The following is a 50,011-nucleotide window of genomic DNA, read 5'->3' on the forward strand; positions in this document are numbered from 1 at the left end:
TTCACGGCGATGGCGCGGGTCGGGTCGTCCTCGGCATCGGGGACGAAGGTGACGGCGGCCAGGTGGATCACCGCGTCGACGACCGTTTCGGCCAGCACGGCGGCGACCGCGCGGGCGTCGGTGACGTCCAGGGCCAGGGATTTTTCAAGCGCCGGGTGGTTCGGCGGTTGGAAGTCGGCGCCGCAGACCCGGTCGCCTTGCGCCGCGAGATGATCGATCAAGTGTCCGCCGACAAAGCCGCCGGCGCCGGTAATCAGGATTTTCACAGCAAACCGAGCTCCATCCGGCGTTTGCCTTCCACGAGGTCCGCGTCGACCATCATTTCCACCAGTTCGCGGAAATTCACGCGCGGTTCCCAACCCAGTCGTTCCTTGGCCTTGCTGTAATCGCCGACTAGGAAATCGACTTCGGCCGGGCGGTAGTATTGCGGGTCGGTTTCGACGTAATCCTGCCAATCCAACCCGACGCGCTGAAACGCGATTTCGGCCAGTTCCCGCACCGAATGGGTTTCGCCGGTGGCGATGACGTAATCATCCGGCTCGCCCTGCTGCAACATCAGCCACATGGCGCGGATGTAATCGCCCGCGAAGCCCCAGTCCCGCTTGGCGTCCAGATTGCCCAGCTTCAGCTTTTCCTGCTTGCCCAGCTTGATCAGCGCCGCCGCCGTGGTCACTTTGCGGGTGACGAATTCCTGGCCGCGTCGCGGCGATTCGTGATTGAATAAAATGCCCGAGCAGGCAAACAGATCGTAGCTTTCGCGGTAGTTGACCGTGATGAAGTGGCCGTATGCCTTGGCCACGCCGTATGGGCTGCGCGGGTAGAACGGCGTCGTCTCTTTTTGCGGGATCTCCCGCACCTTGCCGAACATTTCGGAGGAACTGGCTTGATAGAACTTGATTTTCGGGTTGACCAGACGGATGGCCTCGAGCATGCGGGTCACGCCGACGCCGGTGAATTCGGCGGTCAGCACCGGCTGATTCCAACTGGTCGGCACGAAGCTCATCGCCGCCAGGTTGTAGATTTCGTCCGGCTCCTCCTCCTCGACCAGGCGGATCAGGCTGAGTTGATCGAGCAGATCGCCCTGGGTAATCTGGAGGCGGTCGCGGATCGGTTCGAGCCGTTCGAATTTTTCCGTGCTGGACCGGCGGACCATGCCGACCACGTGATAGCCTTTTTCCAAAAGAAATTCGGCCAGATAAGACCCGTCCTGGCCGGTAATTCCGGTGATGAGTGCGCGTTTCATCCGCTCGCTTCTCCTTGTGACTTTTAATGCATCAGCAACAGGGCGAACAATCCCGCCAGCACGCAGTAGACGCCGAACCAATGCAGGCGCCCCCGGCGAATGAAATGCAGCAGGATGTGCAACGAAAGATAGCCGGAAACAAGCGAGACCACAAACCCGGTCAATGCCACCGCGGCGAATCCCGGCGGCAGTTCCTCCACCTTCAAGGCCTGCAACAACACCGCGCCGAGAATGACCGGAATCGCCAAGAGGAAACTGAACCGCCCCGCCGCTTCCCGGTCGAGTCCGGACAGTAGGCCGGCAACGATGGTGCTGCCGCTGCGGCTGACCCCGGGGGTGATCGCCGCGGCTTGGGCCAGGCCGACGATCAAGGCCTGCCGCCAGCCGAGTTTTTCCAGCGGCACGTCATTGCTCCGCGCCAGCCGCGAAAGGAAGAGCAGGCTGGCGGTAATGAAAAAAGCAAATCCGACCATCCGCGGCGAATTGAAAGCCGCCTCGAACCAATCGTTGAACAACACGCCCGCGAGGCCCGCCGGCAAGGTGCCGATGCCCAACCAGATCAACAGCCGGAAGTGCGGATCGTTCCGCCAGGCGCCGGCCGGCCCGAGCCGCACCGGCGAACGCAAGGAAAGAACCAGCGCCCCTAAATCCCGCCGGAAAAAGAGCAGGATCGCCATCACCGTGCCGAGGTGCAGAATGGTGTCCAGAAAAAGGGAATTTTCCTGGAGGTGAAAGAGGGATTGCGCGATCACCAGATGGCCGGAGGAACTGACCGGCAGAAACTCGGTGATACCCTGCAAAAGCCCAAGCAACGCCGCTTGTAAAATGGAGATCATTTAGTCCGCGTTCACCGCCTGTGCATCCAGTGCCGGTTCCAGGCGCAGATGAATTTTTACCCGCCGGATCAAGTCGATCAGATCGAAAGGTTTGGCGATAAAATCGACCGCTCCGCAGCTTCTGCCGTATTTGATCGTTTCGTCGTCATGCCGGCCGCTGATGAAAATAATCGGGATCGACCGGTACTCGGGCATTTGATGGATCAACCGGCACAGTTCGAAGCCGTCGATCCAGCTCATGTGAATGTCGAGCAATATCAAATCCGGGCGGGCGACCTCCAAACAGGCGACCAATTTCAGGCCATTGGGTACGCTGCTGGCCCGAAAACCGGCATTAACCAGAGTTTTTTCCAATAATTCGCGCATCAACTCGTCGTCGTCGACGATTAAAATCCTCTTTTTCCGACGTTTGTTGCCGGACATGATGCATTCGCCCCCGGGTTGGTCGCCTTTTTAACACCCAACGCTTTTTCAGGCAATCCATTGGCGAATGAAAAAGCGTTACGTGGAAAAAGCGGTTTCCGAGAAAAAACAATTGCATAGTCTATCGGTAAATACTATTAAGAGATTGAACTAAATCGATGTTTTCAAAATGGAAATCCGCAAAATGCTCACAAAGTCGGTTTTTTGGATTGTTTCGACGATCTGGCTGCCGGTTCTTTTCGTTTTTCCAGCCGTTGCCGGAGCGAATTCGCACACGACCGTGGCGCGTTTCGAGAAGCCGGCAGCGACCGCGCTCGATGTTTTCGACGATTTCCAGCCGCCCGACGAACGCGGCCCCTACGAGGTGGGCGTCACCACCACTTATCTGACCGACACGAGCCGCTGGGAAGACCAGGATGAGATGTATCGCACCCTGCCGCTGGAAATCTGGTATCCCGCGTCCGGCGACGACGCCCCGGTCAACACCGTCGAGGACATGATCGGCGAAGTGCCCAAGTGGGGCCTGAACGAACTGAAATTGTACTACGAGGATTCGCTCGACGAACTGCTGTCGATGACCACCAGCGCCCGCCGCGACGCGCCGCCGCTGACCGAAGAAGGCCCCTTCCCCGTGCTCTTGTTCAGCCACGGCTTGACGGCCATTCGCTTCCAAAACTTCACCCTTTGCGAGCACCTGGCCAGTCACGGGTTCATCGTCGTGGCGCCCGATCATTTCGGCAACGCGGTCTTCACCAATGTACCCGGCGACGACGTGATCATTTTCGAACCGCTCAGCCTGATCACCGGCCTGGTCGACCGGCCGCTCGACGTAAATTTCGTCTATCAATCCCTGCTCAACGGTGGACGCGACCGGTTCATGCCGTTCGAACTGCCGCTGGATCTGGACACCTTCGCCGTGGTCGGCCACAGCTACGGCGGCCTGACGGCCATGCTCGCGGGCCCGATTTACGATTACATCGACGCCATCGTGCCGCTCAACCCGTTCTTCCTGGATTTTTATCCGCCCTGGTTCACCAAGCCCGTGCTGATGCTGCAAAGCGAAATGGACGAGGTCGTGGGCATGGTCAACGACGCCGCGCGCGGCGCGTTCAATAAAATGAACTCCGACCGAAAAATCCACCTTTTCCTTTACGCCGGCAGCCATTTCAGCGCGACCGACGCCTGCCGGCTTTTTCCGCCGAAGATGATTTATCCGTCGATGGGCTGCGGTTCGCCGGAACGGATCGACTTCGTGCTGGCCAATCAGATCGCCCTCTCCTACATCACCGCGTTTCTCAAATCGGTGTTGCTGGGCGACGACCGCTACGACGAATACCTGTTGGCCAACCACTTCCCCGACAACATCGAGCTGACGACCGTCTGGCCGGAATGATTGACAGCGCGGAAGCGGGTTTTTTATGATCGCCTGGCCACACCGCCCGGACGATGGTTAAATTGCCGAAAAAGGGGTTCGCCGATGACAACGAACACGACGCAAAAACCGACCCTGTACATCATCACCACTTGCCCGCGCTGTCGCCGGGTAAAGGAATTTCTGGAACAACTGGGAATCGACTACGACCTGGTGCCGGTCGATCTGATGTCGCGCGAAGAGCGCATGGCCATCGTGGAAAAATTCCGCCAGTTCCACCCGGTGGTGTCTTTTCCGATCATTGAAACGGGCGATACCATTCTGATCGGCACCAACCCGGATGAAGTGCGTCAGGTTTTCGGAGGAATGTAATGGCCAAACCGCAAAACGCGGAACAATATTTCGAAGTCTTCCGCGTGCACTGCGAACGCAAGGGAATGCATTTCAATCCCAACATTGAAATCACCTGGTCGCTGGTCGAAGGCCTTTGGACCAACAAAAACCGTTACGGCTATCCGAGTTGTCCCTGCCGCCTGGCTTGCGAGGAACTCGAGAAAGACCGCGACATCATCTGTCCGTGCGAATACGCGCCGGCCGACATCGCGGAATTCGGCCAGTGCTATTGCGGTCTTTTCGTCAACCAGAAGTACCTGGAAGGCAAAATGGAGTTGCGCCTGACGCCGGAACGCCGGCCGTTCGAAAAAATGTGCTAGGCGCCGTCCAACCCGCCCTTTTCCCGTTCGCGGAACCACGCATTCGGATCGGTCAGGTAAAGCTTCATATCGGCCAATAGTTCGTGGTGCAGTTCTTCCTCGGCCACCATCGCCCGGATGAATTCGCGCTCCAGTTCGTTTTGCGCGTGGGCCAGGTGTTCGCGGTAGAAATTAACGGCTTTCAATTCGAAATCGAGCCCGACGTCGATCGCCTCGAGATCGCCGGCCTCCGCGGACAGCCGCTGGCGATGCTCCTCTGCCAGTCGGTGGAAGATTTGCGATAGGTCGCGCTGTTGGACCGTGACGATCTTCCAGTCGTCGGTCCAGTCCTGCCCGCCGGAAAGCTGCTGAAAGAGCCGCTGGATGCGTTCGACGTGGGTGATCTCGTCCTCTTTCAGCATCTGGAAAATGCGGCGGCCCAATTCGTTGCCGGAAGTCGCCACGACTTTTTCGTAGAATTGATACCCTTTTTCTTCCATCGACAGGGCGGTTTTCAGCATGCCCAACGCCCGTTCGTTCTTTTCAGCCATGATTCCTCCAAGCGATTGCGGTTCACGATTGATCGTTTGATTCCTGATTTTCCTCGAATATAACCTCTTTTTCGCCGTCTGCCGCGATGGACCGGCCGGCGGCGGAAAAAATTTACCGCCGGCTGACGATCTCCGCTGCAGCCTTGCGCAGGCGCGGCTTTCGGGCCAGATCCCGGGCGTATTCCGGCAAGTGGTCCTCGTCGGCCGACGGATAACCCACGGCGATCATCACCAGCGGTTGCGCGCTTTCCGGCAAGGCGAACAACTCCTTCGCCTTGGCGGGATTGAAGCCGGCCATCGGGCGGGCGACCAGCCGCCGCGTCGTCGCGGCCAGCAGCATACTCATGACCGACATTCCCAGGTCGAACTGATGATACTTCCGGCCGTCCGGATTGGCGCAATCGTCGGCTTCCGCGGAATAACCGATGATCAACAGTGGCGCACGGCCGGCCCATTTGGCATTACCGGCAGACAGGCAGGCGATCGCCTTTTCCCGGCCCGCCTCGCTCAAGCAAAACAAAAATCGCCAGGGCTGGTTGTTGTAACAAGAAGGAGTCAGGCGGATGGCTTCGCTCAGTTCGTCCACGATTTCCTCGGCGAACGGTTCGACGGCGATGGCGCGCGTCGCGTATCGCTCCTGAAGCAGGCGGATGACCACGTTCTCGTCCATCGCAGCTCCTTTCCCCCGCGACCGCTCAGCCGGTCGGTTGCAGAATGAATTTCTCCACCAGGTGGTGCGGATGATAGCTTTCCTTCGCCTGACGCAGGCCCGGCAGGCCCAAATCCTGCTCGCGATTGACGAACGTCATTGCGGCCAGCGCCTTTTCGCAAAACAAGCGGTTGAGCGCCTGATAAACGCCGGGATATTGCGTGGTGCCTTTTTCGAAGTGAATCACCGCCGTGTCGGCGGTCAACCGCTCGGCGACGGTGAAGGCCAGAATCCGCCGCGGGCCGTCGGCGGTGAGCAAGGCGCCGCCGAAAAGCGGTAGTCGGTCCCAATATTCCAGGGCGCGGCAGACCGCCTCGTTTTCGGCGTCCAGGTCGGGATGTTCGCTGCATTCCCGCACCTCGCACCAATCCTTTTGCATCTCCAGGCAGAACGCGACCAGATCGGCATCGAGCGGCTGGTAAACGGCGGCGACCGATTTTTCGAATTTTTTAATCAGGTTTCGCTTGCCGTCGAATTTGCGGCCGCTCAGGGTCGCCAGTTCCTCGCGGAGATAGACGTAATCGGCCTGATCGCGGTCGGCGACGAGCGACAGTTCCGGATCGACGGCGTGCAATCGGTGCGCGGCGCTCGCGGGCAGCCGGGCGAATCGCGGCGCGCCGCCCATGGCGGCGGCCCAGGCCAAGACCGCGCGGATGCCGATCCGGTCGAGCGGTTCGCCGTACGGCGGCAACAGATAGCCGCGCTCGCGCGGGCCGCGCCAGAGCAACAGCGTATTTCGCCAGCGCGCCAGAAAAACGGGGTGCGACCCGCTCCAGGCGAAGAGGTTGGTGAAGGTCATTTCGGAGGTGCCGGACGGTTCGGTGGCGAACCGCGCGGCGAGAAAAGGCTGATCCGCGAGAGCCAACGGCCGGCACGCGGGCAGTTCGGGCACCTGCGACAAAAATTCCAACATGGTCGTCTCGCTGAAAGTCGGCGCTAGTATTGTACTTTTTTCGTCCAGGTATTTTCAAAGGTTTTATTGCGCTGAGCCCACATCGTCCAGGCGGTGACGACCGAGCGCTTCAGTTCCGGCCAGCTTTTAATTCGCCAGAGCGCCTTCAAGATGTAACGCGGCCGGAAATAAAAAGCCAGATAGGCCTTCCGCGTCCAGGCCTGCACTTCTTACTCGGTCAGGCTCGTATTGGGCCGCGGCAGGAAAATATCTTTGGCCTCGTCGAGGATGTACTCGCGCCAATAGTCTTTTCGCCCGTCGGCGATCAACATCCGGTACAACTCGGTGGCCGGCATGGGCGTCACCTTGGAAAACTGCGCGAAATCCAGCTTGAGATCGATGGCGAATCGCGTGGTCTTTTGAATCGTCTCCGCCGTTTCGCCCGGGCTGCCGATCATGAAGTAGCCAAAGGTGTCGATCTTGTGTTTGCGGGTCAGGCCGATGACCTCGGTGATCCGTTCGAGCTTGGTTTCCTTGCGCAGCGTCAGCAGGATTTGCGGGTCGGCCGATTCGATTCCATAGTAAATCCGCTTGCAACCGGCGCCCTTCAGCGCGATCAGCATTTCCTCGTCGACCAGGTCGACGCGGCTGCGGATCGCCCAACAGATTTTAATGTTCCGTCGTCGGATTTCCTCGCAAATGCCGATGACCCGCCGTTTGTCGACCGTGAACGACGAGTCGAAAAAATCGAACTCGCGCGCCTTATAGACGTGGTAACACTCCTCGATCTCGTCGGCGACGTTCGCGGGCGTACGTGGCCGAAACTTCATGCCGCCCTGCTCGCAGAAAATGCAATGAAACGGGCAGCCGCGGCTGGTGATCATCGGCGTGAAATTGCGGAACTGGCTGATGAAGCTGAAATAGCGGTCGTTGGGCAGCAGGTGGCGCGCCGGAAACGGCGCCAGGTTCACATCGTCGAGCGGCGCCGCGCATTCGTTGACCGCTACGCGATCGCCGTCGCGCCAGATCACGCCCTTGACCCGCCCGAGGTCGCCGCCTTCGTTCAGCGTCCGGAGAAACGGCGGCAGGACGACCTCGGCCTCGCCGGTGCAGCCGTAATCGATGCTGTGATGGCTGAAGGTTTCCTCGGGATAGATGCCCATGTGGACGCCGCCGAGCAGCGTCGGCACCTGCAGGGCCTCGCGCAACGCGCGGACCCAGGCGAGCGTCTGGTAAAACAGATAAGTCGTGATCGTGAACGCCAGCAGGTCGGGCTGGAACGCCTTGACGCGACGGATGGTTTCCTCGAGCGACAGCTCCAGCGCGTTGGCGTCGATGAACTGGATTTGATAGCCCTCGCGTTCCGCGACGGCGGCGACGTAGGCCAGCGAGAGCGAGGGAAACACGCCGTAGTTTTCCTTGACGGCGCGGATGCCGGGCTCGTTTTTCACCACGCCATAGGGCGGATAAACGAAACTGATACGTCGGACGGCGCGGCGCGGCAATGGCTGGGCTCGTTGTGGCGTGGTCACCGGCCGACTCCCCGATGTTTCACCGTCGCGGTTTTCAGAGCAAATCCTCGATCATCAAGGAAAGAATGTCCTTGTCGTATTCGTGCGTCCGCAGTTCGATGGTGAAATCGCGGCTTAACAGCATATTGAACGGCAAAATCTGTTCGAGAAAATAGGGTTGCAGGCTGTAGTCGGGATCGGCGCAGACCAGGTAGGTGACGCCGAATTCGTCGCGCCAGGCCGTGGCCGTCGCCGGGGTCGCGGGGTTGTAGTCGACGTCCGCCACGATCAATTGGATCAGCTGAAAATCCTCGTCCTGATATTCTTCCCACAAATCCTTCTGCAGGCTCGGGGTTTCCTCGCGGCACGGTTCGCACCAGAAAGCCGCCGTGTTGAGCAACACCACTTTTCCCAAAAAGTCGTACAAATGGACCTCGTTGCCGTCGGCGTCGATCCAGGTGTAATCCTCGATCTCGGGCTGGACGGCGTCGTCGTTGTCGTCGTCGGTCGCGTCGTCGCCGGCATCGTCGCCGGCGTCGTCGTCATCCTCGAGGTCCTCACCGTCGTAACGGCCTTTGGCGGTGCCGCAGGCGACGAGCGCCAGCAGGCCGAGAATCAGAACCAACCAAAAGCATTTTTTCATGACGCCTCCACGGGCGGTTCGATTTCCCTCAATTGCGGCATTTTAGCCGTCAAACCCGCCGCAAGCAAACAAAAAGGAGAACGCCGGGCGTCCTCCTTCGTTTGACGATCGATCGCCAGCCGCGCGGGTTAACGCTTGCTGAACTGGAAGCGGCGGCGGGCCTTGGCGCGGCCGTACTTCTTGCGTTCGACGACGCGGGCGTCGCGGGTCAGGTAACCGGCGACCTTCAAGGGTTTGCGGTATTCCTCGTTGTACTCCAACAAGGCGCGCGAGATGCCGTGGCGGATGGCGCCGGCCTGGCCGGTCAAGCCGCCGCCCGTCACGATGATCTGCACGTCGAACTTGTTGTTGGTACCCGTCGCGTCGAACGGCTGACGCACGGAGACGCGGGCCATTTCGCGCGGGAAGTATTCGTCCACTTCGCGCTCGTTGATCAGGATTTTACCCGTGCCGGGTTTCAGCCAAACGCGCGCGATGGAGCACTTACGTTTTCCGGTTCCGTAGTATTGCAGTTCACCCATCGTTCACTCCTCAGAAATCCAGTTGCACGGGTTTCTGCGCGCCGTGCGGATGCTCAGCGCCGGAATACACCTTGAGCTTCTTGAGCAGATTGCGGCCCATGGTGTTCTTCGGCAACATGCCGCGCACGGCGTGCTTGATGATTTCTTCCGGTTTGTTTTCCAGCAGCCGCTTGGCGTTGACCGTCTTGAGGCCGCCGGGATAACCGGTGTGGTGGTGATACAGCTTGTCCTCGACCTTCTGGCCGGTAAGCTTGATTTTTTCAGCGTTGATGGCGATGACGAAATCACCCACGTCTTCATGCGGAGTGAAAGTCGGCTTGTGCTTGCCGCGCAAAATCTTGGCGATTTCACTCGCCGCGCGACCGAGCACCTTGCCGTCCAAATCGACAATGTACCATCCCCGCTCGACCTGTCCGGGTTTCGCACTGAATGTCTTCATGACCCTCATACTCCTTCGGGCATCTTCTCCACCCTTTTCGCCGCCCGGGGTCGATGGGCGACTTGGCGGAAAAGACGCATCGCAAATTGACTTAGGGTGATCGCCACCCGCCATCAAGATGTAACGGGGCGCTTAACGTAATGAAAAAGAAAACAAATTGCAAGCGCGATTTTATTTATTCCGAGAAAACCGGACCGGCCTCGCCGGAGGACGGCAGCATCCGCCATAACAATTTGATTTTACGCGAATATTTTTGATATCAATGCCGGGATTTGTTCGGAGATGAACGAGCCGGCCCATAGAATACCGGCCACCAGGCAGTAAACGAGGCAGACCAGCGCCAGACTTTTCAGCAGCAGGCGCGTCCAGCGCAATTCCGCCAACTGCGCTTCCGCCCGTTCCTTCACCTTCGCCAGTTCGGCTTCCAGGTCGATCGGCTCCGGCTCGGGCATCCCTTCCGCGACTTTCGGCGGCATTTCCGTTTGCATATCACCCGCTCCCCTCGCGGCCCGTTCGGCCCCCCGAAAATCGGCGAACCTTTGGGGAGGCGGCCGCGGCCGCCTCCCCGCTCCATCAAACCATCAAACCTTATCTCGAGATGTTGATCAACTCGGCGATCATCGTATCGGCCGTGGTGATCGACTTGCTGTTCGCCTGGAAACCGCGCTGCGTCGTGATCATCTCGACGAACTGCTGCGCGATGTCGACGTTGGACAATTCCAGGGTGTTGGAGAAGATCGAACCGTTGCCGGACACGTTGGCGATGGAAATGATCGGTTCGCCGGATTCGGAAGTCGAACCGAACATATTGTTGCCGCGGTGGTCCAGGCCGATCGCGTTGGAGAAGTTGACGATGGCGATCTGGGCGATTTCGCGTGTCTCGCCGTTGCCGTACAGGGCGATCACCTTGCCGTCGGAGTCGATGTTCAGGCTGTCGATGTAGCTGGTGCCGTACCCGTCCTGGCTGGCGAAGACCAACGCCGAGCCCTCGCCGAACTGGGTGGTGCCGTCGGTGCCGGTGCCGCCGGCCGAGATCGGGGTGCCGAATTCGAAGCTGATGTCCTGGTTCTGCAACGGATTGCCGGCGAAGTCGAAATCGGGCGGTTGCGTGATCACCTGGTCGAGCAGCGCGCCTTCGGTGCTGAACTCGATCGTGCCGGAGGTCGCGACGTAATCGGCGCCGGTCGCCGAGTCGGCGGCATCGACCACGATGTTGTATTCCCAGACGTTGCCGCCGCCCGCGCCGGGCGCGGCGTTGCGCGAGAAGTACGACGTCACCTGGTGCGGATTGCCCAAGGTGTCGTAAACCGTGATCGAGGCGGTGAAATTGCTGGTGTTGACCGGGTTGGTGATGTCGAACGGGCCGACGATTTCCGCCTGCGAATCGAGGTTGGCATAGAGCGAAACCTCGGTGGTGACCTTGGGCGCCAGGGGCGCCTGGGTCACGCGGATATCGTGCGGAACGCCGGAGGCCGTGCTGTTTTCGTTCAGGCTGAAACCCATCAGCTTCATGCCGGCGGAATTAGTCACGTAACCGTTTTTGTCGACCATGAAACTGCCGTTGCGCGTATACAACATGCTGTTGGTCGCGTCATCCCGCACCATGAAAAAGCCCTTGCCGGAAAGGGCGATGTCGGTCACGTTTTCCGTCGATTGAAAGCCGCCTTGCGCCATCACCATGCTGGTGTCGCCGACGCGCGAACCACGGCCGATTTCCATGCCGCCGGCCAGTGTTTTGGCGAGCACGTCGGAAAAATCGGCCCGGCTGAACTTGAAGGCGGGCGTGTTGATGTTGGCCAAGTTGTTGCCGATGATTTCCATCATCGTGGCATTGGAACCCAAGCCGCTGATGCCTGAGTACATTGCGCCAATGATTGACATGTTACTTTTCTCCTTCCCGCTTCGGTCATTCCGCGGGATGAAGCCTCCCCATACGGGGTCCGGCTTCGTCTATTCGACGAACACCGTGCTGTCGATGTTCGTCACCACGTTTTCGTTCATCCCCGACCGGTTCATCGCGGTGATGACCGTCCGGTTGGGGACATTGACGATCAGGGCATAATCGTCGCCGATCACCAGCGTGTTGCGCGAACCCTTGTCCGCCGCGCGATCCACCGCGTCGGTGATCTTGCCGACCTCCGCCGTGCCCAGCGTCATCTGCCGAGACGCCATTCGTTCCTTGGCATGAGCCGAAAACTGCACCGGTTGGCTTTGCTGCAGTTGCCGTTCCAGCACTTGCCGGAACGACTCCTGAGCCGCCGGCGCGGCGGCCGCGCCGACTTTCGCCGTCGATGCCGTTTTTTCGACCGGCCGCGCAACGAAAAATGAGGGGTTGATTGTGTTGTTCATAGACCTAGTTCCCTTCGAAAATCTCCAGAATGTCGCCCATGGTGACTTCCTGGGAACCGATTTGCATGTAGGGCACGCCGTCCTTGAAGACGATTCCCGTGACCCGTCCCGTCAGGTACGTGCTGGCGGTCACCGCGTTTCCTTCGGCGTCGGTGGCGGTAACGGCAAAGGTATAGTTGCCGGCATCCAACGGCGAACCGTCGTTGTTGGCGCCGTCCCATTCCGCGGTCTGCTCGCCGCTCTCCTGGGAACCCAGTTGCAGCGTCCGCTGCAAGGTTCCATCCGACTTGTAAACCTTGATCGTCACGGTCGCGGCGTCCTCGTCCAACTGGTACTTGAGCGTCGCCGTCCCGTCGCCGTCGAAGTAGAAGGAATCGCCGCTGGCTTTCACTTCCTTGCCGATCATGGAAACCGATTGCGCGTTGTTGATGCTCGATTGGAAGAGCTGTAGGGTTTCCAGATTGGTGTTGATGGTCCGCGTCTGTTCGACCAGGGACAATTGGGCCAGCTGGGCGACGTATTCCTGGTTGCTCATCGGATCGAGCGGATCCTGGTTTTTCATTTCCTCGATCAGCAGGTTGATGAATACCTCCGGATCGGTCAGGTCGGTCTGCTGCGATTCGTACAGGTTGGTCGCGTCGCTGGTCGAGCCGAGCCCGTAAATGTTCGCCCCAACGTTGGTCAGTTCGGTTGCAGCCACTTCTTACCTCCTTCTGTTCCGGCTCACGCCCGGACGCGAATATTGCCGGACATGCCGCGCAAAGCGTAAATCGCGGCGTGGCCCACTTGACTTTGGGCCGAGCGACTCGTGCTTTCCGAGCCCGCCTGGGAACCCGGCCGCGGATCCGCGAACGATCGCGAACCGGACATCAGGTCCCGTCCTGGTTGTTGATTGGGCAACTGCTGGAACACATCGAACCGCTGCAGATCCATTCCCTTCTCGTTGAACATCTGCCGGAGCTGGGGCAGATTATCGAGCAGCACCTGCTTGACCTGGCTGCTTTCCACCACCGCCGCCGCGCGAACGCCGTCCTTATCCACCTGAATGTCCAATTTCATCTGACCCAATTGCGGCGGTTCCAATTGCAACCGGATCGAGCCGCCGCCGGCCGCCGCCTTGCTGGCGATCGTCCGACCGGTGATCGATACGAGGTCCCGCAACCGTTCGATCCGCGCCGTCATGGTTTCCGTGGAAACCGTGGCCGGCGGCGTGGAAGCGGCCTGCTGAACCGTCGGCGTTTCCTTCAACGAAACAGTGCTGACCGGCGTGACCGGCGAAGCGGTGCCGTTCGTCGGCTGACTAACTTCCCGTTCGCCGATTGCCGGTTGCGCGTCCATGGCTTTATTCGCCGGAGCAGCAGAGTCATCCGCGGCCACCGCCGCCTTCGGCTCGTTGGATTGATAATCCGCGGTGCGCGGCCGCCGTTCCATCGTCTTCTCGGCTTCCGTGGCCTGACCGGAGGAATCCGAACGCAACGACTGATCGACCGTCGGTTGAGCCGTTTCGACCTTCGGTTTCGTTTCCGTGCTCACAGCCGAAACCCCGACGGACCGATAAGCCGCCAATGCTTCCTTCCGGTAACTCGCGGCGACTCCCTGTCGCTGTTGGGTGAAAGACTTGCGGATCGTCGGTTGATAGGTCGTACCTTGCTGTTCGTTCAGGTTGGCTTGCGCCGTCGGTGCGACTGTTTCCACCGATTCCCGAATCGCTTGAACGCTCGGCGTTTCGCCAAAGGCATGGGGCGCCGGGATTTCCCGCGCCACGCCATTGGCATTCGCCTGCGCCGTCATCCAAGAAACCGTCGTCTCCAAGGACCGATCGACCTCGGGGGCGATCGGAACGGCAGGCGTCTGAACCGTGGGATTCGGGTTGGCGGTCGGCTTGGCCGATGCCTCCGCGGCGGTCGGCAAAGCTTGCCCATCGATTTGGGGCACCAGGGAATTATCTGCCGTGGATTGGCCGATCGAAATCGGCTTGATCGGCGCGGCGGTCGGGGTCTCGGTCACTTCACTTTGCAGGCCCAATAGTGTTATTGGGACATCTTCAACGATTCCCTCACCCGTTTGCGCCGTCATCGATTGCGCGACTGTCTGGACAGTTATCCCTTGGTTGTCTGATTCACTCGTGAATTGCCCCATCACCGCTGGAGCCATCTCCTCGGTGGTCGTCGCAACCGGCGTGACGGACTGCGTCAACTCGGAAGCGGATTGGGCTTCCACCGGTTTCGCAGCGGTCTGCTCCGTCGATTGCGCTTCCCCTTCCGGTTTGGCGGTAACCGACGTATCCACTTGATTATTCTGATCTTTCGCAGTTTCAGCCGTTTGTTGACCATCGGTTTTGGCGACCGACTGCTCTGCCGGGGAATCCTTCACCGTACTTGCGCGTTCCGAGTTCTGAATCGATTCCAGAGTACTGGCGAAATCACTGCTTTTCGTATTTCCGGAATCGGCGGAAACGGCTTGGGTCGGTGTCGAATTCACGACAGGCGTCTGGCCGATATGAACCATCAATTGCGTGATATCAAGACGCTCTATTTTCGGCATTCATTCTACACCTCCTTCCGTGCCGGATTGGTCCGTTATCGTGCGACCGACTCGATGTCGAAACACGCTGGACCTGGCTTCACCGCTTTTTTTTGCTGGTTTCATGCCAAAAGAGGGCGTCAAGAAAACGAGGCGCGATCGGTAAGGCTCGCAGGGTGCAATCTGTTCGATAACTATTTAGTATTGCGGAATATATTCAAGTTTCCGGCTCGCCAAGGATTCGAAGCGGAACGTCTAAAGATAGCTTATTTCGACTTTTTATTTAAAAGCAGTTTGGAAGTTTTGGCCGCCGTGTCGGGGTCCATGAGTTCCAGGAGTTGGCCGACCTTCTTTTCCTTCAAGCGATTGAGAATCTTGACCCGGAGATCCTCGGGCAGTTTTTCCATCACGGGCGCCAGTTCATCCAACCGCATTTTGTCGTAGATGGCTATCAGTCGCGTCACTTTCAGTTCGGTCGCCTGATCTTCCTTGGCCAATCGTTGGTCGATCTGGGTCTGCACTTCCTCCAGTTTTTTCAATTCCTTCTGGACATCGGCCTTGAGGGTTGCCAGCGATTTCTGCTCTTCCTCGATTTGGATCAACTGGGATTTGAGGTAGGTCGCGTGTTCTTCCTCGGGAGTCGGCTTGGCCTCGAATTCCGGCACGTTGATCTTTTCCGGTTCGGGCAGCGCCTTTTCGACGTTCTCACCGATTTTCGCAGGGTCGTAACCGAGCGCGCGGCGCAACGCGTCCTTTTTCACCTGCTCATCCGCGGCCGGATCTTTTTGTTCCTCGGCCGCCGCGCGGGCCAGAAAGCCGCAAGACCAGACCAGCGCCGCGCCCGCCAGCAACGCCAGCACCAGAATCTGCCACCAGTGATTTCGCTTTTTCATGACCGTCCCGATTCCTGCTCCGCCGTCCGGCGGGCAAACCGCAAGAGCGCGGTTTCCGCCAATTGCTTCTCGGCCTGTTTGTTCGTTTCGTAATTGACCCGAATCGTGAATTTTTCTTTCAGCTTCTCGACGACCTGCCGCCGCCGCGTCGCTTCGATCAATTCCTCGCGCACCCAATCGCGCTTCTGGGCCGCCTGTAGGATGACCACTTCCTGCATCAACCGGTTTTGCCGCAACATCATCAAATGGGTTTCCCGCAACCGCAGTTCGTCGATGGTGATCCCACCGACGGCGTGTTCGTTGTATGCCTGCTGCGCCGCCGCGATCCGCCGATCGATTTCGTCGCGTTCCTGCGTCGCGGTGATCCACTCGCGGAGCGCGTCACCGAACTCGCGCTTTTTCTTGTCTTCCATAATCCGCCGCACGCGCAGCAGCGCGGCCAGCTTGAATTTTTTTGCCATCGCCCTTCACCCGGCCTTCCGGCGGCTCAGCCGCGCGCCGGCGGCTGGTTTTCCTTCCCGGTTTTCTTGACCCATGGGGGCGGATTCTGGCGAAAGATCTGCGCCATGCCCATCAAGGTATCCTGCATCGTGACGCGGTCGGTGATGCCTTGCCGCAGGAAACCGCGCACCGCGTCGATGACGGTGATCGCGTAATCGATCCGCGGATTGGCGCCTTTTTGGTACGCGCCGATGTTGATCAAATCCTCGGCCTCGGTGTAAACGGCCAGGAGTTCGCGAATCCACGCCGCCCACTCCATCTGTTGCCGCGAAACGATGTCGCCCATCACGCGGCTCGTGCTGTTGAGAATGTCGATCGCCGGAAAATGGTTGCGCGCCGCCAGTTCGCGGCTGAGAAACACGTGGCCGTCGAGGATCGACCGCGCGGCGTCGCCGATCGGGTCGTTGATGTCGTCGGCCTCGACCAGGACGGTATAGATGCCGGTAAGCGAGCCGCCCCGTTCGTCGTTGCCGATCCGCTCCAACAGGCTGGGCAGCAGGGCGAACACGCTGGGCGTATACCCCTTGTTGGTGGGGGGCTCGCCGATCGCCAGGCCGATTTCCCGCCGCGCCATGGCCAAACGGGTCAGGCTGTCCATCATGAACAGCACCTTGGCGCCTTGGGAGCGGAAATACTCCGCCATCGTGGTGGCCAGGTAGCCGGCGCGAAGGCGTTCGAGCGCGGTGCGATCGGAGGTGGCGCAGACTACCACGCTGTGCTTCAGGCCCTCCAGGCTCAGATCGCGATCGAGGAATTCCCGCACCTCGCGGCCGCGTTCGCCGATCAGCGCGATCACGTTGACGTCGGCCTCGGTATTGCGCGCGATCATGCCCAACAGCACGCTTTTGCCCACGCCCGAACCGGCGAAGATACCGATTTTCTGCCCCTGCCCGACCGTCAGAATCCCGTTCATCGAACGGACGCCCAGATCGAGCGATTTGGTGATGCGCTGGCGGTTGACGGGATTGAGCGGCTGGCCGTAGATCGGCAGCCGTTTGCTGCCCTGCGGCGCCGGTTTGCCGTCCATCGGCTGGCCCAACCCGTTGACGATCCGGCCCAGAAAGGCGTCGCCGACCGGCACGGTCGGACTGCGGCGCGCCTTTTCCACGCGGCTTCCCGGGCTGACGTTGTAGACGTGCTGCAGCGGCATGAGTTGCACCGACCGCTCGTCGAAACCGACGATTTCGGCGATGATCGGCGCGGCTTCCCGGCCGTCCGGCTGCCGGGGATAAATGCGGCAGATGCCGCCGACCGGCGCGCGCGGGCCGGTGGCTTCGATCAGCAGGCCGACGATCCGTTCGACGTAGCCGTTGACGCTGATCACCTCCGCCGCGTCCACGGATTGCTGAAACGGCGACCAGTCGTATGGCGGCCGCGGAATCATTTAAAGATCCTCGGCGCGGAAGAGTTCGTCGAGCGCGTGTTCGAGCGACGCCCCGACGAAACCCTGCGGATATTCGACCCGGCACCCGCCGGAAGGAACGCCCGGGTCGGCGACGATCGTCACCTTTTGCATCTCGCGAATCCGGGTGAATTCGTCGCCGAACCGCGAGACGGTGTCGTATTCCTGCGGATTGATCCGGATCGTCACCTCCCATTTTTTATCGACTTCGGCCATGGCGGCGCGCACGATTTTGACCAGGATTTCGTTATCCTGCGCCAAGACCGTGTGCAGCACCTTCGCCGCGATGGCGCGCACCAGCTCGACGATGTCCGGCTCCATCGCCTCGAGCGTCGTTAAAAGCAGGCGATTGAATTCCTCGACCGCGGCGACCATCCCGTCGACGTTCGGCTGGGCTTTCGCCATGCCCATTTTCACGCCGGCCTGTTCGCCCTGGGCGAACCCCTGCTCGTAGGCGACTTGCTCAATCTTGTCGGCGTTGCGCTTGGCTTCGTCGATCATCCGCTTGGCTTCGGCGCGGGCCCGTTCGAGGATGGACTCGGCCGTTTCGCGACCGCCGAAGTCCTGGAAGGTGACTTTCTTTAAGCTCATCGGCGTTTGGTCCTATCCCCCCTGCTAAACGAACATATCCTCGCCGCCGCGGCCGGTGACGACGATCTTGCCTTCGGTTTCGAGGCGGCGCGCGACGCGCACGACCATCGATTGCGCTTTCTCCACGTCGGCGATCCGCACCGGACCGCGCGCCTCCATGTCTTCCTGGATCATCTCGGCGGCGCGGGTGGAGATGTTGCGGAAGATCTTGTTCTTGACCTCCTCGCTGGCCATCTTCAGCGCCACCGCCAGGTCGTCGTTCGAGGTTTCCTTCAAAATGGCCTGGATGCCGCGATCGTCGACGTTGAGCAGATCCTCGAACACGAACATGTGCTGGCCGATCTGTTCGGCCAGGTCGGGATCTTCCTCTTCCAGCTTGCGCATGATCTCGTTCGCCGCGCTCTTTTTCATCTGGTTGAGGATTTCCGCCGCCGGCTTGACGCCGCCCGAACTCTCGGCGACGTCGATCGAGAAGGTGGACAGCTCGCGCCCCAGCGCGTCGACCACTTCCTCCAAGGCGCCGGGGAGCACCGAGTCCATGCGGGCGACGCGGCGCAGCACCTCGAATTGCATGTCCTCGGGCAGGTTGGCGACGATTTCCGCGGTGGTCGTGGACGGCAACTGCGAAAGGATGAAGGCGATGGTCTGCGGGTGTTCCTTTTTGATCAGGTTGAAAATCGCCTTCGGGTCGTAGCGGCGGATCTGCTCCAACTGCTGCTCGATGACCAGGCGCTGCAAAATCGTCTGGGCCTTGGCGGGTTCGAGGGCTTGGTGCACGACGTTTTCGATGAACTCCTTGCCCGACTTGCTGATGTAGCCTTCCGACGCCAGCCGCTCGCTGAACTCGTCGAGCACCTTCTGCATGTCGTCCGGCGTGATGTCGCCCAGCTTGGGCACCGCCGAAATGACCAGGCGGATTTCGTCCTCCGCCAACCGTTTGAAAACGTCGGCCGCGATCTCCTCGCCCAGGAACATGAGCAAGGCCGCCGCCTTTTCCACGCCGGTCAGCTTTCGGTCAAGCATTGCGTTCCCCCTCCTTGATCCAGCGACGAATCATCAGGGTCACCGCCTCGCTGTCGCGGGAGGCCGTTTCGAGCAGATCGGCTTTCTGCCGGTTCAGCCGGCCCATGCGCTCGGCCATGGTGATTTCCTTCGGTCCGGCTTCCTCGGCCGGCACGGCTTCCTCGGCGGCGACGCCCGGCCCCAGTCGGCCGGCCAGCCGGGCTTCGATTTCGCCGACGGTGGCGCCGGCCAGCAATTCGGCGGGCATGCCCAACTGCGATTCGAGCGACGGTTCGGTGGTCAGCCAGCGCAGGAGCGGCCGGACGATGAAGAGCAGGAACAACACCACGCCGAGCACCGCCAGGCCGTAATTGACGAAGCGGATGATGTAATCCATTTTTTCATAGGGCGATTCCAACGCGCCGGCTTCCTCGGTGACGAAGGGAATGTTGGCCACCTCGATCTGGTCGCCGCGCTGCTCGTTGTAGCCGACGACCTTCTTGACGATCTCGGTGAACGTCGCCATTTCCTCCTCGGAGCGCGGCACGAATTCCATTTTCTTCTTGCCTTCCCCCTCGACTTCCTTGTAGGTGCCGTCGATCAGCACCGCGACCGACAGCTTCTTGATCGCGCCGCCCGCCTGGCTGATCGTCGAGGTCGTGCGGCTGATTTCGTAGTTGACGGTTTCCTGCTTTTTATTCGATTTGGACTGGTTCTGCGCGCCTTCGGCGTAGTTGGTTTCGGGCACGTTCGACTCGGCGCCCGGGAACGAGGAGGTGTTGGTTTCGCTGGCGGTGTTGTCGGCGACCACGGTCTGCTGGCTGCGCACGACCTGTTCGTCGGGGTTGTAGCGTTCCTCGACTTTCTGCACGTTCTCGCGGTCGAGCACCACGTGCACCCGCGCCGCCACCTTTTCCGGCCCGACGCTCCGGGCCAGCAGCGTTTCGATGTTCTGCTCGGTCTGCTTTTCCAGCTTGCGGGTCTTGTCTTCCAGGTCGCCCGCGCCGCCCATCGCGTCGTCCTTGGGCTTGGACAAGACGTGGCCCTTCTGGTCGATGATGGTCACGTTGTTGCTGTCCAGGCCCTCGACGCTGGAGGAAACGAGAAAGACGATGCCGCTGATCTGCTCGTCGGTGAGCTTCGCGTTGGCGGCCAGCGTCAGCACGACCGAGGCCGTCGCCTGCTTTTTATCCTCGATGAACAAGGTTTCTTCCGGCAGCGCCAGGTGAACGCGGCAGGCCTCGACGGGGCTGAGTTCCTTGATCGTGCGCGCCAATTCGCCCTGCAAGGCGCGCAGCTTGGCGATCTTCAATTGGGCGTCGGTCAGACCCAGGCCCTTGCGGTCGAACAGTTCGTAGCCGACGACGCCGCCGGAGGGCAGGCCGGCGTTGGCCAGCGACATTTTCGCCTCGTAATAGTTTTTATCGGGGACGCTGATCGAGGTGCCGTCGCGGTCCAACTTGTAGGGAATCCGGTTTTCCTTCAGGTGACTGACCACGGCATTGGCGTCTTCCACGGCCAGGTCGGCGTACAGGGTCTTGTACTCGGCGCGGCCGGCCCACCAGACCAGGAAGGAAAAAATCGCGGTCATCAGCAGGAAAATCAGGATGAAGCTGATTTTTTTGCCGGTGGACAGTTGTGTCCAGAGATTCTTCAACTGGCCGGGAATCTCGCGGAGAGAAGCCATCTGTGCAACCCTTTAAATGTTAGACGGACGACGTTTTCGGTCGCTCAGACCGACAGGCGCATCACCTCCCGATACGCCTCAATCAATTTATCGCGAATCGCCATTAACGTCCGGAAGCTGATGTCGGCCTTTTGCAGGGCCAGCATCGCGTCCTGCAGGTTGTCGGCGCGTCCGGTGGCCAATTCGATGATCTGTCGATCGGCCTCTTTTTCCAGACCGCTGACCTCGGCGATGGCCTTCTTCAACACGTCGTTGAAGTTGACACCCTCGCCTTCGCCCGCCTTGAGGTCGGTTTTCGGGGTCTGCTGCAGTTGCGGACCGCCGAGCGCTTTGAGTTTGGCGTCCAGGGTGATGTCTTTCATCGATTCATCTCCCTATCAACTCTTGCCCAGATCCAAGGCTTGCTTGTCGAGGTTCCGGGCGGTTTGCAAGGACGCCAGATTCGCCTCGTAGCTCCGGGCCGCGTTGAGCATGTCGGTCATCTCCTCCACGAGGTTGATGTTCGGCATGGACACGTAGCCCTGCTCGTCGGCGTCGGGATGGCCGGGGTCGTAAACCCACAGCGGCTCCCGATCGGCTCCTTTCACCTGCTCGACCCGAACGGCATACAGTTTGCGTTGCTGGTCCAATTCGACCTCGAACTCGTTCCCGACGGGAACCGCGGTCAGAATCGGCACCTGGCGCTGGTACGGTTTGCCGTTCGGACCATGGGTAGTCTGGATGTTAGCCAGGTTCGCGCTGATGACCTGCATGCGGATTCGCTGCGCCTGCAAGCCACTTGCCGCGATGGCCGTTACATTCACCCCCATGTCCTTCTCCTTTTGGGTGCACAGAAAATACGTCCGTCTGGTACCCAGAAGTAGCAAACCGGATGCCAACCCCATCGACCCGAACAAAATGGCGATATCTCTTTGAATATACTGTATATTTCTAAAACCACCCGCTCCCCGCGGAGCCGAATGGCCGGAAAATATTTCCGCTTAATCGGCAGCATTGGGCCCTCCCTTGGGCACATCGAAGCCTTCCAGGGCGTATTCCTTCAGCTTGTTGCGCAGGGTCCGGATACTGATGCCCAGCACCTCGGCGGTCTGGGTCCGGTTGCCCCCCAGTTCGGCCAGGGTCGCCAGGATGGTCCGCCGCTCGATTTCGCGCAGGTTGCGGGAATCCCCGTTGGTCGCCGGCAGGCCGGGTTCGACCTCGCGGCCGCCGATCGCGCCGTCGAGCACCAGGTCGCCCAGGTCGATCAGCCGTTCGCCGGCCAGCAGCGCCGCCCGCTCCATGACGTTGCGCAATTCGCGGACGTTGCCCTTCCAGGGATTGGCCAGCAGCATCTGCCGCGCGGCGGGCGTGATCCCGGCGGCGGAGAAAAGTTCGAGGTAAAAATCGGTGAGGGCGACGACGTCCTCGGGGCGTTCGCGCAGTGGCGGCAGTTCGAGCGGGATGACGGCCAGCCGGTAGTAGAGATCCTCGCGGAATTCGCCGGCCTCGACCTTCTTACGCAGATCGGCGTTGGTGGTGGCGATGACCCGGATGTTGATCGGCAGCGGCATCGCCCCGCCGACGCGGTCGATTTTGCGCTCTTGCAGGGCCCGGAGCAGCTTGGCTTGCAGCGACAGCGACATTTCGCCGATTTCGTCGAGCAGAATGGTGCCGAAATTGGCCAGTTCGAACTTGCCGACCTTCTTCTGCGTGGCGCCGGTGAACGACCCCTTCTCGTGGCCGAACAGTTCGGATTCCAGCAATTGCTCGGGCAGCGCGGCGCAATTGACCGCCACGAACGGTCCGCGGAAACGCGGGCTTTCGGCATGAATCAGCCGGGCGACCAGCTCCTTGCCGGTGCCGGACTCGCCGCAGATCAGGATCGTCGCGTCGGCCTTGGCGACCTTGGCGGCGATGACCAGCAGTTTTTGCAGGCGCGGGTTGCGGGTGATGATCGGCATCGCGCCGTCCTCGGCCACCACCGCCTGCGGCACGGAAAATTTCGCGTCCAGCACGTCGGTGACCGCTTTTTCCAGCACTTCGACGCTGAACGGCTTGACGATGTAGTCGGAGGCGCCGTTCTTCATCGCCTCGACCGCGCCGCCGATGGTGCCGAAGCCGGTGATGATCAGGATCGGCAGATCGGCGTTGCGCTGCCGCGTCTTGAGCAACAAAGTCATGCCGTCCATCCGCGGCATTTTCACGTCGGTGACCATCAGCCGGTACGCCCGCCGGTCCAGCAATTCCAGGGCCATCTGGCCGTCGACCGCTAAATCCACGCCGAAACCCATGCGGCCCAGCGACAGGCCGAGGGCCTCCCGCATATCGGCATCGTCATCGACCACCAAGACCCACGCTTTTTCTGCCGTCATTGTTCGTTAACCCGGTATCGTTATGGTGAATGTGGCCCCCTGGCCTTCCACGCTGTCGACCTCGATCGCGCCGTTGTGCGCCTTGACGATATTGTGCACCAGCGCCAGCCCCAGGCCGGTGCCGCGCTCCTTCGTGGTGAAAAACGGATTGAAAATCCGTTCGCGCACCGCGACGGAAATGCCCGGCCCGGTATCGCTGACCGCCACCCGCCACCACGGCGCCTCGCCGGCGGCCGCGCGACAAGCCGCGATCCGCAACACGCCGCCGCTCTTCATCGCCTGCACGGCGTTGATCATCAGGTTCAGCATCGCCTGCCGCCACAGCTCGGGATCGACGTAGACGACCTCGGCGCCCGGCTGCAGATCGACGATCACCTCGACCCCGTGCCGCGCGAATTGCTGATCCAGATCGGCGACGGCGTCGGCCATCAACCGCTGAAAATCGACCGGCTGAATCACCGGATCGGCGCCCTTGGCGAACGACAGCAGGTTCCCGATGATCAGGTTCAGGCTCTTGATGCCCTGCTGCACCTTGCCGGCCAATTCGGCCTTGTCAGGCAGATCCTGCAGATCGCGCTTGAGCAGCGACGCGAACAATTCGATGCTGCCCATCGGGTTGCGGATCTGGTGCACGATCTGCACCGCCATCTCGCCCATCGCCGCCAGGCGCTGGTTGCGTTCGGCCGCCTGCCGCCGCTGCACCGTTTCGGTGACGTCGTCGGCCAACAGAATCCGGCCTTCGCCCGCGCCGACCCCGCGCATCGGGTGGGTGGAAACGCGTAACACCCGGCCGGTGGGATCGTCGGGATCGCCGATTTCCGTTTCGGCCAGCAGCGTCGCGTGGTTGCGCAAAACCTCCAGGCCGGACAGATCGCGGAAGCGAACCGCGAACAACTCCACCATGGTCATGCCGGCGGCCTGGGACTCGTCGATCCCGAACAGTTCCTCGCCGGATTGATTCAGGCGGGCCAGCCGGCCTTGTTCGTCGAACACCGCGACCGCGACGCCCAGGCTGGCCAGGACGTCGGCCAGTTGCCCGCGCGCCCGTTCGGTAGCCACCAACTGCGCCGAAAGCTCCCGGTTTTTTTCCTCCAATTCGAGATTGAGCATCTCGACCTTGGCCTGCAGTTCGCCGTAAGCCTTCTCCATCGCCTTGCTGGTGAGCATGAACTGCTCGAAGGCTTCCTGCAGCAGGTGCGGATCCACCTGTTCCTCGGGACGAACTTTCAGCAACGGCTTCTCCGTCACGGCAACGTCTCCCACGCGGGTTCGTCGCCGAACCGTTTTTCGTTGACTTCCAGCCACTGCAAATGACGGTTCAGATTCCAGGCGGCGGCCGGCCAGAAATCCGCCGGCGGCGTCGTTTCCGGTTTGGCGTCCGGGCCCGGAAGAATGCTGGTGCCATCGGACAGCAAGATCTGGGCGAGGCGCCAGCGCGCCAGGGAAAGCCAGTACGGCCGCGCCGGCCTTTCCAGCAACGCCTGGAAAGCGTTTTTCGCGTCGCCGTTTCGTTGGGTCCGGTACAAAGCGTCTCCCAGGGCGAAAAGCGCCTGATCCTGCCATTCCCGTACCGGTTGCGCCTCGGTGACGGGCCCCAGCAGTTTCAAGGCGCTGGTCAGGCGATCGGCGGCGGCCTGCGGTTCGTTCCGCGCCAGCAGCAGCGATCCGGCCATCAATTCCAGGCGCCCTTCCTCTATTGTATCACTCGCGTCGACGCGGGCCAAAACCAGTTGTTCCAACGCCTGCTTCGGCCGGTCGAGATCCTTGGCGATTTGCGCGCTCAGCACCCGGCCCTCGTAACGCAATGGATCGGGACCGGATTTTTTCTTGCCCGCCCCCGCGGGGCTGGGCAGTCCGGTCAGTTTGTCGAGGTACTTTTGCGCGGCGGCCAGATCGTTGCGCAAGTATTCGGCCAGGGCGGCGTAGAACGCGGACTGGCGCGGATACCGATCGGCGAGTGGCGTCTTGGTGGCCAGTTCGAGCAGCGTGTCGGGTTGCAGGTTTTCGTAAAACAATTGCGCCAACTGGTCGTAGGTGGCCGGCGGCAGCGCGGAAAGCGCCAGGTATTTGCGGTACTGGTTGAAGACCTGGGCGACCAGCATGGGATTGTCGGTGTTGCCGGCGACGAATTGCGCGAAGGCTTTGAGGATGTGCTCGACGGCGCGCGTCGCGTTGCCGAGGTTCAGCGGGGTGTCGTAGATGCCGGCGCCCAGCACGATCGTCGTCAGCGGCTCCCCGGTCCGCAGGTAGTATTCCGCCAGTAGGAGCGCCGCTTCCTGGCTCAAATCGGGCGAAGCATTCTGGTTGTAAACGGTCAGCAGCAGCTTTTCGGTGATGGGGTCCGCCGAATCCGGGAAGGCCTGCAGGCGGATTTTGGCCAGTTCCAATTCCGCGTGCAGCCCCGCCGGATGGTCGCGGTACTGGCTGATCAGGTAACGGTAGCCGATGACGGCGTCGCCGTAATTCTGCTGCGTGCGGGCGATTTCGGCGAGGTAGAACACCGCCAGCGGCCGATCCTCGCCCAGCGGATAATCCTGCAGATAGGCGAGCGCGGCGTCGCCGGCGAGGTTGAAATCTCCGGCGGCGTACATCGTCTCGGCATAGGCGAAAAGTTCGAACTCGACCAACAGCGACCGGTCCTCCGGCCATTTGACCACGCTACGGAAATCGGCGACGGCCTCGGCGTCCCGTCCCAGGCGATGGCGGGCGATGCCGAGGCACAGCGCGGCATGGAACCGCACCTGGGCGTCTTTCGATTTGGCGAGCACTTCCTTGGCCTGGGATTCGGTGTCCTCCAGGAGGTTTTCGCGCAGGCTGACCATGATCAACCCGAGTTGCGCCTTGTCGGCCAGCGGATCGTTGGGATACCAATCGACCAAAAGGCCGTAATGCGCGATCGCCTCCGAAGCGAAGCCCTGGCGATCGTAAATGGTCGCCAGGCGAAAGGCGACGAGCGGTTGGTTTTCGTCGAGCGGATAGCGCCGCATCAGGCGCTCCAAGATCGGCTTGGCCATTTTGTACTGCACCGCCGGATCGTTGATGCCCAGACGGAAATACAGCTCGGCGATCAGCAACTGGTATTCCGGCAGGTCCCACAGCGCCGGCGCGCGAATGCCCATCAGGTAGGCGTCGTGAATGCCTTCGACCAGTTGATTGTTTTCGATCAAAACGATGATGCGCTCGAAGCCCAATTCGCGCAGCGTCGGCGCGTCCTTGGTGTTCAACTGGATCGGATGGGAAACAATTTCGAAGGGCAGCAATTCGCGGGGGGCCGGCAAGGAATAAGGCGCGGCTTGGGCCCAAGCCGCCGCGAGAAGGGCCAGCAGCACCAGAAAAATCGTTTCGGGCAGACGTGTCTTCATCGCATGTTTGTATCGGACACCCTTTCAGAACAGATGACAAGCAAGGCTCATGCCGAAGTTATTCATTTTCAACCCATTGTTTTAATTGGCTTTTTTTGCAACTAAATCGACTGCCAGACCAGGGTCGTCAACATTTTGGCGAAAACTAGACAATTAGGCAATCGGCGCAAGACAATTTTTGACACCCGGAGGCGTTCGGCCAGCAATCCCTTTCGGCAACCGAGAAATGGCCACAACGAAAAAATTTTTATGCAGTTGCAGCGGGAATTGGCGGAACAGCCATCGACGCCGGAGCGATCATCCGAACTCGGCCATCATGCCCTTTTTTTTCAATTTTTCGACGAGGGTGGTGCGCTTGAGGCCGAGGAGTTGGGCGGCCAGGTTTTTGTTGCCGCGCGCCTTGGACATGGCGGTGACGATCAGCCGGTTCTCGAATTCCTCGACCATGCGGTTGAATTCGATGCCGTCGTCGGGGATTTCCAGGGCGTCGCCCGCCACCTTGACCTTGCCGTTCAGGAATTTTTCGGGCAGGTCGTCGAGGGTGAGGCGCTCGTTCTCGGCCAAAATCACCAGGCGTTCGATCAGGTTTTCGAGTTCGCGCACGTTACCCGGCCATTCGTACCGCGTCAGGGCGTCCAGGACGTCCGGCCCGAGCGGCTTCAGCTTCCGCTTTTTCGCCTTGCAGAAATTTTCGAGGAAGTAGTTGGCCAGCAGCGGGATGTCCTCGGCGCGTTCGCGCAACGGCGGAATGAACACCGGGATGACCGAGAGGCGGTAGAACAGGTCTTCGCGGAATTTGCCCTGCGCGACGAGGTCTTCGAGCTTGCGGTTGGTCGCGGCGATGATGCGCACGTCGACCTTTTTGGTTTTGGTGGAGCCGACCGGCTCGAATTCGTGCTCTTGAATGACCCGCAGCATCTTTACCTGCAGGGCCGGGCTCATGTCGCCGATTTCGTCGAGGAACAGCGTGCCGCCGTTGGCCGCCTCGAACCGCCCGATGCGGTTGGTGGTGGCGCCAGTGAACGATCCCTTCAGGTGGCCGAACAATTCGGATTCGAGCAGCGTCTCGGGAATCGCGCCGCAATTGACCGGAATCAGGTAGCGTTCGCGGCGCTTGGAATTGTAGTGCAGCGCGCGGGCGATCAGCTCCTTGCCGGTGCCCGATTCGCCTTCGATCAGCACCGTGGAGTCGGAATCGGCCACCTTTTCGATCAGGCGGAACACCTCCTGAATCGGCTTGGAATCGCCGACGATGTTCTCGAAGCGGTACTTCTGGCGGAGCTGTCCCTTGAGGCTGACGTTTTCGCTGACCAGGTTGCGATATTGCAGCGCGCGGTGAATGACGATCAGCAGTTCGTCGAAGCGGATCGGGCGCGACACGTAATCGAACGCGCCCCACCGCATCGCCTCCACCGCCTCTTCCACCGAGCCGTCGTTGGCGATCATCACGCCCATCGTGCGCGGCGAGGCGGCGCGGATTTCGCGCAGCAGGCTCAGGCCGTCCACCGCCGGCGAATTCAATTCGGCGATCACCAGGTCGAACGGCTCGTTCTGAAAGGTTTCCAGGCCCGCCGCGCCGTTGTCGGCGACGCTGACGCGAAAGCCCTTCGCGCTCAGCCGGCGTTGCAATTCCTGGCGGGAATCCGTCGCCTGGTCGATGAGTAAAATGCCGGAACCGTCGAAGCGCTCGTCGGCCATTAACGCTTTTTCTCCTCGCCGGCGCCGCCTAGCGGCTTTTTCGGGGCGACGGGATCGATCTCATGGGTGCGCCGCAGCATCATGCGCTGAACCTCGAAAATCCGCTTGACGAGCCGGTCCTTGTCCTCGGGGTCCATGTCGATGAAGCGGGCCGCGACGACATACGGCGCATCCACGCCGAGCGCGGGATCCGGCACGTCCGACCGGACGGCCTCGGCCAGGCAGATGATGGCGCGCGGCGGCATGGTCTGCATGAGGATTTCCAGGCGCAGCAGAGCGCCGGGTTTTATTTCCTCTTTGTAGGGCACCAGGATGCCGCCGGCGCTGATGTTGACCAGTTGCGGCGCGCCCCACTTGGCTTCCATATCTTTTTGGGCCAGGTACATCATCAAGGCGTCGAGCTTCGCCTCGATCGCCGATAGCCGCCCCATGACCTGGGTGTTGGGGATGTCGAAACGGTTTTTCATTTCCCGATCGATCCGTTGCGCGTGCTGTAGCGGCTCGTCCAGGTTGGTGGTCAGGCGTTCCAAGGCGATGCGATCCAACAACGCTTGTTTGGCCTTTTCGTCGACCGGCACGACTCGTAGGCGAACCATGTCGCGAACGCGAACATCTTGCCGATCCGGCTTCTGTTCCTGGAGATTGCTACCGGCCATGGTAACCTCGCACAATCGTAGAGGGTGGAAAGTTCGCGTTTAAATTATCAAAGTGACGAAAGTTTGACAAGCGAAAACCGTCCATGCTTCAACTTGTTGGCGGTTTCCCAACTTCGCGTAGGCACTTTTGCCTGATAACAAACGTTTACATCGTCAACATTTTGGCAACCTTTTGCGGTTTTTTTTAAAAGTGGCTTGACTCTCGGCAAGAATGTAGTAATATATATAATACGATACATAAGCGGCCGGTAAGCCGCCGTGAAAAGGGGCATGAATGAACACCGATCTGGTTTTGTTGACCGATTCCGCCCGCGCCGAATTGAAAAAAATCGCCACGGCGCCCGAGCATCACGACAAGGTCGTCCGCCTGATTTTCGCCGGCTGGGGCTGAGGCGGGCCCAAACTGGGCCTGGCTCTGGACGAGCCGAACGACAAGGAAATCCTCTACTTCGAAGAAGGCCTGACCATCGTCGGCGACGGCCGCGTCCGGCAGCAAATCAACATGAGCGGCAGCGTCCGCATCGATCATCTGTCGGATCTGCATCGCGGCACGGGCTTTCTGATTTCCATGGGCGACGATTCCGGTTCCTGCGATTGTTGATCGTCCGCCTCCCGCAATTTCCACTATAGGCACATCGCCACTTTTCTATTAAGCTACGGCTCGCCGAACAGGTTTATTCGCATTGGTCCGGCGAAAGGATCTCCCCGATGAAACAGAAGCTTTTCCTCTATTGCCTGCTGGCGCTGCTCGGCGGCCTGTTCTCACTCGCCGCCGGTTGCGGCAACGGCGATGACGACGACAACGACGACGAGGCGACGGACGACGACACCGGCGGCGACGACGACGATGACGACGACAACGATGATTCCGGAGACGATGATGACGATAACGACGACAACGACGACTCCGGGGACGACGACGATGACGACGATGACGACGACAACGACGACGACACCACCCCCGCCTGCGATTACGACGCCTACAATCCGCTGATCGACGCGGGCAAGGCCTTCCTGGCGGAACGCGACGCCAACTCGGCCTACGATCAGTTTTTCGACGCGCAACTGCTCTGCCCGGGCGAGCCCGCGGGCCAGGTCGGCATTCTGTTGTCCGACACCCAGTGGACGCTAGGCTGGTATCAGACGCTGTACGAATCGCTGGTCGGCTTCGATCCGTCGCCGAAGGAAAAAAGTTTCGCGACCAATTTCCAACACATGATCCGCGATCATTTTCTGCCGGTGAACGAGGAGATGATGGCCCTGATCGACGACCTGTCGGCCAACCATCCCGAGGTGGAGTTCGAAATCGAAACCCTGCCCCTGTGGACGACGGACGACGTCGTCACCCTGGACCTCGGCGGCCAATGGGACGCGGCGGATTTGCTGAACCTGCGCGCCCTGACTCAGTTGTCGAGCGGGTTGGAGCGCTTTTTGCTGGCCTTCGATCTGACCTTCAATTACAACACCTACGCGTTCTGGGCGTTTCCCGCGTCGGGCGCGCCGATGGATGAACTCATCCACGCGATCACCGGGCTGATCATCGCCCTGATCGAAGACCCCGATTACCCGAATCTCCTGCAATTCCTCGACGGCGGCGAAAGCGACCTGTCGCAATCCGGTGTGCAATTCGGCTTCGGTTGCCTGGACGCCGGCGACGCCTTCGCGGCCATCCGCGCGGAAACCGACGATCAGACCGACGACGTCTTCGGCTACTACGACGAAAACGCCAACGGCCAATGGGACGAAGGGGAAAATTACACGCTGCCGATGCTCGGCCCGTTGGACGACGAGACCGAGTTCGTGCTCGAGGAATTTCTGGCGCTGCTGGCCGATCTGGGCCCCGCCCTGCTCGACTCCGGGCCGGAAGATCTGCGGCCGGCCCTGCCGGATTGGCTGCCGTTGTCGGACCTGAACGTGATTCTGGATTTGTTCGGCGCCGGCTTCGAACTGCCGGGCATCCCGATTCCGGTCGGCCGCTGGTTCTACAACCCCGCCGCGGACGGCATCCGTTCGCTGGTCTACACCGTGGCGCAATATCTCTACGATGCCACCGCGCCCGATCGGCTGGAGGTGCAGCCATGAAACGCCATGCCTGTCTGATTTTCCTGTCGCTTGTGTTGCTCGTATTCGTCGGCTGCAACACCGCTTCGACTTCCGGCGGTTCGACCGCGTTCAGCGATCAGGACGGCGTCGCCGCTGGTGACGACGACGGTCCGGGAGCGCCGGCCGGCGCGACCGCCGGCGACCGGGACGACGACTCGAACGACGGCGGCCACGGCGATCGCGACTGCGAACCCGTCGCCCCGCCCGTCTGGCCGGAACCCGACATCGAGGACCCGGCGGTCGTTTCCTTCGACGAGGATCTGTTCTTCACCATCGACGGGCAGCGCTTCTTCCCGCTCGGCTTTTACGGCGTGCCGCAGGACCCCGATTCGCTCGCCCAATACAAGAGCGAAGGCTTCAACCTGGCGCTGACGGGTCCGGGTTGCTGCGGCGGCGGCACGGGACCACAGGTGGACTTCCTGCGCACGGCGCAGGAACAGGGCGTGTTCATCGTCACGCATCCCTGGTCCGATCCGAACGACGTGCTCAATCGGCCGGAAGAGGAACTGGCGGCGGAACTGGCCGACCGCACGGCGATCGGCAGCCTGTTCGGCTGGTACACGTTCGACGAGCCGGCGCTCTGGCGGCCGTCGAAAGAGCTGACGTCGCGGATGCACGAAGTGCTGACGACCTATTCGCCGACCAATCCCGACGGCCTCGTCGAGCAGACGATGGACGACTTCAACCTGTACGAGGACGACTGCTCGTTCTTCATGATCGATCCCTACCCAGTGCCGAAAATGTTCATCACCAACGTCAAGGATGGGATGAAGGAAGCGATCGAGGCGACCGAGGGCGAAAAGCCGATCGTCGGCGTCACGCAGGCGTTCAGTTGGGATTGGATTTACGGCAACTACGACCAGCCGTTCCGGCCCACCGGGCTCGAGGTCCGCAACATGACCTGGCAGTTCATCATCATGGGCGCGCGCGGCCTGATCCCCTTCATTTACGCCACCGACTACTCCATTCACGCCGTCCCGGAAATCTGGGAAGCGTACCTGGACGTGATCGCGGAAATCAACGAACTGATGAGCGTCGTGCTGGCCGACGACGCGGCGATCGACCTGGCCGCCGAAACGACCTTCCCGACCACCTTCGATTACCTGGTCAAGCAAAACGAAACCGCCACCTGGGTGTTCTCGGTTTCGACGAACGACCACTCGCTTTACGTCACCTTCGATTTGAACGCGATCGGCGACGATCTGTGCGTGGTCGATTACACCACCGGCGAAATCTTCACCCCGGGCGGCGACGGCAAGGTGACCGTCCCTTACGCGCGGTTGCAGGTGCGTTTGCTGGAAGTGCGTGAAAATTAGCCGGCCTCGCCGGCCGAGGGAGAACTCCATGAACCAGCGGCTTCTTTTTATCGTCCTGGCTTTGCTTTTGCTCTGCCTGCCCGCCTGTTCCACGAACGACGACGACGACGATTCCGCCGACGGCGCGGCCGATGACGACGACGATTCCGGCGGCGAACCGGACGACGACAACGACAGCGCGGACGACGACGACGCGTCGCCCGCCGACGATGACGACGACGACACCACGCCGGGCGAATGGCCGGGCGATCCCTGGTACGGCTGCACCGACGAGGACATCCCGGCGGACGCGACGGTCGTGACGGCCTTCGATCTGGCCGATCAATACTACGACGGCGCGGACGACCGGCGGACCATCGAGGCGGCGGTGGAATTTCCCGCGGCCGCCGATTGGTCGCAGGTGACGCTGCGCCTAGAGTTGTCGTGCCCGGCCGACGGCGATTGCGACAATTGGGACCGGTTCGCCAATCTGTCGTTGGTGGAAAACGCCGGCGCCAAGGACGAGACGGCCTTCGAGCTTTGGCGGTATATCACGCCGTATAACGTCGGCATGTGCATGCTGGGCGACATCACGCCTTTCGCGGCCAAACTGACGGGCACGAAAACCATCCGCTCGTTCGTCGACACCTGGGTCGGTCCGAACTCGTCGGGCAACGGCCACGGCTGGCGCGTCACGGCCAAGTTCATCTTTCATCCGGCCGTCAAATCAGAAGTGCCGGATCAAATCGTCAACGTCTGGCCCTATCATTCGATCGAGGTCGGCAACCCCGACAACCCGATCGACACCCAGATCGGCGAACAGAATCTCGCGCTGCCGGCGACGCTCTCGCGGGCCGAATTGCGGGTGCTGGTGACCGGCCACGGCCAGGGCAACCGCGACAATTGCGCGGAATTCTGCCACCTGCAGCAGGTCATCCAGGTCAACGGCCAGTCGTTTCCCTTCGATCCCTGGCGCAGCGATTGCGGCTTCAATCCGCTCGGTCCCGAGCAAAGCGGCACCTGGAAGTACCAGCGCAACGGCTGGTGCCCCGGCGCGGTGGTGATTCCGCAGGTCATCGACGTGCTCGCGGCCCTCACCGCGGGAACCGACAACACCTTCGCCTATCAGGTCTGGAACGAGGAAAGCGCGCTGTACGAAAACACCTGCCGGCCCGGCGCGGGCGACGAGAACAACGTTTGCACCGAATGCGCCTTCAGCAGCGATCCGGGCAATTGCGATTACGACGGCGGCATGCACACCATGCCGGTCGATAACCTGACGGTGCAGCTTCTGCTTTGGGAGTAGCGCAGCCATGACGAAAGTACATTGGTCGATCTTCGCACTGCTGCTTTTCTTGTCCGGCCTCGCCGCCTGCGGCGCGAATGACGACGATGACCCCGGATCAGGTCCGGGGCAGGCTCAAGATGATGACGATGATGATTCAACCGCCGACGATGCCGGCGACGATGACGACGACGTGACGCCGCCGGCCATCGATTGGGGAAGCTGCCCCGACTACATCCAACTCGACGCCACCATGGACGCCGAATGCGCGACCGCGCGGTTGCCGCTTGATTACGAAAAGAAAAACAGCAAGACCATTCCCGTTTTCCTGTATCGCGTTTCCGGTTCGGCCGCGACGAAACGGGGGCAAGTCTGGTTCTTACAGGGCGGCCCCGGCGGCAGCGGCGCCGATTTCGCCCAGTTGTTCCAGGTGTACGCCGCGGTTTACCCCGACCTGGATTTCTATTCGCTCGATCACCGCGGTGTCGGCAACTCGGCGCGCCTCACCTGCCCGCAGGAAGAAGTCGAGCCGTTCGATTACCAGGGCTGCGCGGCCTCGCTGCGCGACCAATGGGGCGACGACCTGATGGCCTTCAGCACGACGAATGCCGCTTACGACGTCAGCGTGCTGATCGAGGCCGTCCGCGAGTCAGGCGTGCCGGTTTACGTCTACGGCGGATCCTACGGCACCTATTGGTTGCAACGACTGCTGCAACTTTCGCCGCAACGGATCGACGGCGCGATTCTGGATTCCATCTGCTCGCCGGGTTTCACCAAACTGGACGAATACGACCCGCACTTCAACGAAATCGGCCACCAGATCATGGACACCTGCGCCACGGACGCGACCTGCGCCGAAAAACTGGGAACGATCGATGCGGATCCCTGGACCGCGCTCGGCAAGGTGTACGAAAAAATCGACGCCGGCGACCTCTGCCTCGCACTCGGCGATGTCGACCGGACCTTGCTGCGCGAAGGCCTGGGATTGTTGGAAACCGACTACTTTCTGCGCGTGGTGATCCCCTCGGTGATTTACCGGCTCAACCGTTGCGCCCCGAAAGACGTGCTGGCCTTGAACAATCTGCTGACGATTCTGGAGGGGAAAAAGAAAATCATCACCGATCCCGACAAGCTGGCCAGCGATTACACGCTGGGTACCAGCATCATTCTGGCGGAGTTGTACGGCGACACGACCTATGCCGAGGCGCTGAACTTCGTCAATCAGGCTTATTTTTCGGTCGATGCCGGCCTCCTCATCGGCGAAATTTTCGATTGGGGGCAGTGGCCGATCTATCCGGACGACGGCTATATGAACCGCTGGGCCGACACCGACGTGCCGCTGCTGATGCTGAACGGCGATTTCGATCCCCAGACCACCCTGTCGATGGCGACGCCGGCCGGAGAACACTTTACCGGATCGGCGCAAACCTTCGTCACGGTCCCCTATTCGCCGCACGGCGTCATCACGGGTTCGCCGACTCCGACCGCCATCGCGGCCTACTTTGAAAACGACCTCGAAACGTTTCTCACTTCAACCTGCGGCGCGCAAATGATTTTCGATTTCCTGGCCGACCCGACCGGGCCGGTGGATACCGAATGTCTGGCCGCGATTCCGCCGTTGGAGTTCAGCGGCGATTCGCTGGTCAATCAATACATGAGCCTGGCGCTGTACGGCACCACCGACATGTGGGAAGGAATTCCGGCCGGCAAGCGCACGGCGGTTCCCCATTTTCTTCCCAATCCCTTCGCGCCTCGCCGGTGGCGCTGAAATCGCTCAACCCGGGCCGTTTTTGAACAACCGCGCGGTGATGGCGGTTGCCGAAAAATGAAGCCGACACAAATATTCGATTGTTTTCTCCCTCAAAAGTAGTACAAATATTCCCAATCCTACAGAAAACAACCCGGGTTCATGTACAAAACGAGGAGGAGGTTTGTACGATGAAATCATTTAAATTTTTCTTTTTCCTGTTTCTGTTGACCGGCATTCTCATCGCCTTCAGTTGCTCGGGCGACGACGATGACGACGACAACGACGATAACAACGACGATAACGACGACAACGGCGATGACGATGTGGCCGACGACGACGCGGCGGACGACGATTCCGGCGACGACGACAACGATTCGAGCGATGACGACGATTCCAGCGACGACGACAATGACTCGGGCGACGACGACGACGATTCGGGCGATGACGACGACGACAACACTCCCGGCACCGCCGACTTGATCGAAAACGGCGGATTTGAAACCGGTGACGCCACTGGTTGGACCGGCGAATGGCCCTACGATGAATTGGTTCACTCCGAGGATCTCGGCGACGACGATACGTCTCCCGACACGACCTGGTACATTCTTCCCCACACCGGGTCGTACGCGGTCTGGTTCGGCCAGACCCATTCGCAGCACACCGCCTGGTTGGGACAGACGGTAACGGTGCCCAACGACATCACGACGGCCGAAGTCCGCGCCTGGCACTATTTGTACAAATTCGGCTCCTGCTCTTTCACCTTGACCCTCAAGCTGGTGAATCCGAACAATCCCAACAATGTCCTGCTCGACCTCGGCTCGTGGACGCAGGCGGATGCCTCGTTCATCGCCAACTACAAGGAATTCATGCACCAACTGTCCACCGCCGAACTGTCGAGCCTGCAGGGCGAAGAGGTCATGTTGCGGTACGAATATACGGGCCAGGGCGCGTTGATCTCCGGCTGCTATGTGTACCTGGACGACGTCAGTTTCGACGCAACCTGGTAAAACGGATTTCGTCAACGATATTGACTGGTCGGGCGCGGTGGAACATTCGCCGCGCCCTTCTGATTTCAGGCGGTTCCCGACCGGTTTTGCTTTGACCTTTCCCTAAAAAAGTCAGATAATTTTGCCATCTCAAGCAAAATCCGAATTTTAGAGAGGAGTGGGCAGATGAATCCAAGGTATTTGTGGATACTAACGATTTTTGCGCTCTTCTTCGCCGCGATCGCGCTCAATTGCTCCAGTTCGGGCGATGACGACGACAATGACGATAACGACGACAACAACGACGGCGCCGACGACGACACCTCGGACGACGATGCCGGGACCGACGACGACGACAACGACGATAACGACAATGACACCGGCGATGACGACGACAATGACGACGCCTCGCCCGGCTCCGGCGATCTGATCCAGAACGGCGGATTCGAGACCGGCGACACCACCAACTGGGACGGCGAATGGCCCTACGACCAGTTGGTCTATTCCGAAAACCCCGACGACGACACCTCGCCCGACGACGACGAATGGTACGTGACGCCGCACAGCGGCGCTTACGCGGCCTGGTTCGGCCAGACCTTCCAGCAGCATACCGCCTGGTTGGGACAAACGGTGTCGATTCCCGAATCGCTGTCCGCCGGAACGATCGACTTCTGGTACTACATGTCCAAGTTCGGTTCCTGCACGTTTACCTTCACCGCCCGGGTCGTCGAGGCGGCCAATCCCGACAACACGTTGATCGACTTGGGCACCTGGACCGAGGCGGACGCCGCGTTCCTCGCCAAATACAAGGAACTGAACCGCGTGCTGACCACCGATGAAATGTCGGCGCTGCAAGGCGAGAATGCCGTCCTGCGCTTCGATTACACGGGATCGGGCGCCTTGATTTCGGCCTGCTATATTTACCTGGACGACGTCAGCCTCCAGGCGACCTGGTAATAAACAAACCGGCACCGACGAACGGGGAGAACACCGCATGGTTTTCTCCCCGTTTTCTTTCTCGTCAAGACTTTTTATTCCTGCGAAGACCGATTCATCGAAATCAAAGCCCAGTTGCCGGAGCCGGATTGCGCCTGACGTTCGGTCGCGCGCCTGCCGCCTTTTGACCTTTACCGGAAAATTTCCGATAATCCCCTCGTCTCACCTACCAACGGAAGAAAAGAGGAGTGCGCCGATGAATCCAAGATATTTGTGGATGCTGGCTGTTTTTGCGCTCATTTTCCCGCTGCTTGCGCTGGGTTGCGCTAGTTCGGACGACGATGACGACGACAGCAACAACCTGCCCCCTTATGGGGACGACGACGATAACGACGATACCGCCGATGACGACGACGACAACGACGACAACGATGACAACGACGACAACGACGACAACGACGACAACGACGACGACACCACGCCGCCCGACAACGATACCGAGTACGATCCGCTGTCCTGCGCCCTGCCCGATCCGGAAGGCATCGGCAACGATTTGACGATTGGCGGCGGCCCGGTGACCACGACGATCACCGTGTACGTTTACGACGACAAGACCTGCGCACCGCTCGAAAACGCCTCGGTTATTTACGGCGGCGCCCACCTGACGGATGCCGACGGCAAGGTGGTCCTGACGGTGGCCAAGGATCAGGCGCTGGTCAGCGCGTACAAAACCGGCTATCAGTCCTGGTCCTATCAGGCCGATGCCGCGGTGATGTATTTCCGCCTGCGGCCCTCGACCTACGGTTACACCTACAACAACACCACCCAGGGCGTTTATACGCTGGACGACACGCCGCTCGCCCTGGACAACCCGACGATCAACAACCTCGGCGAGCTGATCGGCCTGATCAACAACCCGCTCTACATCGGCATCACCCTGCCGAATTTCTCGCGCCAGACCTGGTTGCAGACCGATCTCTCCGGTGTGCTGACCGAGCAGACCTACCAGATCGACATCGATCTGCCCGACGCCGGGTATTACCTGCTTCTCTATCACAACGTGTTCCTGCCGGAACTGGACATCAACAACGTCATGGGCATCACGGTCGCCTGCCCGGATCATCCCTATTACCAGATGCCGATTCGCTCCGACGCGACCGAGCTGCCGTACGCCGGGATCGTCGGCGAACTCGACCTGGGCGCGATTCTCGACCTGCAGACCCTGACCGACCTGCTGACCGCGATCATCAACGGCGAGGACATCACCACCGTGCTGTTGACGCTCGTCGGGCCGCTGCTGCAGGACGGCTTCACCCTGCCCTACGTCGGCGCCGAACCCGCCTGGGATACGACCGGCGCGCCGGACCTGGCCATGGTGGAAGTCGGGGCCGAGAAAGAATCGTTCGACGTCACGATCACCAATCCGGACGCCGGGGCGGATTATCTCGGCGCATTGATTGCCGAGATTCCCAATCGGACGCTCATTCCGATGGATCTCAACCTCGCCGACGCCGGCTCGCTGACGCTGGATTACGCCGACATCACCGATGCCGATTACGCCCTGACCATGGTAAAGACCAACTTCCTGGATTCCACCTTCGAATCCAGCGATTTCTCCCTCGCGCTTAAATACGGTTGGTTCGCCGACACCTGGGCCGACGGCGCGACCTTTGACGATGCCGATTTCCTGCCCTACTTCGACAGCGCGAATACCAGCTACACCCCCGGCACGCACACCGTGGCTTGGGAAATGGAAGGCGGCAAGGCGACGCCCGACCTGTACTACGTCTACATCCTGCCGGCCTGCATCGATTCCGGTTGTCCTACGATCATGGCCGTGGTGCCCGGCACCGCCACCGGCTTTACGGTGCCGTCCGAAATTTCCTACACCGGTTCGGCGGAAGACATCGTGGTTGTCGCGGCGATCGACCTGCCCGACGGCGTGACCATCGACGAGTACAACCCGACCAAGTTCCTCGGCTACGACAACTCGGCCATCTCGATCTGGATGAACTACAACCTGGTCGACCTGCTGATGTACCTCTTCGATCAAAACGTCGTGAAAAAATAAAAACGGCGCGGTTGGACGAGCCCGCCCCCCGCAAGGGGCGGGCTTTTTTATCGATCATTCCGGCCCTACAATACGGCCGAATTTCTCCTGATCCGGACGGAGGTGAACGGTAATGAAGCGCCTGGCGCAAATCCTGGTGATCGCCCTCCTGCCGCTGCTCGGCTGGACCTTCGCGGCGCGCGCGGAAAACGAATACCCGCTCATCTCGACCGACCTTTATCTGCAGATGCTTTACGTCAAACAGGAAAATTTCCGCGTGGAAAACGGCATTTTCGGCAGCTCGTACGCCGAAGCCGGCGGCAACTTCAACAGCCAACTCGACCAGGAAGCCTATCGCAACCTTTTTGAAAGCTGTTTTCGCCTGGGCACGACCCTGTCGTTCGCGGATCACATCAAGGGCCGCTTCGCCATCGAGATCAATCCACGCGACGCCCGCGAACAAGGTTTCGGCGACGGCGCGGCCGACCTGGGCGTCAGTCGCACTTCCGTTTTGCGGCTGAAAAACTACTACCTGGAAGCCGAGCACGCCGTCGGCGGTTTTTTGGGTTATCGCGTCGGCCGGCAGAATTTCGACACGCCGCGCGCCCTGGTGGTCGGCAATGCGGACGCCGAAGGTCTGGCATTGTGGTATCGAGGCGCGGAGGTCGGTCAATTCCTGCTGGCCGGGGCGCTGCTCGACGCCCGCAATACGCGCGAACTGGAAGACCTGTATTCGCATTTCATTTATCAATTTCCGCCCAGCGGCGGCTTCACCGGATCGCTCTACCTCTCCAGCCTGCTCTATCGCGACCGCACTTCCGGCGAATACAACCTGCCGCCGGAAATTTCCCTGGGCGGCGGCAGCGACATCGGCAAATGGCTGATCGGCGTGGACCCGGTCGATCCGTCCAACGCCTCGATGTCCCGCGGGCAGCTTTATTGGGCGGGCGTCGAACTGGGCTATACCGATTCCGGGTTCGTCCTGGGCATCGACGCCGTCATGAACTTCGGCAACCTCGACCCCGGCTTCCGTTCTGAAGCCAACATCGACACCGTGCAAAGTTCGATGGCCATGCTGGACACCAATTACGGCCGCGGCTTCTGGCGCGTGGGCGCCGCGGGCGCTTACGTTTCCGGCCACGATCCCGATCCGAGCGCGAACCGCTACACCGGATTTCTGGACATCAACGCCAACTTCGGCTTCACCCGCTTCTTTTTCGACGGCGGCCCGTACATGGTCGCGCAAGGTTTCGCCTCGCCGGCGGTGCAAGGCAGCGGCCTTTTCGGCGGCAAGGTCTATACCGAAATGACGCCGTTGGATTGGCTGTCGATCAACCTGCAGGTGGCCGGGCTTTCCGCGCAGTACGACCGGCCGCAGTTGGCGAATAACGAGGATGGCGCCGTTTATAACTCGGTGGCCGACAACGCCGGCAGCTATTACGGGACGGAAGCGGATTTCTGGTTGGAATTTCGCCCGGCCAAGCAGCTTCATTGGCTGACCGAGGTGGATTATTTCCAACCCGGCAATTACTTCAAAGGCACCGCCGTCGACAAGAAGAATCCGACCGGCTTCCTGGAAAGTCCGGACCCGGCGTGGCGCATTTCCGGCGGTTTTTTATTTTATTAGCAGGGTGTTGAAAAACACCCGGCGTGTGATCCAGGGATGGATCGCCATTTTCGGCACCTTCCGAAGTTGCCGAAAATGAAGCGAAATAAAAACCACGCTTTTTATTGAGCGCGGTTGAAAAAGGCCAGGACGGCCTTTTTCAACAGCCTGTCAGACCGCGCGAACGCTCCGCTGCCGCTGCTATTTCCAACGCGCGAATGAATTCGTTTTTCCCGTCCGTGTAAGCCCGGCGATCGTGGCGAAAGCGTTTCGCCAGGTCTTCCTTCAAGCGCGCATAGGCGGCGCAGGCTTCTGGGTGAATCAACAAATAATCACGAAACAGCAAATGCCTTTGACGGAAATCGGAATCGGTCCGCACCAGGTGCACATGGCACGCCCATGGCTGTCGGCGGTAGAAAAACAGCCGCTCGGGAAGTGTTTCCTCGTACTCCGGGACATAGGCGTAACCCGCCGCGACTAAAGGAGAAATAATAGATGAGCGGTCGCTCATATCGCCGACACAGAGCAGAATGTCGATGATCGGTTTCGCGCTCAGACCCGGGACGGCCGTACTTCCGATATGTTCGATGGACGCGGCGCGCGATCCAAGAATAATGAGCAGTCGCTCACGTTCCGCCGTAAACCACATCGCCCATTCCGGATCGTACGGCACGATGAAAACCGGCTCGCGCTCCAGATCCGCGATCATCTTTCACATCACCCTTGCCGGCGGCTTCAACAACCGCAACCGGAATCGTCGTCGTCGTTGTCGTCATCGTCACCGGACGGGCCGGGGCTTTGATCGTCGTCGTGGCTGTCGTTGTCGTCGTCGTCATCGGCGTCCGGCGCGGCCGTATCGGTCACCGTGATGGTTTGATTGACGGGGATGTCTTCCAGCACTTCGGTGCTGCCGCCGGGGAAAGCCACCGTCAACCGGTCGACCACGGTCGCCTCGTTCAAGCCGAAGTGCGCAATCAAGTCGTCTTGGGTGGTGGTGCCGCTGCCGGCCTGGATTTCGCGCAAATAGGTTTTGCCGTTCGCCTCCAGGGTCAGGCGCGCGCCGATGGCCGCCCGGTTCGCCTTCTGCCCCACCGCCTTGACCTTTAGCCAGTTGCCGGCCGGAAAATCGTTGCGCCAGAGGCCGTAGGAGTACAAATCCAGGTCGCCGTCGCCGTCGTAATCGGCCCAGGCGCTGCCCCAGCCGTTGTCGACCAGAATGCCGCCCTGGTAGTTGTACAATTCGAAACGCAACGATCCTTCCTCGACGAGGCGGTTCAAATACAACTGGCTTTTGTAGCCCACGTAAACGTCGGTGATGTACAGGTCGAGGTCGCCGTCGTTGTCCACGTCGATCAGGTTCGGGTTGGAGTGGGTTTCGATGTAGCGGACGCCGACATCTCCGCGTACGTCGGCGAAGCCGAAGTCGGGCGCGCCGTTCGACAGCAGCACCTGGGTCTTATCGGAAAAATCGATGAACCGCGGATGCGCCAGGTTGGCGTCGACGACGTCGAAATCGCCGTCGAGGTCCAGGTCGCCCCAGGCCGAACCGATCGTGTGGCCGTAATAAACCGGATCGCCCGTGGTGTCGCCGGCCAACCCGCGTTCCTCGGCCTCGTTGACGAACTTGCCGCCGTCGCCCGGATTGACCCACAGGAAATTCGGATCGAGCCGGTAGTTGCTCACGTGGATGTCCGCGTCGCCGTCGTTGTCGAAGTCGATCCATTGCACGCCGCGCGCGCACTGGAACATGTCGTCCTTGAAACCCAGGTCGGCCGTGCGATCGACGAACGTCAGATCGCCATTGTTGCGGAAAAATTTGTCGAAGGGGCACGCGCCCAGGCTTTCCCGCTCGTAGGCGCCGGCGTAGACGTCCACGTAGCCGTCGCGGTCGTAGTCGCCCAGCCCGAGGCCCTCGGTCGATTCGTAATTCAGCAGTTCCTCGCCGCCGAAGGCCGTCAACGTGATGTCGGCAAAGGTGCCGTCGCCGTTGTTGCGCAGGATGTGGTTGTAATAGACCTCGTAGGCGGAAGTGGCCACGTAAATGTCCAGGTTGCCGTCGTTGTCGAAATCGGCCCACAGGCCGCCGCTGCCGGGCAGGCCCGCCAACCCGGCGGCCTCGGTTACGTCGGTGAAGGTACCGTCACCGTTGTTGCGATACAGCAGGCTGCCGGCGAGCAGCAGATCGGGATCGCCGTCGTTGTCGTAGTCGGCCCAGGCCGGCCGGGCGTTGGTGCGCGGCAACCCCGCGGCGTCGGTGTCATCCTGAAACGGCTTGTCGGCCGGGTCGATCTGGTCGTGATAGTCGACCACGGCGCGAATCATATAGGCGTAGGAGCCCGCGTCGGTGCCGGCGTAATACCAGGTGTCGTCGGCGACGCTGTAGTACTCGGTGCGGATTTCCGGAGTGATGGTGTCGGTGTCCAACGGCACCAGCGGTTCGCCGTCCTGCAGATGCACGATGCCGACATGGAAATTCCACCAGGGCTCGATTTCGATCGCCGCGGCGGAAACGTCGAACTCGTACCAGTCGACGCCCGGTGCGACGGACAGGGCGATCGGCGTGATCAGATCGCCGTCGAGGTCGAGGTTGTTGCCGCCGTACTCGCTCCAAAGATGCACTTCCGTATCGCCGCCGAGGTCGCCGCCGTCCAGTTGCAATTGCAGGCGCAGCAGCGTGGCGGGGTGGTCGGTCGACAGTCGGAAGGCCTCGATGTCGCCGGTGACAAGGCCCTGCAATTGCCCCTCGGCGGTGCCGTCGTCGTACTGAATGGTGACTTCATCCGCCGACGCCGACGCGCCGAGCAGCAGGAAAATGACACCGATTGCCAGGGTGAAAAGCCGCATCGTCCGCCTCCCCTTGTTGGATGGAGGCAGTTTATCATTATCGTGATGGGAAAACGAATCCCGGCGGAACGGCTGGGAGGGGGGCAGCGAAAATCTAGCCGCGGGAAAAATCCGCCCGAGACACATCCGGACCATCGGTAAGCGTCGCCAATTCCCGTAATGCGTCTTGGACATTTTTACCTTGCGCGGGCAGATCCCCAACCAACCGTTCAATGACGGCCAGTTCATGGCGGATGAATTCCATGGCCTGCTTGGCAAGATCGTCGATGCAACGGTTGGTCGCACCGGCCCACTGGGCGCTGAGGCGGGAAAGGTTCTTCTCAACCTCCCACGGTATTTGTTTCTGGAGGTGTCGGTTAACAAGGGGCCGGAAGATGAGCATCGGGATGATGAACCAGAGCAGGTCGAGCGGGATATCGAACGTCTTGCCGACGCGCACATCCGGACGCGCCGGTTCTTCGATCTCGCCCTGGAACTGAGCGCCGGTCAATGTCGTTTTCAGAGCCTTCTGGATTGCCTGGGCTAATCGATCCTGAAAGGCTCGTACTGAACGGGCGATGGCCGCTTGGGATTGCGTCAGATAGGGCGCAAGAAAGTCCTCGCCTTGCATGGAGAGGGTTTTCATCTCGATTTCCAACGTCGATTCCAACCATGCCTTGTAAGCGGTGGAGGTTTTAGAGAGGTGACCTTTCCATTCCGGCGCTTTGATTTTCAACTCGGCAAGGAGCTTCTCGGTCAATTCACCCCGGTAAACTCTGAACCGTTCGAATGAGGCGTTCTGCACCTTTGTTTTATGGTCATTGGCGACAAGCCAGACCTCATTGCGAATCTGGTCGAAGTCGTCCTTTTCCCGGCTTAGGAGACCGCGCAATTCTCGCAGCGCCTCCTCGTCGGCTGACGCAGCCTGCAAAGCAACCGTCAGGTATTCCCGGCACGATCCGACAAGCGCACGGACTTTGTGGGACATGATCTCGCTGAACCGAGTTTCGTGGTTCTCGACCACGCGGCTGATCAGAAACTCGCGGAGTGCGTCACGCTGATTTTCGAATGAGGGGCGGATCGAGAAAGGGAACACGGGAATCGTGCGGCCAAAATACTTGTCGAGTTGCTCGCGGGTAAAATCGATGATCTTCTCGGTTTGCCCCGACGTTACGATGTCAGCCTTTGACAAGAGGACTAGAATTTCCGGCGTGTGCCGCGCCAACTCGTCGAGAAGCTGAAGGTCCTGCTCGGAAAGCGGATGGTCGATGCTCACGGCGACGATAGCCGCTCCCACGCGCGGCAACCAGTCCAACGACGCCTGAGTATTGTGTCGAAACAGGCTGCCCAGGCCGGGTGTATCGACGAAGCGGACACCCTGGAATTTCGCCAGTGTCGGACTTTCAACTTCGACCATGGCGACCTGTTTGCGATTGTCGGGATTTTCGCTTTCGGTCACGTACTCCGCAACGGAGCCGGACGAAACGTCCTCACTTTTTCCGGAAAGGTAACGCACGACGGCGTGGGCGGTGGGGCCGTAGCCGATGCGCGTCACCACTGCCGTCGTCGGCAGTACATCCACCGGGACGATCTCACGGCCAAAAAGGCTGTTGAGGAAGGAACTCTTGCCCGATTTGAATTGCCCGAAAATCGCCACGTCCACAATGCCGCCGTCAGATAGCGCGTCGGTCGCGGCTTTGATCTGCGGCGATAACGAGACGATCCCAAAAGTCGTGCAAACGGCCTCGATCTTTTTCAGGGAATGCAACAGAGCCTCGGGTGTAGTCATCTGTTCACTCCTTCGGTCGCATCACTTTCTTTATTCACGATATCGCCAATATGCTGAACACCTTGCAACAACTCTCGTACCCGAGGATCAAGGAACGCCAGCAGTTCCGGAGACGGATCGCCGTAGCCCCGCAGGTACTTGCCGCCCAGTTCGACCAAATAAAGCCACAGGCTCGTGGCATGAGACCGGATCGACTCCGTAGCCCTGACGGCATGGCCTTCCAACTGCAGGGCGTTTTGCACTTCGCGTAGGCGAGCCTGCAAATACTCCACTTCCTTCAGAAGGGCGTCTCTCCGTTCGGGGCCAAGGTTATTGACCTCTTCGTAAAACACGGACTTGTATTCCCGGCCTTCCGCCCAGGAACGGAATTCGCAGAGCGCCTGGTCCAGAAGCTGGAATGTGATGGAGATGTTCCTCCTATGTCCCTCTGTCATGTCCATTCAGACTGGCCCTCTCTCCACTTTGGCCGGGGGCGCCGAACTTCGCGGATCGAGTTTAGGGAACGAAATCCCAAGGTACTGCCCGGCAATATCCGACGAGACATCGATACGCAACAACCCCGTCAGCAAACGACCATCGTTCCAGTAGCGAGGTTTCCCGGCTCTTTGCCCCATCATCTTGATCCACCCCGGGCGACCATTGGCGTTACGCAGTATTGCGCGCCGTTCCTTATCGTCCGGAGGACGAGGCAAGGGGTGCTCGCCTGCGGCTGTCTCGAAAATCGTCATCATAGAATCCTTGTCGAGCGGCGGAACCTCAATCCTCTTGTCCGTCATTTTCAGCGAGCGGAATCGCGCCGCGTCACGCGGGAATTCCACATCGACGGCCGCCAGGATTCCGATTTTCAAGGTCCAGAGCTGTTTGAGAAAACCCTTGGAGGCCGTGCCGATGTCCTGAAAATGATCCAGCAGCAAGACACCTGCCCGATTCTCGGCGGCGATTTTCATGCGACCCCGTATTCGTTGTTGCGACCATTCTTCAATGTCGTATTCGGGATAAACCTGAAGCAGCGCCCTCGTGATGTCATGAAGTGTCGCGGTTGACGAAGCTAAGCCGTAGGGGCAACCAATGGTGCGGAGCCGTTTCGCGACTTCATGGAGAATCGCACTCTTTCCGATGCCGATCGGACCATACAGGACTACCCGCTTGCCGCCCGTCAGTGGGGGAAGCAACGACTTCACAAATTTATCTCGTCCTACGACTTCAACCATTCTACCTTTGCAATGGATTATTGAAGACCGCCGAAGCGCCAAGTTCCATCTCGATCTCCAGCAGGCGGTTGTACTTGGCGATGCGCTCACTACGGCACGCGGAACCGGTTTTGATCTGGCCGCCGCCCATCGCCACCGCGAAGTCGGCCATGAACGCATCCTCGGTCTCACCGGAGCGGTGCGAGATCACAAAGCCCCACCCGGCCCTGCGGCATAGGTTGATCGCCTCGATGGTCTCGGTCACGGTGCCGATCTGGTTCAGCTTGATCAGCACGGCATTCGTGGAATGCTCGCGGATGCCGCGCTCGATGTACCGCGTATTCGTCACGTAGTTGTCGTCACCGACGATCTGAATCCGCGAACCCAACGCCGCCGTGTGCGCGCGGAAGCCTTCCCAGTCATCCTCGGCCAGGCCATCCTCGATGGAAACAATGGGGTACTTGTCAAGCCAACCGCGATAAAACTCGGTCATCTCGGCGCTCGATTTGACGCCCTGGCCTGATTTGGCGAGGTTGTACGCGCCGTTCTCGTAAAACGAGCTTGCCGCCGGATCGAGAGCTATGGCCACGTCCACGCCGGGCCGATAACCGGCCGCTTTGATCGCCTCGACGATCACTTCGCAGGCCTCGTCGTTGCTCTTCAGATTCGGAGCGAAACCACCTTCGTCGCCAACAGCCGTGGCGTAACCTTTCTTCTTTAGAATGCCCTTCAGTGCGTGAAAGGTCTCCGCGCCGTAACGTAGCGCCTCGGCGAATGTGGGCGCGCCGATGGGCATCACCATAAATTCCTGAAGATCGACGCTGTTGTCCGCGTGCTTGCCGCCGTTGAGAATGTTCATCATCGGCACGGGAATCCGCGTCGCTCCGGGACCGCCGAGGTAGGCGTAGAGCGGCAGGCCACTGGCGTCGGCGGCGGCACGGGCCACGGCCATCGAAACGCCAAGGGTCGCGTTTGCGCCGAGCTTGTTCTTGGTCGGCGTGCCGTCCAGTTCGATCATCAGGCGGTCGGCTTCAGCCTGCCGCGTCGGGTCGAGGCCGATCAGCTTCGGGGCAATCAGATCATTGACATTGGCGACGGCCTTTAAAACACCTTTTCCACCGTATCGCTTTTTATCGCCGTCACGCAGTTCCAGGGCTTCGTTTTCGCCGGTGGATGCGCCGGACGGCACGGAGGCGGATACTTTGATCCCGTTGTCCAACGTGACGTAGACTCGCACCGTCGGGTTGCCTCGTGAATCCAGGATTTCCATGGCCTTTATCGACACAATTTTTTTCGCGTTCATCGAGTTTCTCCTTCTAGGTTCAGCGCATGATCAACACGGCACAGGGCGCATGATGGGCGATTTGAACTCCCGTGAGACTCGCCACGCGCCGGAAAGTTCCCGTACGGCCTTGGCCGCCCAGCACAATGAGGTCCGCCTTTTCCTGTTCCGCGATTCCCACCACTGTTTCAATCACGTGGCCGGGCAGGACATGCGCGGCGATTCCGAGGCCGGCGTTTTGAGCCTTGGCAATCAAGCCTTGCTGAAGATCGGCGAAATGCTGTTTGCCCTGCTCCAACATTTCGTCAACCCCGTTCATCGATTCCTCCGCGTAACGCGGCAGATCCTCGATCACCGAGACGAGCAATAAAACGGCCTGATACTTTTGCGCCAGATCGAGTGCCGTGGCAAACGCGCGGGTGCTGGCTTCCGAGCCGTCAAAGGCCACCAGAATTTTATCAAACATTTTCTCCCCCCTTGGAAGAATGATGGACAATTCCTTGCTTGTTTTTAACGAAACCTTGCATCGACGGGTTGACCTGACTCAACAGATGGCGCGGTAAAAACGCAAAATTGGCGACCAAGGTCGGCACAACCGCGCTGGCGATGACGACCGCCACCAGGAGAGAATACTGTGCTTGGGTGATGATTTCATGCGACAACCCGTACATGGCGGAGATTGTACCAAAAGTAAGTCCGGTGGACATCAACAACGTATAATACCAACGTTCCTTGCGGTTTCTCTTAAACTGATTGAGTACTGGATAGAGCCCGAAAATTTTCGAAAATACCTTGCCGCCGAACAGCAACAAAAAAACGATCGGCGCGGCAAGTAGGGCAGGCAGCGACACCAATGATCCGGCCCGTAAAAAATAAAACGGCGTTAAAAAGCCAACGGTCAGGGTCCGAAATCTTCGGGCAAAGAACTCATCGCGACCGACCGCGTTCGCGAGGATCATTCCGACAAGATAGGCCGGCAGCACGGCCTCGCTGCCCGACCACAAGGCCAATGCCCCAAGCCCGAACAGAACAAACAAGACCCATTTGGTCCGAATCGCAGCGGTCCGATGCGCATACAACGCGGTCAGTTTCGCGGTCAGGAACGGCAACAGGCCAAGGACGACGACGCAGGCCATCACAAAAATGACGGTCCGAAAGGTAAAGGGGGCGAACAACAGCCCGAGCATGATGACCGTCCCCAGATCGTTGATAAAACAGGCGCCCAGGACGCCTTTCCCAAAATCGGTTTTGTTGAAGCCATATTCCAGCATGACGGCATAGACAACCGCCATGGAGGTTGTTGAGAGAGCCACGCCTGCAAGCAAGCTCGGACGCACATCCCAACCGACCAGCCAGTAAGCGACGGCGCTGCAGCCGAGAAACGGCGCGAGAAATCCCACCATGCCGACAATCCATACTTCCTTCCATTTCGTGCGCAACGTGGCCGGATCAAGTTCGGCTCCGGCGAGAAAAGTCAGAAGGATTGCCCCCGAGCTGGCGATAAATTTGAGCCATGGCTGATTCGCGCCCATGGTTTCGTCGCCGAAAGTACCGTTGATCAAGAAAGCCGCGAGAACGCCAACGACGATTTCAATGAGGGCGATGGAGATGCGAAGGCGATTGGCGATAATGGTGGCGACAATGGCCAGACCCAACCAAAGCGCTGCGACGGCAAACGCTTGTTCCACAAAGCTCTCCGGACAGGGCAAAAAAGGGTTATCCGTCGCCGGCCGACGATCAGCCCTGTTTCTCTTGACGGGAGATAAGGTTACCGCTTTTGCGGTGCGACTCCCGCCACTCGTCGATACGGCGGCAGGAGTCATCAGCCCTGTTTGGCGGGCGGTTTGAAGGGGGACTCCATCCCCTGCTCAAAGTTGTTTAACATGATTGCGATGATTCGACAAGCAAGTTTGGCGTGACATTTTCCTATGTTTATACTTAGGCAATATGTCCCCTTAACTGTGCAGCAAAAATGTCCCCTTGGTTACGTAGAGTTCGGAGCCGAGGCCTGATAGACCCACGTCCAGTTGGTTGTTCCCTTTCGATTTTCCGTTTTGCATCGGGCTTTG

48 protein-coding genes and 1 pseudogene (1 of these 49 running past the window's edge) are annotated in these 50,011 nt (G+C 60.1%); 9 read left to right on the top strand and 40 right to left on the bottom strand.

The annotated features are described in order from the left end of the window. The 4 genes in view from GX444_21400 to GX444_21415 are tightly spaced (at most 23 nt apart) and all read right to left on the bottom strand, a layout consistent with a single transcriptional unit that may run on beyond the window. Nucleotides 1-266, bottom strand: the beginning of a protein-coding gene (locus GX444_21400) for an NAD-dependent epimerase/dehydratase family protein (protein ID NLH51139.1). It extends 682 nt beyond the left edge of the window; only the first 266 of its 948 coding nucleotides appear in the window; its start codon is at nucleotides 264-266; its stop codon lies beyond the left edge, outside the window. Further along, a complete protein-coding gene (gene gmd, locus GX444_21405; protein ID NLH51140.1) occupies nucleotides 263-1,243 on the bottom strand; it encodes a GDP-mannose 4,6-dehydratase in 981 nt (326 codons plus the stop codon). The genes GX444_21400 and gmd overlap by 4 nt, the downstream gene beginning before the upstream one ends. Before the next feature lie 23 nt (nucleotides 1,244-1,266). Then, the gene (locus tag GX444_21410) at nucleotides 1,267-2,079 is read right to left on the bottom strand and encodes an undecaprenyl-diphosphate phosphatase (protein ID NLH51141.1); all 813 of its coding nucleotides are present in this window, start codon (nucleotides 2,077-2,079) and stop codon (nucleotides 1,267-1,269) included. Continuing rightward, nucleotides 2,080-2,502, bottom strand: coding sequence for a response regulator (locus GX444_21415; protein NLH51142.1), 423 nt, complete (start codon nucleotides 2,500-2,502; stop codon nucleotides 2,080-2,082). A 184-nt stretch (nucleotides 2,503-2,686) separates the two neighbouring features. On the opposite strand from GX444_21415, the gene GX444_21420 reads away from it, so the two are divergent. The 3 genes from GX444_21420 (at nucleotide 2,687) to GX444_21430 (ending at nucleotide 4,587) form a co-directional block, all read left to right on the top strand. After that, a complete protein-coding gene (locus GX444_21420) occupies nucleotides 2,687-3,895 on the top strand; it encodes a hypothetical protein (GenBank protein ID NLH51143.1) in 1,209 nt (402 codons plus the stop codon). Between the two features lie 84 nt (nucleotides 3,896-3,979). Further along, nucleotides 3,980-4,246, top strand: coding sequence for a glutaredoxin family protein (locus GX444_21425; protein ID NLH51144.1), 267 nt, complete (start codon nucleotides 3,980-3,982; stop codon nucleotides 4,244-4,246). Beyond that, entirely contained in the window at nucleotides 4,246-4,587 is a 342-nt protein-coding gene (locus GX444_21430) for a ferredoxin:thioredoxin reductase (GenBank protein NLH51145.1), read from the top strand. Before GX444_21425 ends, GX444_21430 begins: the two co-directional genes overlap by 1 nt. On the opposite strand, the gene GX444_21435 is transcribed toward GX444_21430, so the two are convergent. The 27 genes from GX444_21435 to GX444_21565 form a co-directional block, all read right to left on the bottom strand. Further along, entirely contained in the window at nucleotides 4,584-5,117 is a 534-nt protein-coding gene (locus tag GX444_21435) for a ferritin family protein (protein NLH51146.1), read from the bottom strand. The two genes, GX444_21430 and GX444_21435, sit on opposite strands and share 4 nt — an antisense overlap. 112 nt (nucleotides 5,118-5,229) lie before the next feature. Beyond that, entirely contained in the window at nucleotides 5,230-5,787 is a 558-nt protein-coding gene (locus tag GX444_21440; protein ID NLH51147.1) for a nitroreductase, read from the bottom strand. Between the two features lie 25 nt (nucleotides 5,788-5,812). Then, nucleotides 5,813-6,739 (bottom strand): DUF2156 domain-containing protein, encoded by a 927-nt coding sequence (locus tag GX444_21445; protein NLH51148.1) that lies wholly within the window; start codon nucleotides 6,737-6,739, stop codon nucleotides 5,813-5,815. A 23-nt stretch (nucleotides 6,740-6,762) separates the two neighbouring features. Further along, nucleotides 6,763-6,945: a hypothetical protein gene (locus GX444_21450; GenBank protein ID NLH51149.1), complete on the bottom strand. Its 183-nt coding sequence runs from the start codon at nucleotides 6,943-6,945 to the stop codon at nucleotides 6,763-6,765. 3 nt (nucleotides 6,946-6,948) lie between these two features. Continuing rightward, the gene (locus GX444_21455) at nucleotides 6,949-8,250 is read right to left on the bottom strand and encodes a radical SAM protein (protein ID NLH51150.1); all 1,302 of its coding nucleotides are present in this window, start codon (nucleotides 8,248-8,250) and stop codon (nucleotides 6,949-6,951) included. Between the two features lie 34 nt (nucleotides 8,251-8,284). Next, nucleotides 8,285-8,872, bottom strand: a complete 588-nt coding sequence (locus GX444_21460) for a TlpA family protein disulfide reductase (GenBank protein NLH51151.1) — start codon at nucleotides 8,870-8,872, stop codon at nucleotides 8,285-8,287. 128 nt (nucleotides 8,873-9,000) lie between these two features. After that, on the bottom strand, nucleotides 9,001-9,393 hold the full coding sequence (rpsI, locus tag GX444_21465; GenBank protein NLH51152.1) for a 30S ribosomal protein S9: 393 nt from the start codon (nucleotides 9,391-9,393) through the stop codon (nucleotides 9,001-9,003). 10 nt (nucleotides 9,394-9,403) lie between these two features. After that, nucleotides 9,404-9,832 carry a 50S ribosomal protein L13 gene (gene rplM, locus GX444_21470; protein NLH51153.1) on the bottom strand — a complete coding sequence of 143 codons (429 nt, stop codon included), beginning with the start codon at nucleotides 9,830-9,832 and terminating at the stop codon, nucleotides 9,404-9,406. 239 nt (nucleotides 9,833-10,071) lie between these two features. Then, entirely contained in the window at nucleotides 10,072-10,320 is a 249-nt protein-coding gene (locus tag GX444_21475) for a hypothetical protein (GenBank protein NLH51154.1), read from the bottom strand. 100 nt (nucleotides 10,321-10,420) lie between these two features. Further along, nucleotides 10,421-11,713 (bottom strand): flagellar hook protein FlgE, encoded by a 1,293-nt coding sequence (locus GX444_21480; protein ID NLH51155.1) that lies wholly within the window; start codon nucleotides 11,711-11,713, stop codon nucleotides 10,421-10,423. 69 nt (nucleotides 11,714-11,782) lie between these two features. Next, nucleotides 11,783-12,181: a hypothetical protein gene (locus GX444_21485; GenBank protein ID NLH51156.1), complete on the bottom strand. Its 399-nt coding sequence runs from the start codon at nucleotides 12,179-12,181 to the stop codon at nucleotides 11,783-11,785. A 4-nt stretch (nucleotides 12,182-12,185) separates the two neighbouring features. Continuing rightward, complete coding sequence (locus GX444_21490; protein ID NLH51157.1) at nucleotides 12,186-12,881, bottom strand: hypothetical protein; 696 nt, start codon at nucleotides 12,879-12,881, stop codon at nucleotides 12,186-12,188. A gap of 23 nt (nucleotides 12,882-12,904) precedes the next feature. Continuing rightward, entirely contained in the window at nucleotides 12,905-14,725 is a 1,821-nt protein-coding gene (locus GX444_21495) for a hypothetical protein (GenBank protein ID NLH51158.1), read from the bottom strand. A gap of 245 nt (nucleotides 14,726-14,970) precedes the next feature. Then, nucleotides 14,971-15,597: a hypothetical protein gene (locus tag GX444_21500; GenBank protein ID NLH51159.1), complete on the bottom strand. Its 627-nt coding sequence runs from the start codon at nucleotides 15,595-15,597 to the stop codon at nucleotides 14,971-14,973. Next, a complete protein-coding gene (gene fliJ, locus GX444_21505) occupies nucleotides 15,594-16,058 on the bottom strand; it encodes a flagellar export protein FliJ (protein NLH51160.1) in 465 nt (154 codons plus the stop codon). The genes GX444_21500 and fliJ overlap by 4 nt, the downstream gene beginning before the upstream one ends. A 26-nt stretch (nucleotides 16,059-16,084) precedes the next feature. Continuing rightward, nucleotides 16,085-17,482, bottom strand: coding sequence for a FliI/YscN family ATPase (locus GX444_21510; GenBank protein ID NLH51161.1), 1,398 nt, complete (start codon nucleotides 17,480-17,482; stop codon nucleotides 16,085-16,087). After that, the gene (locus GX444_21515; protein ID NLH51162.1) at nucleotides 17,483-18,091 is read right to left on the bottom strand and encodes a hypothetical protein; all 609 of its coding nucleotides are present in this window, start codon (nucleotides 18,089-18,091) and stop codon (nucleotides 17,483-17,485) included. It abuts the gene before it with no gap. A 24-nt stretch (nucleotides 18,092-18,115) separates the two neighbouring features. Continuing rightward, complete coding sequence (gene fliG / locus GX444_21520) at nucleotides 18,116-19,114, bottom strand: flagellar motor switch protein FliG (GenBank protein ID NLH51163.1); 999 nt, start codon at nucleotides 19,112-19,114, stop codon at nucleotides 18,116-18,118. After that, nucleotides 19,107-20,780: a flagellar M-ring protein FliF gene (gene fliF, locus GX444_21525; GenBank protein ID NLH51164.1), complete on the bottom strand. Its 1,674-nt coding sequence runs from the start codon at nucleotides 20,778-20,780 to the stop codon at nucleotides 19,107-19,109. The genes fliG and fliF overlap by 8 nt, the downstream gene beginning before the upstream one ends. Nucleotides 20,781-20,824: 44 nt before the next feature. Next, on the bottom strand, nucleotides 20,825-21,142 hold the full coding sequence (gene fliE, locus GX444_21530; GenBank protein NLH51165.1) for a flagellar hook-basal body complex protein FliE: 318 nt from the start codon (nucleotides 21,140-21,142) through the stop codon (nucleotides 20,825-20,827). A 15-nt stretch (nucleotides 21,143-21,157) separates the two neighbouring features. Then, nucleotides 21,158-21,589: a flagellar basal body rod protein FlgC gene (flgC, locus tag GX444_21535; GenBank protein ID NLH51166.1), complete on the bottom strand. Its 432-nt coding sequence runs from the start codon at nucleotides 21,587-21,589 to the stop codon at nucleotides 21,158-21,160. A 171-nt stretch (nucleotides 21,590-21,760) separates the two neighbouring features. Next, on the bottom strand, nucleotides 21,761-23,131 hold the full coding sequence (locus tag GX444_21540) for a sigma-54-dependent Fis family transcriptional regulator (protein NLH51167.1): 1,371 nt from the start codon (nucleotides 23,129-23,131) through the stop codon (nucleotides 21,761-21,763). Between the two features lie 6 nt (nucleotides 23,132-23,137). Continuing rightward, nucleotides 23,138-24,364, bottom strand: coding sequence for a PAS domain-containing protein (locus tag GX444_21545; GenBank protein NLH51168.1), 1,227 nt, complete (start codon nucleotides 24,362-24,364; stop codon nucleotides 23,138-23,140). Between the two features lie 11 nt (nucleotides 24,365-24,375). Next, nucleotides 24,376-26,493, bottom strand: coding sequence for a tetratricopeptide repeat protein (locus GX444_21550; protein NLH51169.1), 2,118 nt, complete (start codon nucleotides 26,491-26,493; stop codon nucleotides 24,376-24,378). 297 nt (nucleotides 26,494-26,790) lie between these two features. After that, nucleotides 26,791-28,191, bottom strand: a complete 1,401-nt coding sequence (locus GX444_21555) for a sigma-54-dependent Fis family transcriptional regulator (protein NLH51170.1) — start codon at nucleotides 28,189-28,191, stop codon at nucleotides 26,791-26,793. Further along, nucleotides 28,191-28,847 carry a PilZ domain-containing protein gene (locus tag GX444_21560; GenBank protein ID NLH51171.1) on the bottom strand — a complete coding sequence of 219 codons (657 nt, stop codon included), beginning with the start codon at nucleotides 28,845-28,847 and terminating at the stop codon, nucleotides 28,191-28,193. The genes GX444_21555 and GX444_21560 overlap by 1 nt, the downstream gene beginning before the upstream one ends. 762 nt (nucleotides 28,848-29,609) lie before the next feature. Further along, nucleotides 29,610-29,894, bottom strand: coding sequence for a hypothetical protein (locus GX444_21565; protein ID NLH51172.1), 285 nt, complete (start codon nucleotides 29,892-29,894; stop codon nucleotides 29,610-29,612). 1,031 nt (nucleotides 29,895-30,925) lie between these two features. Here GX444_21565 and GX444_21570 point away from each other — a divergent pair. From GX444_21570 to GX444_21590, 5 genes are all read left to right on the top strand, one after another. Next, the gene (locus GX444_21570; GenBank protein ID NLH51173.1) at nucleotides 30,926-32,266 is read left to right on the top strand and encodes a hypothetical protein; all 1,341 of its coding nucleotides are present in this window, start codon (nucleotides 30,926-30,928) and stop codon (nucleotides 32,264-32,266) included. Between the two features lie 28 nt (nucleotides 32,267-32,294). Next, nucleotides 32,295-33,551: a hypothetical protein gene (locus tag GX444_21575; GenBank protein ID NLH51174.1), complete on the top strand. Its 1,257-nt coding sequence runs from the start codon at nucleotides 32,295-32,297 to the stop codon at nucleotides 33,549-33,551. 7 nt (nucleotides 33,552-33,558) lie between these two features. Next, a complete protein-coding gene (locus tag GX444_21580) occupies nucleotides 33,559-35,298 on the top strand; it encodes a lysophospholipase (GenBank protein ID NLH51175.1) in 1,740 nt (579 codons plus the stop codon). 170 nt (nucleotides 35,299-35,468) lie between these two features. Beyond that, nucleotides 35,469-36,287, top strand: a complete 819-nt coding sequence (locus tag GX444_21585; GenBank protein NLH51176.1) for a hypothetical protein — start codon at nucleotides 35,469-35,471, stop codon at nucleotides 36,285-36,287. A gap of 165 nt (nucleotides 36,288-36,452) precedes the next feature. After that, nucleotides 36,453-37,223 (top strand): hypothetical protein, encoded by a 771-nt coding sequence (locus GX444_21590; protein NLH51177.1) that lies wholly within the window; start codon nucleotides 36,453-36,455, stop codon nucleotides 37,221-37,223. 313 nt (nucleotides 37,224-37,536) lie between these two features. On the opposite strand, the pseudogene GX444_21595 reads toward GX444_21590, so the two are convergent. After that, nucleotides 37,537-37,755, bottom strand: a pseudogene (locus GX444_21595) (hypothetical protein). A gap of 1,630 nt (nucleotides 37,756-39,385) precedes the next feature. Between GX444_21595 and GX444_21600 the strand changes: the two are divergent. Then, nucleotides 39,386-40,879, top strand: a complete 1,494-nt coding sequence (locus GX444_21600) for a hypothetical protein (GenBank protein NLH51178.1) — start codon at nucleotides 39,386-39,388, stop codon at nucleotides 40,877-40,879. Between the two features lie 139 nt (nucleotides 40,880-41,018). On the opposite strand, the gene GX444_21605 is transcribed toward GX444_21600, so the two are convergent. The 8 genes from GX444_21605 to GX444_21640 form a co-directional block, all read right to left on the bottom strand. Beyond that, on the bottom strand, nucleotides 41,019-41,567 hold the full coding sequence (locus GX444_21605) for a GrpB family protein (GenBank protein NLH51179.1): 549 nt from the start codon (nucleotides 41,565-41,567) through the stop codon (nucleotides 41,019-41,021). A gap of 26 nt (nucleotides 41,568-41,593) precedes the next feature. Then, nucleotides 41,594-43,702 carry a CRTAC1 family protein gene (locus GX444_21610; protein ID NLH51180.1) on the bottom strand — a complete coding sequence of 703 codons (2,109 nt, stop codon included), beginning with the start codon at nucleotides 43,700-43,702 and terminating at the stop codon, nucleotides 41,594-41,596. Between the two features lie 94 nt (nucleotides 43,703-43,796). Then, complete coding sequence (locus GX444_21615; protein ID NLH51181.1) at nucleotides 43,797-45,470, bottom strand: hypothetical protein; 1,674 nt, start codon at nucleotides 45,468-45,470, stop codon at nucleotides 43,797-43,799. After that, nucleotides 45,467-45,910, bottom strand: a complete 444-nt coding sequence (locus tag GX444_21620) for a hypothetical protein (GenBank protein NLH51182.1) — start codon at nucleotides 45,908-45,910, stop codon at nucleotides 45,467-45,469. The genes GX444_21615 and GX444_21620 overlap by 4 nt, the downstream gene beginning before the upstream one ends. Continuing rightward, the gene (locus tag GX444_21625) at nucleotides 45,911-46,681 is read right to left on the bottom strand and encodes an ATP-binding protein (GenBank protein NLH51183.1); all 771 of its coding nucleotides are present in this window, start codon (nucleotides 46,679-46,681) and stop codon (nucleotides 45,911-45,913) included. A gap of 1 nt (nucleotide 46,682) precedes the next feature. Beyond that, nucleotides 46,683-47,963 (bottom strand): phosphopyruvate hydratase, encoded by a 1,281-nt coding sequence (gene eno, locus GX444_21630; GenBank protein ID NLH51184.1) that lies wholly within the window; start codon nucleotides 47,961-47,963, stop codon nucleotides 46,683-46,685. Nucleotides 47,964-47,982: 19 nt separating this feature from the next. Beyond that, a complete protein-coding gene (locus GX444_21635; GenBank protein NLH51185.1) occupies nucleotides 47,983-48,408 on the bottom strand; it encodes a universal stress protein in 426 nt (141 codons plus the stop codon). Next, nucleotides 48,401-49,630 (bottom strand): cation:proton antiporter, encoded by a 1,230-nt coding sequence (locus tag GX444_21640; protein NLH51186.1) that lies wholly within the window; start codon nucleotides 49,628-49,630, stop codon nucleotides 48,401-48,403. The genes GX444_21635 and GX444_21640 overlap by 8 nt, the downstream gene beginning before the upstream one ends. Nucleotides 49,631-50,011: the final 381 nt, after the last annotated feature.

The organism is Myxococcales bacterium (assembly GCA_012517325.1).
GTDB lineage: Bacteria > Lernaellota > Lernaellaia > Lernaellales > Lernaellaceae > JAAYVF01.

Coding starts and splice junctions, on each gene's coding strand:
- gmd (NLH51140.1), bottom strand. CDS start 1,243: ATGAAACGCGCACTCATCACCGGAATTACCGGCCAGGACGGGTCTTAT.
- GX444_21410 (NLH51141.1), bottom strand. CDS start 2,079: ATGATCTCCATTTTACAAGCGGCGTTGCTTGGGCTTTTGCAGGGTATC.
- GX444_21415 (NLH51142.1), bottom strand. CDS start 2,502: ATGTCCGGCAACAAACGTCGGAAAAAGAGGATTTTAATCGTCGACGAC.
- GX444_21420 (NLH51143.1), top strand. CDS start 2,687: ATGCTCACAAAGTCGGTTTTTTGGATTGTTTCGACGATCTGGCTGCCG.
- GX444_21425 (NLH51144.1), top strand. CDS start 3,980: ATGACAACGAACACGACGCAAAAACCGACCCTGTACATCATCACCACT.
- GX444_21430 (NLH51145.1), top strand. CDS start 4,246: ATGGCCAAACCGCAAAACGCGGAACAATATTTCGAAGTCTTCCGCGTG.
- GX444_21435 (NLH51146.1), bottom strand. CDS start 5,117: ATGGCTGAAAAGAACGAACGGGCGTTGGGCATGCTGAAAACCGCCCTG.
- GX444_21440 (NLH51147.1), bottom strand. CDS start 5,787: ATGGACGAGAACGTGGTCATCCGCCTGCTTCAGGAGCGATACGCGACG.
- GX444_21445 (NLH51148.1), bottom strand. CDS start 6,739: ATGTTGGAATTTTTGTCGCAGGTGCCCGAACTGCCCGCGTGCCGGCCG.
- GX444_21460 (NLH51151.1), bottom strand. CDS start 8,872: ATGAAAAAATGCTTTTGGTTGGTTCTGATTCTCGGCCTGCTGGCGCTC.
- rpsI (NLH51152.1), bottom strand. CDS start 9,393: ATGGGTGAACTGCAATACTACGGAACCGGAAAACGTAAGTGCTCCATC.
- rplM (NLH51153.1), bottom strand. CDS start 9,832: ATGAAGACATTCAGTGCGAAACCCGGACAGGTCGAGCGGGGATGGTAC.
- GX444_21475 (NLH51154.1), bottom strand. CDS start 10,320: ATGCAAACGGAAATGCCGCCGAAAGTCGCGGAAGGGATGCCCGAGCCG.
- GX444_21480 (NLH51155.1), bottom strand. CDS start 11,713: ATGTCAATCATTGGCGCAATGTACTCAGGCATCAGCGGCTTGGGTTCC.
- GX444_21485 (NLH51156.1), bottom strand. CDS start 12,181: ATGAACAACACAATCAACCCCTCATTTTTCGTTGCGCGGCCGGTCGAA.
- GX444_21495 (NLH51158.1), bottom strand. CDS start 14,725: ATGCCGAAAATAGAGCGTCTTGATATCACGCAATTGATGGTTCATATC.
- GX444_21500 (NLH51159.1), bottom strand. CDS start 15,597: ATGAAAAAGCGAAATCACTGGTGGCAGATTCTGGTGCTGGCGTTGCTG.
- fliJ (NLH51160.1), bottom strand. CDS start 16,058: ATGGCAAAAAAATTCAAGCTGGCCGCGCTGCTGCGCGTGCGGCGGATT.
- GX444_21510 (NLH51161.1), bottom strand. CDS start 17,482: ATGATTCCGCGGCCGCCATACGACTGGTCGCCGTTTCAGCAATCCGTG.
- GX444_21515 (NLH51162.1), bottom strand. CDS start 18,091: ATGAGCTTAAAGAAAGTCACCTTCCAGGACTTCGGCGGTCGCGAAACG.
- fliG (NLH51163.1), bottom strand. CDS start 19,114: ATGCTTGACCGAAAGCTGACCGGCGTGGAAAAGGCGGCGGCCTTGCTC.
- fliF (NLH51164.1), bottom strand. CDS start 20,780: ATGGCTTCTCTCCGCGAGATTCCCGGCCAGTTGAAGAATCTCTGGACA.
- fliE (NLH51165.1), bottom strand. CDS start 21,142: ATGAAAGACATCACCCTGGACGCCAAACTCAAAGCGCTCGGCGGTCCG.
- flgC (NLH51166.1), bottom strand. CDS start 21,589: ATGGGGGTGAATGTAACGGCCATCGCGGCAAGTGGCTTGCAGGCGCAG.
- GX444_21540 (NLH51167.1), bottom strand. CDS start 23,131: ATGACGGCAGAAAAAGCGTGGGTCTTGGTGGTCGATGACGATGCCGAT.
- GX444_21550 (NLH51169.1), bottom strand. CDS start 26,493: ATGAAGACACGTCTGCCCGAAACGATTTTTCTGGTGCTGCTGGCCCTT.
- GX444_21555 (NLH51170.1), bottom strand. CDS start 28,191: ATGGCCGACGAGCGCTTCGACGGTTCCGGCATTTTACTCATCGACCAG.
- GX444_21560 (NLH51171.1), bottom strand. CDS start 28,847: ATGGCCGGTAGCAATCTCCAGGAACAGAAGCCGGATCGGCAAGATGTT.
- GX444_21570 (NLH51173.1), top strand. CDS start 30,926: ATGAAACGCCATGCCTGTCTGATTTTCCTGTCGCTTGTGTTGCTCGTA.
- GX444_21575 (NLH51174.1), top strand. CDS start 32,295: ATGAACCAGCGGCTTCTTTTTATCGTCCTGGCTTTGCTTTTGCTCTGC.
- GX444_21580 (NLH51175.1), top strand. CDS start 33,559: ATGACGAAAGTACATTGGTCGATCTTCGCACTGCTGCTTTTCTTGTCC.
- GX444_21585 (NLH51176.1), top strand. CDS start 35,469: ATGAAATCATTTAAATTTTTCTTTTTCCTGTTTCTGTTGACCGGCATT.
- GX444_21590 (NLH51177.1), top strand. CDS start 36,453: ATGAATCCAAGGTATTTGTGGATACTAACGATTTTTGCGCTCTTCTTC.
- GX444_21600 (NLH51178.1), top strand. CDS start 39,386: ATGAAGCGCCTGGCGCAAATCCTGGTGATCGCCCTCCTGCCGCTGCTC.
- GX444_21605 (NLH51179.1), bottom strand. CDS start 41,567: ATGATCGCGGATCTGGAGCGCGAGCCGGTTTTCATCGTGCCGTACGAT.
- GX444_21610 (NLH51180.1), bottom strand. CDS start 43,702: ATGCGGCTTTTCACCCTGGCAATCGGTGTCATTTTCCTGCTGCTCGGC.
- GX444_21615 (NLH51181.1), bottom strand. CDS start 45,470: ATGACTACACCCGAGGCTCTGTTGCATTCCCTGAAAAAGATCGAGGCC.
- GX444_21620 (NLH51182.1), bottom strand. CDS start 45,910: ATGGACATGACAGAGGGACATAGGAGGAACATCTCCATCACATTCCAG.
- GX444_21625 (NLH51183.1), bottom strand. CDS start 46,681: ATGGTTGAAGTCGTAGGACGAGATAAATTTGTGAAGTCGTTGCTTCCC.
- eno (NLH51184.1), bottom strand. CDS start 47,963: ATGAACGCGAAAAAAATTGTGTCGATAAAGGCCATGGAAATCCTGGAT.
- GX444_21635 (NLH51185.1), bottom strand. CDS start 48,408: ATGTTTGATAAAATTCTGGTGGCCTTTGACGGCTCGGAAGCCAGCACC.